Genomic DNA, 57,671 nt, shown 5'->3' with positions numbered 1-57,671 from the left:
ATTTTGTCGATGCACTGAAACTCACGCGCTACGCCCTGTACGTCTTCGATTACGGCGCACCGGTTGGCCTGAGGCTGGCGGTGGCGCACCCACAGCGGGTCAGCGCGCTGGTCTCGCAAAATGGCAACGCTTACCTGGAAGGCCTCGGCGATGCCTGGGCACCGATTCGTGCCTATTGGGCCGAGCCCAGCCAGGCCAACCGCGAGGTGATCCGCAACGCGGTGATCAGCCTGGAAGGCACGCGCTACCAATACCTGCACGGCGTGAGTACACCTGAGTTGATTGCGCCGGAGTCCTACATGCTTGATGTGCTGTTGATGCAGCGCCCCGGCAACGACGAGATCCAGTTGGACCTGTTTCTCGACTACCGCAACAACCTCACCCTGTACCCGCAATTCCAGGCATTTTTCAAAGCCACGCAGGTGCCAACGCTAGTGATCTGGGGCGAGCACGACCCGTTCTTCATTCCACCCGGCGCCCACGCCTACAAGGGCGACAATGCCAATGCCGTGATCGAGTTGCTGGACACCGGCCACTTCGCGCTGGAAACCCACGTCGCGCATATCGCCGAACGCATTCATACAGTATTGGGGCATGCCATCGACTGACGCCAAGGCACGAAACCGCTACCTCGTCCAGTGAATAAAACAGACTGGCCGGGTACCAATGGCCCTGCTAAAACAGCGCAAAGTCTTACTCACGCTGGAGACGCATCCCATGAGCACCTGGCCAGACACCCGCATTCTCGACCTGCTGGGCATCGACGTGCCGATCATCCAGGCGCCGATGGCCGGCGCCACCACCACCACGATGGTCATTGCCGCCAATCAGGCTGGCGCCTTGGGCTCAATGCCCGCCGCCGCGCTGAGCATCGAGCAACTGCGCGAAGCCTTGAGCACCATTCGCCAAGCCAGCAATGGCCCGATCAACGTCAATTTCTTCTGCCACCAACCGCCACCGGCTGATCAAGCGCGTGACCAGCGCTGGAAGGCGTTGCTGGAACCCTACTACCGCGAACTGGGCGCCGATTTTGATGCACCCACCCCGGTGTCCAACCGCGCGCCATTCAACGAAGCCGCCTGCAAAGTCGTCGAAGAGTTTCGCCCCGAGGTGGTGAGCTTTCACTTTGGGCTACCGGAACAAGCCTTGCTCGATCGGGTTAAAGCCACCGGTGCCAAGGTGCTGTCCTCGGCGACCACCGTTGAAGAAGCCATATGGCTCGAACAGCATGGCTGCGATGCAATCATTGCAATGGGCATTGAAGCGGGCGGGCACCGAGGGATTTTCCTCAGTGACGACCTCAACACCCAAATCGGCTTGATGGCGCTGGTGCCGCAAATTGTTGACGCGGTGAAGGTGCCGGTGATCGCCGCAGGCGGCATTGGCGATGCACGCGGCGTCGTCGCGGCATTCGCCCTGGGTGCCTCGGCGGTGCAAATCGGCACCGCGTACCTGTTCACCCCTGAAGCCAACGTCAGCGGGTCACACCACTATGCCTTGCGCCATGCCCAGGCCAGCGAAACCGCGTTGACCAATCTGTTCACCGGCCGCCCGGCGCGCGGCATCGTCAATCGGGTGATGCGTGAACTGGGCGCGATCAACCCAACGGCACCGGCATTCCCCACCTCTGGCGGCGCCCTGATGCCGCTCAAGGCCAGGGATGAAGCCGGCTTCAGCAACCTGTGGGCAGGCCAGGCACTGCGTCTGGGTAGAGATATTTCCACGTATGACCTGACCCGTCAGCTGGCCGAACAGGTGCTGGCCAGGCTCAAGCGCGACTGACACTTGGGGCAACTTTGCACTGTACCGGCAATGGCCAACCGCTATATATTCTCATACATAGCGATAAAGCCTTTTACCTAGAGCATGCCGTACACCCCCAAGGAGCTGCTTCATGATGATCCGCGCTTCACGCCTGGCCCCCCTTATTGCCGCCTTTGCCTTCGGCACTGCCCACGCCGATGAAGTCCAGGTGGCTGTCGCCGCCAACTTCACCGCGCCGATCCAGGCGATGGCCGCCGATTTCGAAAAAGACACCGGCCACAAGTTGGTCGCCGCCTACGGCGCTACCGGCCAGTTCTATACCCAGATCAAGAACGGCGCGCCGTTCGAAGTGTTCCTCAGCGCCGATGACACCACCCCGCAAAAGCTTGAAAGCGAAGGCGACACGGTCAAAGGTTCACGCTTCACCTACGCGGTCGGCACCCTGGCGCTGTGGTCGGCCAAAGAAGGTTATGTGGATGCCAGGGGCGACGTGCTGAAGAAAAACGACTTCAAACACCTGTCCATCGCCAACCCGAAAGCGGCGCCTTATGGCCTGGCGGCCACTCAAGTGCTGGCTAAAGAAGGCTTGACCGAGAAGGTCAGGGACAAACTGGTCGAAGGCCAGAACATCACCCAGGCCTACCAGTTCGTGTCCACCGGCAACGCCGAGCTGGGTTTTGTCGCACTGTCGCAGATCTACAAGGACGGCAAGGTCACCAGCGGTTCGGCGTGGATCGTTCCGGCGGCCATGCATGACCCGATCAAGCAAGACGCGGTGATCCTCAATAAAGGCAAGGACAGCGCGGCGGCCAAAGCCTTGGTTGAATACCTCAAGGGGCCAAAAGCCGCTGCGGTGATCAAGTCCTACGGTTACGAATTGGCCCACTGAATATGCCGCTGTCGAGTGCCGATTTTTCCGCCATCTGGTTGACCCTCAAACTGGCGTCACTGACCACTGTGATCTTGCTGATCATCGGCACTCCGATTGCCCTGTGGCTGTCGCGCACCCGCTCCTGGTGGCGCGGCCCCATAGGCGCGATTGTCGCGTTGCCGTTGGTGTTGCCACCGACGGTCATCGGTTTTTACCTGCTGTTGACCATGGGCCCCAACGGTTATTTCGGCCAGTTCACCCAATGGCTGGGCCTGGGCACCCTGACGTTCAGTTTCGCCGGGCTGGTGATCGGCTCGGTGATCTATTCCATGCCGTTTGTGGTGCAGCCGCTGCAAAACGCCTTCTCCGCCATTGGCACGCGCCCACTGGAAGTGGCGGCGACGCTGCGCGCCAACCCTTGGGACACATTTTTCACGGTGATCCTGCCCCTGGCCCGCCCTGGTTTTATCACCGCCTCGATTCTGGGCTTCGCTCACACCGTCGGTGAGTTCGGCGTGGTGCTGATGATCGGCGGCAATATCCCCGACAAGACCCGCGTGGTCTCGGTGCAGATCTACGACCACGTCGAGGCCATGGAATACGCCCAGGCCCACTGGCTGGCCGGCTCCATGGTGGTGTTCGCTTTTCTCGTATTGCTGGCGCTCTATTCCAGCCGTAAAACCAAGATGGGCTGGAGCTGACCGCCATGATGGATGTACGCCTGAACGTGAAGTACCCAGGTTTTGCGCTGGACGTCGACCTGCACCTGCCCGGCCGTGGCGTAACCGCACTGTATGGGCATTCCGGCTCCGGCAAGACCACCTGCCTGCGCTGTATCGCCGGGCTTGAGCGGGCTGCAGACGGGTTGGTCCAAATTAACGGTGAGGTCTGGCAAGACAGCCGCAACGGCATATTTGTGCCGCCGCATAAGCGCGCATTGGGTTATGTGTTCCAGGAGGCGAGCCTGTTTGCGCATTTGTCGGTGCGCGCCAATCTGGAATTCGGCCTCAAGCGTATTGCACGCTCGCTTCGCCGCGTGCACCTGGCCCAGGCGGCCGAACTGCTCGGCATTGGCCACTTGCTTGAACGCCACCCGCAGCACTTGTCCGGCGGCGAACGTCAGCGCGTCGGCATCGCCCGCGCGCTGCTCACCAGCCCGCAGTTGTTGTTGATGGATGAACCCCTGGCGGCCCTGGACAGCAAGCGCAAAAGCGAGATTCTGCCCTACCTCGAACGCCTGCACGATGAGTTGGATATTCCGGTGCTGTACGTCAGCCATGCCCAGGACGAGGTCGCGCGCCTGGCCGATCACATCGTGCTGTTAAGTGACGGCAAGGCCCTGGCCAGCGGCCCCATCGGCGAAACCCTGGCACGCCTGGACTTGCCGATGGCGCTGGGCGATGACGCCGGGGTGGTCATCAATGGCAGCGTGCTTGCCTACGATGAACACTATCAACTGCTCACCCTGCAATTGCCCGACAGCCCGTTGCAAATGCGCGTGGCTCATGCACCGCTGGCGTTGGGCAAACCGTTGCGGGTCAAGGTGCAGGCGCGCGACGTCAGCCTCAGCCTGCACGCCGAGGAAGCCAGCAGCATCCTCAACCGCTTGCCGGTGACGGTCACCCAGGAAATAGCGGCGGACAACAGCGCCCACGTGCTGGTGCGCCTGGATGCCGGCGGTACGCCGCTGCTGGCGAGGATTACCCGTTTCTCCCGCGACCAACTGCACCTGCATCCGGGCCAGGCGTTGTGGGCGCAAATCAAGGCGGTGGCGGTGTTGGCGTAAGTATTTGGCACCCGCGCAAAACCCTGTGGTCAATCAGGTATACCGGCCTGATCTGTTGCCAAGGAACCTGCACCATGCCTGACTCTGCGCTGCCTGCCGACCTGCCCCGCGACCTGCATTATGTGGACGACACCCAACCCGGCATCCGCCGCAAAAAGCTGCGTGGCACGTTTCACTACGTCGACCCCAAAGGCCAGCGCATCACCGATGCCGATGAAATCAAACGTCTGAATGCCCTGGCCGTGCCACCGGCCTACACCGATGTATGGATCTGCGCCGACCCGCGCGGGCATCTGCAAGCCACCGGCCGTGATGCCCGAGGCCGTAAGCAGTACCGCTATCACGCGCGCTGGCGCGAAGTGCGCGACACCGACAAATACTCGCGCCTGCAAGAGTTCGGCAATGCCTTGCCCAAACTGCGCAAGCAATTGGAAGCGCAAATCGCCGCGCCGGGGTTCACCCGTGAAAAAGTCCTGGCCACCGTGGTGATGCTGCTGGACGCCACACTGATCCGCGTCGGCAACACCCAATATGCCCGCGACAACAAATCCTACGGGCTGACCACCCTGCGCAACCGCCATGTGGACATCAAGGGCAGCGAGATCCAGTTCCAGTTTCGCGGCAAGAGTGGCGTCGAGCACCAGGTCAGCGTCAAGGACCGGCGCCTGGCCACGGTGGTCAAGCGCTGCCTGGAGTTGCCGGGGCAGAATCTGTTTCAGTACCTGGACGAAGACGGCGAGCGCCACACTGTCAGTTCCCACGACGTGAATGCCTATTTGCACAGCCTCACCGGCGCCGATTTCACCGCCAAGGATTACCGCACCTGGGCCGGTACCGCCATGGCCCTGGCGGTGTTGCGCGAGTTGGAGTGGCAGCCCGAATCCGATGCCAAGCGCCACGTGGTGGCGATGGTTAAAGATGTCGCCAAGCAGTTGGGCAATACACCGGCAGTGTGCCGCAAGTGCTACATCCACCCTGCCGTGCTGGAGCATTTCAGCCTGGGCGAACTGTCCAAACTGCCCAAACCACGGGTGCGCAAGGGCCTCAAAGCCGAAGAAGTCGCGCTGGCGATGTTCCTCGAGCAATTGGCCAGCGACTTGCCCAAGGGCGCCAAGCCGGGTTAGCCTTCGGGTCCCTTCTGACTCACGGGATGAGCGCCGACGTGAACCACTAAGCCTTCCAAAATGTACCTGCAACCAGCCGCCTGGCGCGCTTGTTGGCCTGTTCGACATTTTTTTGGAGGTGCTGATGACTGACGTCAAACGCCTGCCCGTATTGGTTTCCCTGCAACACGTGTGCTTCCAGTTCGCCAATGGCGAAACCTTGCTGGAAGACCTCACCCTGTCCATTGATTACACACCCACCGGGATTGTCGGCCGTAATGGTCGCGGTAAAAGTATCCTGGCGAAGCTGCTTGCCGGGGTGCTTGCGCCCTCTTCCGGTACGCTGGACGGCAAGGCCCGCGTAGCTTACGTCGCACAGAGCCTGACGCTGCAACCGGGAGCAAGCCTTGCGCAGATCACCGATACCGCCCAAGCCCTGGCCGCGCTTGGGCGCATGGCCCGAGGCGAGGCCCGGGCCGGTGACCTTGAGCTGATTGACGATCGCTGGGACCTTGCCGAACGCTTGCGTGCCGCACTCGATGGCGCAGGTTTACACGCGCTCGGCTTTGACGCGCCAGCCAATCAGCTGAGTGGCGGCCAGTTGGCCAGGGTTGCCGTCATCGGTGCGCTATTGGCGGCGCCGGATCTGCTGGTGCTGGATGAACCCACCAACCACCTCGACAGCCATGGACGCGAGTGGCTGCTGCGGGTTTTGCGCGAGTGGCGCGGCGGTTTGGTGGTGGTCAGCCATGATCGACAGCTGCTCAATACCCTGGCGCGCATCGTCGAGCTGTCGCCCCTTGGCATGCGTGTGTATGGCGGCAATTACGCTGCCTATCGCCAGCAGCGCGATACCGAGCAGCACGCTGCCGCCATGGCGCTCGAGCATGCTCGCCTGCAACGCAGCCGCGAACGCAAGCGCCTGCAAAAAGATCACGACAACCTGCAACGCAATGCCGCACGCTCACGCAAGCACGCCGAAACCGCCAACGTTGATCGCTTTACCAAAGCCCGCTGGAAAGGCGCCGCCAAGGAAATCGTCAGCACGGTGCGCAGCGCTCACCACGCCTACAAGAATGAGCTGGATGGGCAGGTGCGCCAGGCTTATGCGCGTGTCGCCGATGAAACCCCGACCTTGCTCGCCCTGCCCGGCTCGGCCTTGCCCAACGGCCGACACCTACTCACCCTGGAGCATGCCCAACTGCCGTGGCTCGACCCGCACCAGCCGGCGACTTACCTCTCGCTCAACCTGATCGGCCCGGTACGCGTGGCCGTGCGTGGTGCGGCAAGTCCACGCTGCTCAAGCTGCTGGCAGGCCAATGGCAGGCGGTCAGCGGCGCCTGCACGGTGTCGATACCCGCCGCGTATATCGATCAGCACCTGGCGCTGCTGATGGATGAGCGTTCCATCGTGGAACAACTCAACCTGCTCGACACGCCTCTGGCCGAAGCCGAGCTGCGCACGCGCCTGGCCTTGTTGCAACTGGACGCGGTGCGCGTCACCCAACCCACCGGCCAACTGAGCGGCGGCGAACGCTTGAAAGCCGCAATGGCGATCGCCTTGTGGCGCGATTCCCCGGCGCAACTGCTATTGCTGGACGAGCCCACCAACCCTCTGGACCTGGAATCGGTACTGGCCTTTGAACAGGCGCTGCGCGGGTTTACCGGGGCGATTGTCGCGGTATCCCATGACGAGGCGTTCATCCAGGCGATCCGGCCGACCCACCATTTGATCTGGCAGCCCGGCGGCTGGCGACTGGAAAGTGTCTGAGGTCATTGCACGCGCGGCCGAAGCGTCCTACGGTAGTGGCCGAATAATCTCACCGCGGAGCCCGGTCCTATGTTGCCTTCGTCCCAAAGGCCTTACGCCAATGCAGCACTTGCCCATCGCCAACGCTGGCGCGGGCGGGTCGGCTTGATGCTGGTGGCCAGCCTGTCGGTGCTGGCGGGCATGACCGATGCGATTGGCTTTATGGCCAGCGGGGATTTTGTTTCATTCATGAGCGGCAACACCACGCGCCTGGCGGTGGCGATCAGCGCCGGCGACCTGGGCCTGACCGGGCGCCTGCTGTTGCTGGTGGCGATGTTTGTGCTGGGCAACGCCCTGGGTGTAGTGGTCAGCCGCTTCAGCCGCCGGCATGCGCTGCCTTTGCTGCTGTGCATCGCCGCCTTGTTGTGCGGCGCGGCGCTGTGGCCCTTCGACGATACGTTGCCGGCGCTGCTGGCGGCGATCCTGGCCATGGGCATGCTCAATGCGGCCGTGGAAGAGGTCAATGGTTTGCCGGTGGGCCTGACCTATGTGACCGGCGCGCTCTCACGTTTTGGCCGCGGGCTGGGGCGCTGGATACTGGGGGAGCGGCGTAATGGTTGGCGGGTGCAATTGGTGCCGTGGGTCGGCATGTTCGTGGGCGCCGTGATCGGCGCGGTGCTGGAGCACCAGTTCGGGCTCAAGGCGCTGCTGGTCAGTGGCGCATTGGCCGCCGTGCTGGGGCTGGTGTCACTGAAGATTCCCCGGCGCTGGCACTTGGGCTACATGCCGCGCTAGGAAGAAAACGAGGCCCGCTCGACGGTAAGGCCTCGACGTCCGTGTACTGGTAAAGAGCCATCACGTCGAGCGAGCGAAACGAATGATAAACCTATGCCCCGCGACTGTCCCGCCGGGCGTTTCCGAAAAATGCTAGGGAGACAGCCTACAGACAGGTTGCCAGTGCGGCCAATCGACGCTTGGCCGGCATCGTGTCCTGGGCGGCATAGTAGTTGACGCTGGAGCCGCCACCGGCTACGCGCACATCGGCGAAGTAGTCACCGCCCGTGGTGTAGACGGTAAAACCACCGGCTTCGAGCGGCTCTTTGAAGCCACCGGCATCAACGCCGAACACCGCCTCGTCCTGCCAGCCGAACTGAATGCATTGGGCTACCACCAATGTGGCCTTGTCCGACGCCAGGGTCTTGTAGGGCTGACCGCTGCGCGCGTCCTTCATCTTCGAGCCCGCACAGCCGGACAGTGCGGCCACTGCCAATGCGCCAATTACCAGCTTTCGCATGCCATTGCTTCCTTTGGAAAAAATGCGACTTTACCACTCTCCGGTGATTGTCTGATGCGTGCATGAACTTTGTTTCACTGTGAAGGATGCGCCTGGCCCCTATAGTCAGCAGGCTCATTTTTAAGAAGTATCCCTTCTGCCCGCTCTCCCGCGGGCTTTTTTTTGCCTGCGATTTCAGGGCGAGATGCGGTCAACCTGTGGGAGCCGGGGTTGCCACAGCAAAAGCAACACCAAGGCGTGCCCCTCAAAACCACCAGCGAAACAAATAAAACAACCCCATGCTCAACAGCACCGTAATCAACACGCTACGCGTCCAGAACATCAACGCCACCGCACAAACACCCGCCAGCAAATAAGGATTACCCGGGCTCAGATTCAACTTATGGTCAGCAAGAAAAATGATCGGCCCGCAAATCGCTGTCAGCATCCCAGGCACTGCAAACCCCAAAAACTCCCGCGCCCCACGGTTAAGCCGCACCGGCAAACGCGGCTCGATAAACAGGTAACGGTTAAGGAAAACCACCAGCCCCATGGCCACAATCATGATGTAGATCACTTCTGCCCTCCCCCCAGTCGCTTGCAGGCAAACCCTGCACTCATGCCCAACACCCCGGACACCACCACCGCCGACTCCCAGTGCAGAAAGCTCAGCCACACCGAAAACAGCAGCGACACCGCCACGCACACCACCGTTGGCACATCACGCACCACCGGGGTAATCAACGCGATAAAGGTCGCAGCAATCGAAAACTCCAGCCCCAACTGGTCGAGCCCGGGAATGCTTTTGCCAAGCACAATGCCGGCCAGGGTAAAAAGGTTCCAGGCGATGTAAAACGTCAGCCCCACCCCCAACGCATACCAGCGATTGAACGTCTCACGGTCATAGTGGTTGACCAGTGCGAAGAACTCATCAGTGAGCAAAAAGCCCAGGCTCATGCGCCAACGGGCGTTGAGTGACGAGAGTGTCGGGCGCATGTGCATGCCATACAGCAAGTGCTGGGAAGTCAGCAGCAAGGTGGTCAGCACAATCGAAATCAGGCTGGCGCCGCTCTTGACCATGCCGATGGCCACCAACTGCGCGGCACCGGCAAACACGATGGCGGACAAGCCCTGGGCCTGCAGCGGGGTAAATTGCGCGTCGATGGCCATGGAGCCGGCGAGCAGCCCCCACGGCGCACAGGCCAGGGATAACGGAATAACGGCGATGGCGCCGCGGGCGAAGGCGTAATGCGGTAAGGCAGCAGGCATGGAGACGGCTCATCGACAAACAGTCGACAAGCATGCCAGCGTTTAAAGCAGGTTGTCTTGAACGATCTTGCGCACTCAGGCGAGCTTGACCGACACCTGCTCCACCGATTCACGCGCCTCACGCAGTTCATGGGCGTCCTGATTGAGCCGGTGAATGGTATTGAGCAGGCGTTGGCGCAGCACTTCATCGCCGAGTTTTTCGACGGCGCGCATCAGGTCAAACGCCGCAGTTTCGTTATTGTCCGCGACGGAATCGAGGGTCTTGCGCAGGTTGCGAGTGGCACGGGTCACGCGGGTTCATCCTTCATCAGCAATGGGCAGGCACTTTAGGACATTCGTGTTTCATTTTAATTTCAGTCACTTGTGGCGGATTGAAGGGCGTTTGATCCACATCAATCGAAATCAGGATTTGACCTACATATATGGATATTCGTATATTCGTATAACCATATATGAAAGACCTTGATCATGTCGGATCCCCTCTCCCCGCCCACTCTGTTCAAATGCCTGGCCGACGCCACCCGCGCCCGCCTGACGTTATTGATCCTGCGCGAAGGCGAACTTTGCGTGTGCGAACTGATCCATGCTCTGGACGACAGCCAGCCAAAGATCTCCCGTCACCTGGCGCAACTGCGCAGTGGCGGGTTGCTGCTGGATCGTCGTCAGGGCCAATGGATCTACTACCGCATCAACCCGGCACTGCCCGCATGGGTCACTCAAGTGCTGGACACCACCTTGCAAGCCAACCAGCCCTGGTTGCATCACGACGCGCAGCGTCTTGCTGCCATGGGCGACCGACCACAACGGGCCAGCACCTGCTGCTGAGCCATCGGAGCGTTAATTCATGCTTGTCGCAATTGGCATTTTTATCTTCACCATCGTCCTGGTCATCTGGCAGCCCAAGGGCCTGGGGGTCGGCTGGAGTGCAAGCATGGGCGCCATTCTGGCCCTGGCCTGCGGGGTCATCAGCCTGGCGGATATCCCCGTGGTGTGGCACATCATCTGGAACGCCACCGGCACCTTTGTTGCGCTGATTGTCATCAGCCTGTTGCTCGACGAGGCTGGCTTCTTTGCCTGGACCGCCCTGCATGTGGCGCGTTGGGGCCGTGGCCGTGGCCGGCGGCTGTTTGCCTATATGGTGCTGCTGGGCGCGCTGGTTTCGGCGCTGTTTGCCAACGACGGCGCCGCGTTGATCCTTACGCCCATCGTCATGTCGATGCTGCTGGCCTTGCGCTTTTCTCCGGCAGCGACCCTGGCGTTTGTGATGGGCGCGGGGTTTATCGCGGATACCGCGAGCCTGCCGCTGGTGGTGTCGAACCTGGTGAATATCGTCTCGGCGGATTACTTCAAGATCGGCTTCAACGAATACGCGGCGGTGATGGTGCCGGTGAACTTCGTCAGTGTCGCCGCCACCCTTGCGGTCCTGCTGTGGTTCTTTCGCCGGGATATTCCCCAGGCCTACGACCCGGCCGACCTCGAAGACCCCGCCAGCGCCATCCATGATCGTGCGACCTTTCGTGCCGGCTGGTGGGTGTTGGGCATCTTGCTGGTGGGCTGTTTCGCGTTAGAGCCGCTGGGCATTCCCATCAGTGCGATTTCCGCCGTGTGCGCTGTGTTGCTGCTGGTGATCGCCGCCAAGGGCCACAAGATCTCTACGCGCAAAGTGTTGAAAGAAGCGCCGTGGCAGATCGTGATTTTTTCCCTGGGCATGTACCTGGTGGTCTACGGCCTGCGCAACGCCGGCCTGACCACCTACCTCGCCACCTGGCTCGACACCTTTGCCACCTACGGCGTATGGGGCGCGGCCATGGGCACCGGCGTGCTGACGGCGCTGTTGTCGTCGGCGATGAACAACCTGCCGACGGTGCTGATCGGCGCGCTGTCGATCGAGTCCAGCCATGCCGTGGGCGTGGTCAAGGACGCGATGATCTACGCCAACGTGATCGGCAGCGACCTGGGCCCCAAGATCACCCCGATCGGCAGCCTGGCCACCTTGTTGTGGCTGCATATCCTGGCGCGCAAAGGCATCACCATCACCTGGGGTTACTACTTCAAGGTCGGCATCGTGCTGACCTTGCCGGTGCTGCTGATCACCCTCGCCGCCCTCGCCTTGCGCCTGAGTCTCTGAAGGAGATACCACAATGAAAGTCCTGTTCATGTGTACCGCCAACAGCTGCCGCAGCATCTTGTCCGAGGCGATGTTCAACCACCTGGCGCCCCCAGGTTTTGAGGCGATCAGCTCCGGCAGCTTCCCCAAAGGCCAGGTGCTGCCGCGCAGCCTGAGCACGTTGCAGGCCGCGGGCATCAGCACCGAAGGTCTGTACAGCAAGGGCAATGAGGCCTTTGAGGGCAGCCCGCCGGATGTGGTGATTACCGTGTGCGACAAAGCTGCGGGCGAAGCGTGCCCGGTATATTTCGGGCCGGCGGTCAAGGCGCATTGGGGGTTGGAAGACCCGTCCGACATTGACGGTAACGAGGCAAGTATCGACGCGGCCTTCAACACCACATTGGACATCATCGCCAGGCGCTGCAGGGCGTTTTTCGCTCTGCACTTGGCCAGCCTTAGCCCTGCCGAGCTGAAGACCGAACTCGACCACATCGCGCAGTCGTAACTGGAGAAGCGGATGACCAGGTTGCCAAATCCGAGCACAACCCTGACGCAGCGTGTCAGCCAACGGTCGATTTGAGCGGCCCTGTCAGCGTATGCTCATGCTGAACGCCTTTGGAGCTGACGCATGAGCGCCATATATCACGCCTGGCTGGGCAATTACGAAGTCAGCAGCACCGCTTGCACCGGCCTGACCTTTGCCCGCCATAGCCATGATGAATGCGTGATCGGCGTAAACCTGGTCGGTGAGGAAAAGGTCTGGCTCGACCGCCGCGAATTCGAAGCCGGGCCGGGCAGCATCACGCTGTACAACCCCGGTCAGATTCAGGGCGGCGGCGCGGCACAAGGCGCGCCCTGGCAGTTTGTCAGCCTGTATGCCACAGCCAACCAAATGGCGGCTGACCTTGGGTTGGCGCAGTTGGAGTTCGATCGTTCGTTGTGCTTTCAGCCTGATCTGGCGCAGCGCCTGGCAGTGGCGGTGAAAGGCGCCTTGAGTACCGACGCATTGGTCCGCGATCTCAATGAGGAAGCCTTGGTGTTGCTACTGGGTGAGGTGGTCGGCGTCAGTGGTGTGCGTGTACCTGGCAGCACAGCAACGGGCAAAAGCATGATCAGCCGCGCCCAGGAATTGCTGGCTGCGCACTTGCATCAAGTGTTGCCCCTGGACCACCTCGGCGATGAGCTGGGATTGTCCAAATTTCACCTGCTGCGCGCCTTCCAGAAGGAAACCGGGCTCAGCCCGCGACAATGGGCGATGCAACTGCGCACCCGCCGCGCCAAAGGCTTGTTGCGCAATGGCATAGCGGCCAGCGAGGTCGCCCATGACCTGGGCTTTGCTGACCAAAGCCACCTCAACCGGCATTTTCGCGCCGCTTATGGCATCACGCCCGGCCGCTATCAAAGCGTGTTGTTTAAACGCTGAAGCGCAATCTGGTTCAAGACGCCCGGCCCACCTGCGGCCACACTGCCCGCCCTCTCTTGAAGGAACACGGGCATGTTGACGATCTTCTTTTACGCGCTGGTATTCGGTTTTGTGTTTTGCCTGTCTCCCGGCGCGGTGCTGGCAGAGACGCTGCGCCGGGGCCTGCTGCACGGTTTCACCCCGGCCTTGCTGGTGCAGATCGGCTCGCTGGTAGGCGATGCGGTGTGGGCGGTGATCGGCCTTACCGGCATCGCCTTGCTGATCCAGCATGACGCGGTGCGTGTGCCGCTAACGGTGGTCTGCGCGCTGTACCTGGCCTGGCTGGGGATGCGCAGCTTGATCGATGCCTGGCACTTGCCCGAGTCGAGCAGCGCGCCCGCCAGCTCCAGGCAAAATGCGCTGGTGGTAGGCGCGGCGATTTCCCTGGCCAATCCGAAAAACATTGTCTATTGGGGCGCGCTGGGCAGCGCCTTGTCCGGCATCGTCGGCACCACGCCCAGCCCTGGGCAAACGCTGATATTTTTTGCGGGCTTTATGCTGGCATCGGTGTTGTCGTGCTTTCTGATTGCAGCGCTGGTCAACCTGCTGCGCAAGAACGCCTCACCGTTATGGCAACGCATCAGTTACGGCGCCTGTGGTTTGGTACTGATCTATCTGGCAGTTCTGGCCGCACACGGTATATGAAGTTATATATCGCACAACTTGTCGGTGCGGCTTATCTGAATGAACTCTGAACACCGACGCATTTAACCAACTATGCGTTGACATTTTGTAACCAGCTGAGTAGATTGCCCCTGCCCACAACTGGGGCCTTTTTTAAACCTCACAAAAGAAGCCAATGGACACAGTATCTAGTCGCTGTCCGAGCACCGCTCACGCGGGCATCGGGCGCCAAACCCAGAATATGACAGGACTCGCCTTCCAGGTCCGGTAAGCTGCGCTAGAGCTTGATGCTCCACCGTAACTGCCTCACCGGTCGCCCGTCCGGTCCCGAGGTGTGTTATGACCTTTCAATTGATTGTTTTGCCTGACATTCGCACGCTGGCCGCAGCCCTGCGCGCCAAGCTGTGCCGCGAGCCTGTAGGTTTTTCACCTACGCGCTCAACCTTTGCTGCGCCCTCTCCTCAACTGCGTCCGGCTGCCCCGCTGGCGCATTGGCGTATCTGCCCTGCCAGCGGCCAATTGCTGCAGCACTGGGACCACGCCGACCCTCAAGACCCGCAGAGACCCCAGGTTTCCACCCTGGCTCAAGCCAGCCTGTTGCTCGAGTTTTACCTGAGCACTCGCGCCGCTTAAACCAGCTGGAAACAGCAACTTCCCAATCAATAGTCTGGAGTTCGTTATGAACACATCCAGTAGTAGCCCGCTGCGCGCCAGTTAACTAACGCGCACTAAGCGGGCACTGTAGAAGTTATCTGAACACCCTATTTAAACCGATCGCGAAGTCCGCGGCTCGGCATGCTTTCGCTCGCCTGTATTCAGGTAAGTACCGGGTATGTTTTGTCGAGAATTGGCGACAGGAGTACAGACAATGAGCGCCGTAAAAAACACGCCTCTGCACAAGAAAAATGGCACTGCAACCGACACCAAGCTGTCGATGCGTGCCGCCCGTGAAGCCCAGAACGGCCTGTCGGCCACCCTCGCCAATGTGCGTGCCACCCAGGACGGCCTGACCGAACTGGACGCCTCGGCACGCCTGCAACGCGAAGGCTACAACGAAGTGGCCCACGACAAGCCGCCTCATGCCATCGTCCAGTTCCTGCAGGCACTGAATAACCCGTTCATCTATGTACTGCTGACCCTGGCCGGGATCAGCTTTGTCACTGACTACTGGTTGCCATTGCAGGCCGGTGAAGAAGTGGATTTGACCAAGGTCATCATCATCATGACCATGGTCCTGCTCAGCAGCCTGCTGCGTTTCTGGCAGGAGCACCGCTCGGCCAAATCCGCCGAAGCCCTCAAAGCCATGGTGCGCACCACCGCAACGGTACTGCGCCGCGAGCAAGTCGGCAGCCAGCCGATCCTGCGCGAAGTGCCGATGCGCGACCTGGTCGCCGGTGACATCGTGCAGCTGTCTGCCGGCGACATGATCCCGGCCGACATCCGCTTGATCGAGTCCCGCGACCTGTTTATCAGCCAGGCGGTGCTGACCGGCGAAGCCTTGCCGGTGGAGAAGTACGACACCCTCGGCGATGTCACGCAAAAATCCGCCTCTACGCTGGCGGCCGACCAAGGCAACCTGCTGGACCTGCCGAACATCTGCTTTATGGGCACCAACGTGGTCAGCGGCCGCGCCAAGGCCGTGGTGGTCGCCACCGGGCCACGCACCTACTTTGGCTCACTGGCCAAGGCGATTGTCGGCTCCCGTGTGCAAACCGCCTTCGACCGTGGGGTGAACAGCGTCAGCTGGCTGTTGATCCGCTTCATGCTGGTGATGGTGCCGATCGTGTTTTTCCTCAACGGCTTCTCCAAAGGCGACTGGGGCGATGCGTTCCTGTTCGCCCTGGCGGTTGCCGTGGGCCTGACCCCGGAAATGCTGCCGATGATCGTCAGCGCCAACCTAGCCAAAGGCGCAACGGCCATGGCCAAGCGCAAAGTGGTGGTCAAACGCCTCAATGCGATCCAGAACTTCGGCTCGATGGACGTACTGTGCACCGACAAAACCGGCACCCTGACCCAGGACAAAATCATCCTTGAGCATCACGTCAACGCCTTCGGCCAACGGGATGACGCGGTGCTGTCCCTGGCCTGGCTCAACAGCTTCCACCAGAGCGGCATGAAAAACCTGATGGACCAGGCCGTGGTGCAGTTCTCGGAGCAGAACCCCAAGTTCCAGTTGCCGCTGGCCTACAGCAAGGTCGATGAACTGCCATTTGATTTCGTGCGCCGTCGCCTGTCGATTGTGGTGCGCGACACGGCCGGCGACCAATTGCTGGTGTGCAAGGGCGCCGTGGAAGAGATGTTGAGCATCTCCACGCACATGCTCGAAGGTGGCACCGCCGTGCCGCTGGATGATCAACGCCGCGAAGAACTGTTGGCATTGGCCAACGACTACAACGAGGACGGTTTCCGCGTCCTGGTGGTCGCGACGCGCAATATCCCTAAATCCATGGCGCGCCAGCAGTACACCACCGCCGATGAGCGCAACCTGGTGATCCAGGGCTTCCTGACCTTCCTTGACCCACCGAAGGAAACCGCAGGCCCGGCGATTGCCGCGCTGCAACAAATCGGCGTGGCCGTGAAGGTGTTGACCGGCGATAACGCCGTGGTCACCAGCAAGATCTGCCGCCAGGTCGGCCTGGAACCCGGCCAGCCGCTGCTGGGCGTGGAAATCGAAGCGATGGACGATGCCACCCTGCTGCGCCGCGTGGAAGAACGTACGGTGTTTGCCAAGCTCACGCCACTGCAGAAGTCCCGCGTACTTAAAGCCCTGCAAGCCAACGGCCACACCGTGGGCTTCCTCGGCGACGGCATCAACGATGCCCCGGCGCTGCGTGATGCCGATGTGGGTATCTCGGTGGACAGTGGCACCGATATCGCCAAGGAATCGGCCGACATCATCCTGCTGGAAAAGAGCCTGATGGTGCTGGAAGAAGGCGTGCTCAAGGGCCGCGAAACCTTCGGCAACATCATGAAGTACCTGAACATGACCGCCAGCTCCAACTTCGGCAACGTGTTCTCGGTGCTGGTGGCCAGTGCGTTCATCCCGTTCATGCCGATGCTGGCCATTCACTTGCTGCTGCAAAACCTGATGTACGACATCTCCCAGCTGGCCTTGCCGTGGGACAAGATGGACAAGGAATACCTGGCCAAACCGCGCAAGTGGGATGCCAAAAACATCGGCCGCTTCATGATCTGGATCGGGCCGACCTCGTCGATCTTCGACATCACCACCTTTGCGCTGATGTGGTACGTGTTCAGCGCCAATAGCGTGGAAATGCAGACGCTGTTCCAGTCCGGCTGGTTTATCGAGGGCCTGCTCTCGCAAACCCTGGTGGTGCACATGTTGCGCACTCGCAAGATCCCGTTCTTCCAGAGCACGGCCGCCTGGCCGGTGTTAATGATGACCGCCATCGTCATCGGGCTGGGGATCTACGTACCGTTCTCGCCGCTGGGCACCCTGGTGGGCCTGGAGCCGCTGCCGCTGGCGTACTTCCCATGGCTGGTCGGCACCCTGCTCGCCTACTGCTGCGTGGCACAACTGATGAAAACGATCTACATCCGCCGCTTCAAGCAGTGGTACTGATCACCCCCGCCGTTTAAACGGTGGCGGTCGCCCGGCCGCCACCGTGCATCACAAGGACCCTGACTATGCGCGTGCTTATCTGTGCAGGTCGTCATTACGCTGACACCAAAAAGTCCCGCCAAGTGCTGGACGCCTACCACCGCCTGCGCCCCGTGCAGGTGTTGATTCACGGCGGCAACCAGTTCCTCGGCAGCGACATCGAGGAATGGGCGCGGGAAATGCGCATCGACGTGGTGCGCTACCCGCCCAATTGGCAACGCCACGGCAAGCAGGCGGAACGCCAGCGCAACCATTTCATGCTCGCCGACAGCCGCCCCGACGTGATCATCGCCCTGCCGGGTGGTGACGACACCTTGGAGCTGGTGTGCCAGGCCAAAGCCAGCGGCATTTCGGTGCTGACCGTAGAAAGCTGAATTCAAACGAGGTGCATCATGCACAAAAAACACAGCCCACAGCGCCCGGACGGGTTCGCCAAATACCGCGAACGTCACTACCGGGGCGCTCGCCATACCCTGTTGCTGCTGCCACCGGCCAAGCGCCGCGCGCTGCAACGTAACCTGATTTTTGTCGGTACCACACTCGGCCTTATCTTACTGATCGCGCTGTTTTCCAAAGCCCAGGCGGCCGGCGGTTCCTATGTGGTCGACGACGGCGGGATCAACGATCCGGGTGAGTGCAGCGTCGACGCCTGGTACACCGCCAACCGCCATCAAGGCAACATTCATAACCAGACGCTTAACCCGGCGTGCACCTTCAGCGCACTGCCTGCCGTGGAGTGGAGCGCGGCACTGTCGCGCGCCAGCAATGCCGGCGACGCCGAGACGCAAATCAGCCCGCAGGTGAAGGCCCAAGTGTGGTCGCAGGAGGCGTTGGGGCTGCAAATCGCGGTGTCTGCCACCAGCCACTTTGCCCTGGACCGCCAACATGCGTTCGACGGCGCGGACTTTAATGTGCCATTGACCTGGCAACCGGAGCAGGCATTGCGCCTGAGCCTCAATGGCGGCTGGACCCATGCCTACAACGGCGGTGAGCAAAACCACCGCCTCACCTGGGGCACCGGTTTTGAGTACCAGTTGGCAGACGCGCTGACGCTGATCGGTGAACGCTATGGCCAGGAAGGTGGTGACCAGGCGTGGCAGGCCGGGCCGCGCTTCCATGTGGGCAAGCGGGTGGATGTGGATGTGGTGATTGGCCAGAGCCTTACCGGTGATCACAACCAATGGTTGACCACTGGCGCAACCGTACGGTTTTAAGCTTTGGCCTGTTGCTCCAGGTGCAGTTGCAGGTTCGCGTCGATCTGCAACTGCGCGGCCAGTTCGTCCAGGTAGCTGCGCTCTGCATCCTGCTGATCGTCGACCAGCATCACGCTGGCCAGGTAGATCTCGGACGCCAAGCCTGGATCAGCGGCATATTCGGCAAAATCTGCGGCATTCAGCGGCTTGGCGACTTCGTCGTTGAGCCACTGCTTCAACTGCGGCTCATCGGTATGACGGCCTATTTCGGTTGAGATCATTTGCTTCTCGTTGTCATCAATCCTGCCATCGGCTTTGGCTGCCGCAATCAAAGCACGTAACACCGCATGGCTATGGGCTTCAGCTGCCTGCCCGTCAAGCTGGTCAACCGTCTGAATCGCTTGCTGCGGTGCGCTGGCCTGCTGGCGTTGCCAGGCCTGATACGCCTGGAACGCGGCCATCCCCAAGGAGGCCAATGCCGCATAGTTCATGCCGCCGGAACGCGTTTGGGGAGTGCCACCGGCCGGCGCACCGCCCAACAATCCGCCCAGGCCACCTAATAAACCGCCCAGCCCACCACTTGCCGAAGCGTTGCCGCTGCCGGAACGGTTCAGCAAGCCGCCCAGCAAACCACCCAGGCCACCGCCCGAGGCCCCGCCGCCTTGCTGGCTGGCACGCAGCAACTGTTCAAGTAAATTGCCGGTATTCATGGTGTCACTCTCCCGCAGCACAGTATTGGCGTTTATCAACCATAGCTTGCCGCCGCAGGAACACCAAGACCGCCGGGCGGGCACGCTTTATGATGGCCTCACCACGTTGAAGGAGAAACCACGTGAACCGTCTTGAGCACATTCTATTGATGGCTGACTACAACCAGTGGATGAACCGCAAGGTGTATGCCGCCGCCAGCCAGCTTAGCGACGCAGAACTGACCACGGACCGGCAGGCGTTCTTCGGCTCGATCCTCGGCACACTCAATCACCTGACACTCGGGGACACGGTGTGGCTCAAGCGATTTGCCGAACATCCGGCAGGCTTTGCCCGGCTGGCGCCATTAGCGTCGATTGCCACGCCTTCTGACTTGAAGCAACTGGCCTTCGCCAACCTGCGCGAGCTGGCGGCCCGCCGCGCCTGGCTGGACCAACTGATCATCGACTGGGCCAACAGCCTGTGCGAACCCGATCTGGACCAGCGTCTGCAGTACCACAACATGCGCGGCGTGGCGAACCACAAGCCGTTCTTTGCACTGCTGATGCATTTTTTCAACCACCAGACCCACCACCGGGGCCAGGCAACCACATTGCTGACCCAGGCGGGCGTGGACGTCGGTGATACCGACTTGCTGGCCCTGATTGATTGAACTCAGCCGGCACTGAACGCGGCGTAAGCCTGCATCAGGCGCGGGAAGTCCTGCGGCTCGGGCAATTGCGCAAAGCTTTCGACCGCCGACGTCGCAGCCCACGGCAGTTTTTCACTGGTCCAGGTTTCCATGAACGGCACGTAGTCGCGGGCATTATCCAGCAAGGTGGCGCGCACATTGACGAACTCATCGATGCCATGGGGGCGCGTAAACAGCCAGCTCATGCAGTGCGGGCAGCAATAATGGCGGTCCACGCCGTGCAAGCCGCCGATCACCGGGCAACCCTGGATCACGGTGAAACCCGCGGCCGGAATCAACGCGCTAAGGGAAAACGCGCTGGCGGTCATTTTCTGGCAGCCGCTGCAATGGCACGCCATAGTGATTACCGGCGGCAAACTCACGCTGAAACGCACCCGGTTACAACGGCAACTGCCTTCCAGCGGCAAGGTTTCGACGCTCATCACTCACTCCTTTTTATGATTGTTGGCGCCACAGGGTAGCGTGAACCGCCCCTGGAATAAAACCGAACGCCGCGCCGCCGACGGGGTCACAACCCTGAGGGCTCGGGGTTGTTTGCCCCCGCCCTGCCCACGCGCCGCCGCTGCTGAATGGCCGCGCGTACCCCCATAAGAAGGAGACGCTTACATGGTCACTCACTTCAAGGTCGCCGGGCATCTGGCTTGCGGCCATCACGGCACCAACCTCACGTCCAGCACCGAGCTGAACCGGGTCAAATGCCGCACCTGCCGCAATACCGACGCCTACAAAGAAGCGCGCCGCACCCAGCGCAACGCTGCCCGCCGCTCCGCGCGCAAGACCAAAACCCATACTGTCGTTGACTGGCGCAGTGCCTGGACGCAACGCCTCACCGATTTGCCTGGGCTGCAACGCCTGCCACGAGGTTTCAGCGGGCAGCCATTTGTCTGAGCTGTTCAAGTTCTGAAAAGAGATTCCCCTGGTTCCCGTCGGGATCCTGCAGCAGATGCTGGATGTCAGTGCGCCGTGTGCTCGGTTGGCGGTGCATCCGCCTGCAGCTTCTGCACGTCGCTGACCGCCAGCTCACCCGACTGGCCGCCCCAACCCTGGCGCAGGTAGTTGAGCAGGTCGGTCAGCTGTTGGTGATTGAGCTTGTCGGCAAAGCCCGGCATCGGTTGCATGCGCTCGAACCCGGTGAATTGCTGCTCGCCGATGCCGCCCTCGATCACCCGCAGCAGGTTGCGCGGATCTTCCAGGCGCAACGTGGTGTTGCCACGCATGGCCACCGCGATGTGCGGCTTGCCCTCGCCGTTCGGCGCGTGGCAACCGGCGCACACATTCAGGTAATCCTGGCGGCCGCGTTGGGCGCTTGGGCTCAGGGCGTCCAGCGACGTCTCGCTCAGCACCTTGGCCTGCGGCGGTTGATCGCCCAGCAGGAAGGTCGCCATGGCGGCCAGGTCCGGATCGTTCAGGCCCTGAGTGCTGTTGTGGAACACCGGGAACATCTCGTTGAACATCGTGCCCTGGGCACTCATGCCGTGCTTGAGGAACGTGCTCAGGTCCTGATGATTCCAGCCGCGAGCGGCCAGGTCAGTGGCCAACAGGCTGGGTGCCAGGTAGCCGTTGAGCACGCCGCCGGTCAGGCGTTTATCCTGCTGCATCGCGCCGGGCAAGCCCCGTGGTGTATGGCATTCGCCGCAGTGGCCGAGCACTTCGACCATGTATTGGCCACGCTGGAACGCTGCGCTTTTGCCTTCGGTCGGCGCAAGTTTCACGTCCTTGCCGTAGAGCATGTTCCAGCCCATCAGGCCCAGACGCACGTTGAACGGAAAGCTCAGGCGGGTAACCGGCGCCGCACGCTCGATGGGCTCAATGGTTTTCAGGTACGCATGGATTGCGTCCGAATCAGCACGGGGCATCAGGTGATACGAGGTGTACGGCATCGCCGGATACAGATTCGCGCCATCCCGGCGTTTGCCTTCGGTGAGCGCAGCGAAGAATTCGTCATCGGTGTACAGGCCAATGCCGTGCTCTTTGCTCGGGGTGATATTGGTGCCATAGATCGTGCCGAACGGCGAAACGATCGGCAGACCGCCCGCAAACGGCGCGCCACCCGGTGCGGTGTGGCAGGCCATGCAGTCAGCGGCGCGGGCAAGGTATTCGCCGCGCTTCACCTGATCGTCCGCGTGCGCCAGCAACACCGGCGTAGCCAGGCCAACCGCCAGCGCAAGACGGGAAAGTAGTTGCTTCATGCTTAACCCTCCTTGACCAGACCGAGATCGGTCAGCACGTTGCGGGTCGCGTTGTAGTAACGCACGTAGCCGGTGCAGCGGCAGATGTGGTGACCGAGGCTGTCCTCAATGACTTTTTCCAGCTGGCTTTTGACGATCGGCTGACGCTGCAGCTTCTCCACCAGCACGGTTGCGGCATTGACGAAACCCGGTGCGCAGTAGCTGCACTGGAAGGCGAATTCATCGACGAAGCGCTGCTGGGTCGGGTTCAGCTCAGTGACGTTGCCCTGCTCGTCGCGGGTTGCGTGGCCTTCGATGGTGCGGACTTTTTTGCCTTCGAAATAGTGTGCCCCCGTGATGCAGGTGCGCACTTCTTCGCTGGTGCCGTCCGGGTTGTCGACGATTACCACGCAGGCGTGGCAAATGCCCTGGCCGCAGCCGAGCCGCGAGCCGGTGAGGTTTTTGTATTCGTGCAGGTAGTCAATCATCGGCAGGTCATCAGGGATGTCCACCGGGCCGACGGATTGACCGTTGAGGGTCAGTTGAAACGGACGGTTAGCCATTGAGGGCCTCCTTGATGCGCGCAGAAGTGATTGGCAGGTCGCGGATACGTTTGCCGATGGCGTGGGCCACGGCGTTACCGATGGCGCCGACGATCGGGATCATCACCACTTCGGCGATGCCCTTGGACGGGTCGCTCGGCGACAGCGGCGGCAGGATTTCGGCCGTTTGGTTCCACACCGCAACGTGTCGAGCCATCGGTAGACGGTAACGGTTGAAATTCCAGTCACCCTCCCCCGGCCCGCCTTCGTACAGCGGCATCTCTTCCATCAACGCGTGGCCAATGCCCATGGCGATCCCGCCTTCGAGCTGCCCCTTGACCAGTTCCTCCACCAGCACCCGACCGCACTCGACCCACGAGTGATGGTTGAGCACTTGCACTTCAGCGGAGCCCTTGTTCACTTTCAATTCCACCAGCGTCGCGACCGGGCTGTAGTAAGTCACCGCCGCGTTGTTCAACTGAGTGTCCGGGTAGTGGACGTTCTGGCGATCCAGCAGGTGGAAGCCGTTGCTGGTCATCTGGGCTTTCTTCGCGTTTGGCGCACCGTCGCCGTACTTCACCGCCAGACCGTCGAGCGGCAGGCGTTCACGCACGCCATCGATGCTGTAATCGGCCTCGGCCCAGCTCCAGCGGTTGAAGCCGTGCACGGTGGCGCCGGTCACCAGGCCTTTTTCGTGGGCGTGTTTGGCCAATTGCTCAAAGCTCAGCGGCTGCATGCCATTGGCGGTGAGTTTGCCGTCGACCCAATGCGCGTCTTCGCGGCGCACCACGTACGGGTTGGCCTGGCCGCCGTAAGGGCCCTGGCCCCAGATCTGCAACGCCGCCGGCCACAGGCCGTGGTTGAACAGCACCCGGGAGGCTTCACGGGTGGCGTGGCTGAAGTAATACGCCGAGTTGGTCGCCGACGAGGCCGACGCCAGTTTGCCGACCCAACGCGGGTTACGCAGAAAACCATCCTGCTCGGCCTGGCTCATGATGTAAGGGTTGCCGCCCGTGATCAGTTGCAACTCTTGCCATTCGGTTTCGCCGGTCTTCACTTGCGTGGCCGGGATGCCGATGAAATCCGCCACCACCAGGGCCTGCGAGGTGGACATGCCGGTGCCGATTTCAATGCCGATATGGCGCAACGTCACGTGGCCTTCGGCGGTGAATTCGATGCTGGCCATGGGTGCCTCGGAACCGGTGCCGAAGTCTTTTTGGCAGATGGCAAAACCCACGCCATACCAGTTATCCGGGTCAGCGGCCTCGCGGGTCTTTTTGATCTGGTCGCGGTTTTTCCAGACGTCGTGGGCAGCCGCTTTGTCGAGAATCTCGTGTAAGCGCAACGCCCCCGCCGGCACCGCGCCCTGGGTGTTTTTCATGCCCGACAGCAAGGCGTTTTTCTTGCGCAGGTCGATGGCGTCGATGCCCAGACGTCCGGCGATTTCGTCGACCATCATCTCGGTCGAGGCCATGCTTTGCAGGGTGCCGTAACCGCGCATCGAACCCGCCTCAACCGCGCGGGAATGGTAGGCCGTGACCTGCAAATCGTTCTGCGGCATGTAGTAGATCGACTGCGCTGCCGTGGCGCCAACCGCTGCCACCGAAGGGCTGTAGTTGATCCGCCCGCCGCCGTCGACGTTCATCTCGGCGCGAAAAATCTGGAAACTGTGATCGTGTTTATCCACCGCCAATTGGTAGCGGATGTCGAACGGATGACGCTTGATGCCGCTCTGGAACTGCTCATAGCGGTCGTTGGCCAGGCGCACCGGCACACCGGCACCGTACAACGCGGCCAGGGCTGCGTAGTAGACAAATATGTTGTGGTCCTTGGAACCGTAACCGACGGTGTAACCCGGGTGCATGTTCAGATTCGCCAGGCCGAAGCGCGATGGCGCGATCATCTTCGCGGTTTCGGTGGCGGCTTCCAGCGGGCACTGGGTCGCGACCACAAAGTGCAACGTCTTGGTGGCCGGATCGTACCAGCCGTTACCGTTGTCCGGCTCCATCGCCGCCGGTTCAATCGACGGGGTTTTGTAGCGCTCGTCGAACACCAGCCAGTTGTCTGGCGGCGCGTCGATTTGCTGCTGCATCCGGTCGGCGTAAAACAGCCCGCGCTCGGTCAGGTTGCCGTGCAGGTCCGGCTGGGAATTCCACACCGGGCGACGGTTTTTCAGCATCGGGAACAGGATCGAATCCTTGAGGCTGGCGAATTCATCTTCGTCCGCCGAGGTCGCACCGCCGACGCGCACGTAGCGGAAGCTGCCGTACGGATCACGTTCGTAGTACGGCACCTGGGCGCCGTAACGGATGGCTTTATCATTGAATTTGAGTTTGGCCTTGGCCTGACGGAAACGCTCGAAGTCGTTCCAGATCAGGATCGCCACAGGGTGACCGATGAACATCGGCACCTTGCCTTCCGGCAGCAGCGGATCTGGCGCGTGCTCTTCCGGGAAGACGATGCCGTCTTTGTCCAGGTCGGCGGCGGTGACAATGCGGTCAGGTTGCAACTCGGCGCCGAGCCACGACAGGTCGTAGCCGGCGTAGATGCGATCGGCCTTGGTTGTCTTCAGCAACATGGCGTGGCCCTGCTGCTGCGGCCAGCCCGGCATGTCCTTGGCGCGGATGTCGCGGGCAAACACCTTGCTCCCGCAGACCTTGGACAAGGCGTCGTTACGCGAGCGTGCCTTGCCGTTGTTGCCGAGCCATTGCTCGGACGGCACGGTCACGCTGTTTTCCATCAAGGCCGCCAGCGCCTGGGTGCTGAGCGGTGTAAGCGTCACGCTCACACCCGCCACCAGCCCGCCCTGAAGGAACGAGCGCCGGGAGATATCACGGTTGGACATGGATCATCCTCTGGGCGGTTATGGGTCCGCCCTTTTAGTTATGTACTGGGGAATCGATCCTTGCAGGAGCGCTTTCGCTGGAAGCAAAAGGCTGGAGCTGACAGTGCAAAGCTGACCGAAAGGTTAACTTTATAGGTTTCTGCGCCTGCCGCAAACAATCTGTTACAAAAATCGAACAAAAAGGGCTCGCATGAAAAATCATGCAAGCCGTTGATATTTATGGTGCCGAACCCGGAATCGAACGATGGATTTTCTTATTGAAAATTAAGGATATTTCTCGGGCAGATATTATCTCTACCTCTAAAGGTACCCTGAGCTCATAAACATCCTCGGTATCGTCAGCGTTTATTCACGACTTGATTCGTTGCGAGCAGCAGCGGGCGGCGAGGTAGACGCGATCGTTGCGGCGTTGGTTGAGGGCGAGGCCAGCGACAAACCTCACGCGTTTAACCCTGAAGCAGTCTGACAACGAATGCTGAGCGCCCATGGCTGAGTTGGGACGATACTGTTTGCGCTGCGCTCAACTTAGGAACTCCAACCCTCGTTCGTCAATAACAGGCAAAGTGTCAAGTAAATAACGTTTGAAGTTCTCTAATGCAGGGTTGCCATTACTGCGTGCGGGCCAGACTAGGTAATAGCTGTCGCCCGTACTGACAGCCTTGTTATAGGGTAATACCAGAGACCCTTTGGCCAGTTCGTCACCTACCAGCGCCAAGTCACCGATAGACACTCCGCGCCCCTGAATAGCTGCGGAGATACCCAATTCCAAGGTGTCGAAAATCTTGCCGGTATGCCAGGAAACCTTGGACGTCAAGCCCACGCGCTCCAGCCAGCGATGCCAATCACGACGGTCCCGGGACGGATGGATCAACTCGGCGGCAAACACGTCTTCACCGCTTAAATTGCGCTGCTCCAGCAAAGCCGGCGAGCAGACCGGTATCAGCCACTCGTCAAAAAGCTTTATAAATCCAAGCTCGTTGGAGAAACAGCCATTGCCCAACAGTACCGCACAATCGAACGGCTCTACATCGAAGTTGACGTAGTCAACATCCATCCACTCACTGGACAATTGCGCCTGCTCTGTAACGTCCACCGTATTGAACTCGTCAAGCACATGCAGCAACCAGCGCATTGTCAAGGTGGAAGGCGCCTTGACCCTCAAGGATTTTTCCTTACGGGTGATTGTGGTGCAGGCGTGTTCGATCAGACGAAAGCCGATTCTCAGTTCTTGAGCCAACAAACGACCCGCCTGAGTGAGGGTTATTTTTGGTCCTTTGCGCTCGAATAACGCGCAGCCAAAATGCTCCTCCAGGGCCTTGACATGCCGGCTCACGGCACTTTGGGTGATGAAAAGGTTGTCGGCCGCCTGAGTGAAAGAGCTGAAGCGAGCGGCCAGCTCGAAGGCACGCAATGCGTAGAGCGGTGGCAGTCGGCGCACCGTTTGATCAAGAGCATCATGACTCATACTCATCCTTACCTGTCCTTTTTTTCTGCTTTTAAATACAGGGCGTTTGCAAAATAATACCCGTACAAATAAGCGACATAACCTATAAAAAAATCGAGCGCACCTAGACCGGATTAACGTGTTTTATCTGCCTATGGCATATCACCAGCCTCTGCAGCCTCAACGTCATTGAAAAAACACAGCAGACAACTTACCATGCCCGAATTCAATCAACTCCTGCTCTCCAGCATCCAACTAGCAAGTCTTGACCAAGCCATTGAATCAGAGATATTAAATTTTCGTTTATTTGGCAACAAAAACGGATTTCTGCATTTAAAAAACTTGCCGACCGGTACCATCCCTTCGACACCCGTTGATCGCGCCAGCCTAAACAAAGTCTGCACGATCAGTGAACAAGTTATCTTGAAAGCGACAGCCATACTGGGTGATCCGATTGGTTATATCCAAGAATCCAACGGCGATATAATCAATAATTTTTTCCCCCATAAAATCCATTCTATGAGTGCCAGCTCGGACAGTTACGATTGTGAGCTGGAGTTGCATACCGAAAATGCGTTTCACGCTGTCTCGCCGGATTATCTGGTGTTGTTTTGCCTGCGCCAAGCGCCCGACGCCGACGCCGCAACCTTCATCAGCTCCATCGATAACATCCGCGACATCGTCACACCGGCAGACCTTAACTATTTTCATGGGGAAAACTACAACTTCCTCTCGGACTACTGTACGACAGAAAAAAACTGCCGTATCGATATAAACCAAAAACAAACCGTTCTATACGGCGACCCTGAATCGCCCTTTTTTCGTTTCGACCCTCAGTTCATGGTCGCAAGCAGCAAGCACGCGCAACTCAAACTTGAGGGTTTACGCAAGGCCGCCTGGGAAGTCGCCCGCCCGGTGCACCTCAATGCCGGCGACCTGTTGATCATCGACAACCGCAAAACCGCCCACGCCCGCAGCGCGTTCTCAGCCCGTCTGGATGGCAACGATCGTTGGATTCAACGCACCTTCGCGGTGGCCGGCTATCGCTACTACGCGCAACGTCTGGGCAAAAGCAACCGCATATTGGACCTGGTCACCTCTCTATGAGCATATTGCACCTAACCTTTGCCGTAGCGGTATTTTTCCTTATCGCCTCTCCTGGTCCCGTGGTGGCTCTGGTCATTTCCGACGCCAGGCAGGCCTGGCCCACCGCCACGATCACTGGCGGTGTGCTGTCCGCCCAACTTCTGCTGCTGATCACCCTGACGCTTATCTACACCGCAATGGACGTCAGCCCGGTGCTGCTCAATTGGGGCCAACTTGTCGGCGGACTGTATTTGGCCTGGCTTGGGGTTTCCAGCCTCCGTGCCAGCGCCGATGGAATCGCCCCGGTGCAAAACAGCCGCCGTCACTTTTTCTGGCGCGCCCTGAAAGTGGGCCTGTCCAACCCCAAAGACATACTATTTTTCCTTGCCTTCCTGCCAGGTTTCATTGAACACGATGGCGACTTCATTAAACAGGGGCTGCTGCTTGCACTGATCTGGGGTGTGATCGACGTCTCTATTTTGCTGATCTATGGCGCTATTTCACGGCGATTGCTGTCCTTCGCGGCCGCCCAGAAAGTCATGACCAAGGCCCCCAGTGTATTTCTGTTGGGTATAGGCCTGCTGTCCGGAATCCTAGGCGCACAACGGCTTATGGAGGGATGAAAATACGCGCAGGAGGACGGAAATCGGCCAAATAATATCAGAAGGCCATTATTCGTAATCATGCTAGGGCAGCATTTAAAAACATGCAATAACACTTTGGATTTTCTTACCCTGCCGATCCGCAAAGCCTGCTCTCTAACGCTCAATGTTGCGGTGCCTGACGTCGACCTCCCTGATCCAACCGCTGCGACAATCCTCAACGTGAAACATGACAGTGAAATGAAATGATTAACTCCCAAACCCTGTTCCCTCTTATCGGTAAGGTCATCACCAGTGCGGGCAGCCGAAAATTTACGCGGCTTTTGCACGATCTGGTACTCACCAAGTTGCACGTGGATGCTACGTACATTACGCAATTACGCGTAAAAGACGCCGACGCGTCACGTGCAGAGCCCAATACGATCAGCCACGAGATACAAGGCCCCGCATGTATGGCCTCACCCATTGGATCCAATAAACAAACAACGGAGGTCTTGACGAGTGAGCTGCTGATGAGTGAATGCTCCCCTGTTCACCACATGACCGACTGTTCATCGGTGGTTAACGTCGGGATTGAACAGGCCTTAACTACTATTCCCTTCAGCTCCCAGCTGCATCTGAAATCACTCAAAAACGAGTATTGTTATATAATTTCGTTATATCGCATGCACGCCGATAGCTTCTCAACGCAAGAACAAATAACGCTCAAGGATTTCTCATCATTGCTGCTACCCCTGGTAGAGAAACACATCAACGCGATTAATTCACAAGCGGTACTCGACAAAAATATCGCCGCTGAAAATTTTGTCCCCAACAACGCAAACATTGACTCCCTGCGCCAGCGTTTTGAAAATCGTCTAATGCAATCGGGCCTGAAGCTGTCCAATCGTGAGAAGGAAATTTGCATCGGCCTTTTAGCGGGACACACCGCTCCTGAGTTGGCTGACGCGCTGGTACTGAAAGTCAACACAGTGGAAAGCTACCTCAAACGTGCTGTTATCAAAATGGGTATTCGTGGGCGGCATTCGCTGATTCGTTGGATGCATGCCAATCCAGGCGCTGCTAAGGTTGCAAGTTGGTAAAGGCAGTGCCATTACTGCCTGATAGCAACGCCTTTTTACTCATTTGCCGACGCAGGCGGCGATATAAACGTCGTTCTTCTGCGCGACCTTGCATGCACAACTTTCTCCTGTAGACCTTGTTCCCAGTTCGCTGCCACCCATGCCATGTCCATGACATGGATTTCAGGGGCATCCTGCGCCTAAGCCGATAGCGATCACTGTCTGCTTCCTTCAAACTGGCTACGGCCATCAATTACCTTGGTAGCGCTCATTTCAGAAGCATCACGGCTAACTTTCGGCTGATTTTATTTTCACTGCCGACAGTAATACGGTCATATAACCGCCCCCGTTTGCTTTCTTGAAGAGTTTGTCGTTATTCACGACCCGCCGTTTCTTGTTTCATCAACTATCCAGCGCTGCGCACTGACGCAGCCGATGAGTGCATGATTATGGAAGAGCTAAGTTATCTGAAGAAAGTTGAATCGAATGCTCGCACCTACGCCGCCACTTTCCAACGCCTGTTTGTCAGCGGAAATGGCGTGTGGGTCAAGGATGCACAAGGCAGGGAATACCTCGACTGCCTGGCTAACGCCGGCACCCTGGCCTTGGGCCACAACCCACCTGCCGTCAAGGAAGCTGTACTGGACTTTCTGAGCACCGACCAACTGCAACAAGCCCTGGACCTCGCCACACCCGCCAAGCATGCGTTTGTGCAAGAGCTGTTTTCTCAGTTGCCGGCCGCGATGCGCGCCTCCAGCAAGATTCTGTTTTGCGGCCCCAGCGGCTCGGACGCGGTGGAAGCCGCCATCAAGCTGGCGCGTCATTACACCAAACGCTCAGCGCTGATGGCCTTTCACGGTGGCTACCACGGCATGACCGCGGGTGCGCTGTCGGCCATGGGAAATCTGAACCCCAAAGGCATTCCCAGTGTCACCGCGCAAAACACCCACTTCCTCCCCTACCCTTACCGCTTTCGCTGCCCGTTCGGCACCGACGGTGAGCAGACGGACCAACTGTCGATCGAGTACATCCGCACCGTGCTCTCGGACCCGGAAGGCGGCGTCACCCTTCCCGCCGCTGTGCTCGTTGAAGTGGTGCAGGGTGAAGGCGGTTGCATCCCCGCCTCGGCCGAGTGGCTGCGTGGATTGCGTGAGATCACCCAGCAATTGGGCATCGTGCTGATCATCGACGAAGTGCAGACTGGCCTGGGCCGTACCGGCAGCACCTTTGCCATCGAACATGCCGGTATCGTCCCCGACATCCTGGTCCTGTCCAAAGCGATCGGCGGCGGCTACCCGCTGTCGGTGATAGTTTACGCCGAGCACCTCGACACCTGGGGTCCGGGCATGCATGCCGGCACGTTCCGCGGTAATCAGATCGCGATGGTCGCCGGGCGCGCAACCATGCGCCATATCCACCAGGCCGGCTTGGTGGAGCACGCAGCTGCACGAGGTGCACAACTGCTCGCAGGCCTGAAAGAAATCGCCCAGCGGCATGACCCGATCGCCGATGTACGTGGCCGTGGACTGATGATTGGCGTTGAAGTCACCAAGCCGGGCGTGCACAAGCGTGCGGGCCTCGGTGACGGCACACTGGCACGGGCGATCAAACTCAATTGCTTCGACAATGGCCTGATCATCGAAACCGGTGGGCGCCACGGTTCGGTCCTGCGTTTTCTACCGGCCCTGACCATTACCGAAGCCCAGGTGGGCAGCGTGCTCGACCGTTTTGAGGACGCGATCAAAAACGCCAGCGCACATCGTTTGCATGTCGTCGGCCAGTCGAACTGACATAGGCGTCCAGCCCTGAAACAGGCACCAAAAAAGCCCGCCACCGGTCAAGGTGAGCGGGCTTTTTTACCAGCCTCAGTCCCGTGCGAGGGCTTCGATCGGATCCAACCGCGCCGCATTACGGGCTGGTACAAATCCGAAGATGATGCCAATCAGGCTTGAACACACGAATGCGGTGACAATCGATTCCAGGGAAAACACCATCTGCCATTCCTTGATGACCAGGGAAAAGACAAAGCCGATGCCAAACGATAACGAGATACCAATCACCCCACCGATCAGACACACCATGACCGCTTCCACCAGGAACTGCTGGCGGATGTCCGACTGACGCGCGCCCACGGCCATTCGAATGCCGATTTCCCGTGTGCGCTCGGTTACCGACACCAGCATGATATTCATCACGCCAATGCCCCCCACCACCAAGGAAATCAACGCAATCAATGACAGCAGCAAGGCCAGCGACTGGCTGGTCTTTTGTACCGTTTGCATGATGCTGTCGAGGTTGTAGGTAAAGAAATCCTTGGTGCCGTGGCGCTGCTCCATCAGCTTGGTCACGTTTTCTTCCACCACCTTGCTCGGCTGGCCGTCCTTGATCCGCACCGTGATGCTGTCCAGGTAACGCTGGCCCAACAGGCGGCCAGCGGCGGTCTCGTACGGCACCCAGACATTCAGTGCCTTGCTGGTGTTGAAGATGTTTTTATTGTCCGCCGCCACGCCAATCACCGTGCACGGCAGGTTTCCCACCAAGATGATTTGGCCAAGTGCCTCGACATTCGGCCCAAACAGCCGGTTGCGGGTGTTGTGGTCGATCACCACCACCTGAGCCTGGCGCGTATCGTCGTCCTGACTGAAGGTGATGCCTTCGGCGATCTTGATCCCACGGACCTGGAACGAGCTGGCACTCACGCCGTTGACCGTGGCATCCACGTCGATATTGCCAAAGCGCAGCAACAGATTGCGCCCGGCATTTGGCGTGGCGCTGTCGATGTAATGCAACTGGCTGAGGGCCGTGACATCGGATAACACCAGGGTCTCGATGGCTGAGGCATGGCTGTCGCCAAAGTCGGTGCCTGGGTAGATATCGATGGTATTGCTGCCGATCGCCTGGATGTCACTCAGTACATAGCGCTTGGCGCCTTCACCGATGGCCACGATCGACACCACCGAGGTGATGCCGATCACGATGCCGAGCATGGTCAGCAGCGTGCGCATGCGGTGAGAAATCAGCGCCACCCAGGCCATCACAAACGCTTCCTTGAACAACCCAAGGCTCGCCACCAGACGCCGCCCCGGCTTGGCCCGAACCTTGGTATTGGCCGATTCGGCCAGTTCGACCCCGGGCCGTTCATTGAGCCGGTCACTGACAATCTCACCGTCGCGCATCTCGATAATGCGCTCGGCGTGTGCAGCGACCTTGGCATCGTGGGTCACGATGATCACCGTGTGCCCTGCCGCGTGCAGTTCCAACAGGATGTTCATCACCTCCTTGCCGCTGGCGGTGTCGAGTGCGCCGGTCGGTTCATCGGCCAGAATGACCTCGCCGCCATTCATCAGGGCCCGCGCGATACTCACCCGTTGCTGTTGCCCGCCGGACAACTGGCTGGGGCGGTTGACCAGGTGGCCGGCCAGGCCGAGTCGCGCCAGCAGTTCCTTGGCACGGCTGTGGCGCTGCCCTTCCGGTACGCCGGAATAAATCGCCGGCATCTCGACGTTATGCATCGCGCTCAAGTGCGGTAGCAAATGGTAGCGCTGAAAGATAAACCCGAAGTGATCACGGCGCAGCTCGGCCAGTTCCTGGTCCGCCAGGTCGCGGGTTTCGCGACCGCTGATGGTGTAGCTACCATCGGTGGCGTAATCCAGGCAGCCAAGGATATTCATCAGCGTCGATTTGCCTGAGCCTGAGGCCCCCGTGATCGCCACCATTTCCCCGGCGTTGATGGTCAGGTTGACATCCTTGAGGGCCATGAACGCCTTCTCACCCGCCACGAAGCTGCGGCTGATGCCTTTGAGCTCCAACAATGCTTGGGTCATTGTCAGATCCCCGCCACGGCTGGGGTCGGATCACCGATAACGACTTTGTCACCTTCCACCAGGCCATCCTTGATCTGAGCCTTGACGTTATTGTTGATTCCCACCTGCACGTTGCGCTCCTGGGCGTGGCCAGTCTCATCCACCACGCGCACGACGTACGAGCCGTCTGCATTGCGCTTGCCCAGCGCAGCCACTGGCATCATCAGCACATCCTTGGCGGTGTCCCGCACGATGCGCACCTGCGCGGTCATCGAGATCCGCAGGCGATGTTCCGGATTAGGCACGTCAAACAAGGCATTGTAGAACACCGCTGTGTTCTGCTTGGTGGTGCCGGCGGCCTGGGTGTCCAGGTAGTTCTGCGGCGCCGGCTCGGTGCCGCGCAGTTTGCCGTAATAACGCTTGTTGGCTTCGCCCAGGATCGTGAAGTACACCTCCTGGCCCGGTTGGATATGGATCACATCCGCCTCCGATACCTGAGCCTTGATCGTCATGGTGTCCAGGTCTGCCAGTTTCAGCAGCACCGGTGCCAGTTGTTCGGCGATCACGGTCTGGCCTTCCTGAGTGACAATGCCGACCACATCACCGTCAATCGGCGCGACGATACGGGTGTAGCCCAGGTTGACCTTGGCGGTGTCGATCTGGATCCGCGCATTTTTCAGCTGTGCGTCCAGGGCCACCAGGTTGGCGCTCTGCACCAGATAGTTGGATTCGGCGGTCTCGAAATCCTGCTTGGAGATCGCGGCATCCGATTGCAGGCTGCGGTAACGCTCCCATACCGATTTGGTCTGGGCGACCTGGGCCGCCGTGGCCCTGCGTTGCGCGTCGAGGTTTTCCTCGTTGACCTGGGCCTGGCGCAGCGCGTTCTGCAGCACCAACGGGTCGATCTCGGCCAACCACTGGCCCTTCTTGACCTTGTCGCCAAGCTTGACCTTAAGAGACTTCAACTGGCCGGAGACCTGCGCACCGACATCCACCTGCTTGACCCCCTGCAGAATCCCGGTGGCCAGCACCGAATTCTCGATCTCGCCCCGTTCGACCTTGGCAGTCAGATACTGCGGCGGCTCGGCCGGCGACTGCACCGAATAGACCACCAGGCCGGCAACAACGGCCAGACCCACGCCCCAGACAATCTTGCGAAACTTCGACTTTTCCATAGATGACCACTAATACGTTGAAAGGTAGGCCCGACCAGTTGCCGGGCTCGCGCTAAGTTGCGTGATTGCTTGCTTCAGGTAAGGGCGCAAGCGCCCGTGCCGGCTCCCCCTCTGCCACAGGTCATGAGGTCACCTTGCCGACCGGCACGACCAGCCCGTCGTGCCACCAGGACGCCAAGCTGTAAACATACGGCGCCTTGAGCAACGTGAAATGGTTGCCTGGGCCATACCAGGTCTCCAGGTGATCGGTATGCCGGCTCCACCCCTCGATCATGCCGGCCTGTTCGCGCTGATTGCCCTGGGCGTCCAGGGTCGGATCCTCGGCCAGCACCAGGCGTATAGGGCCGTTGAAGCGCGAGCGTGGCTGGTACACCGTGCGCAGCGCGGCACCGAAGGTACGCGCCGGGCCGTACATCACATCCGGGGTCGAGCGTGCCGAGAGCATGCCGACCCGCACCATGGCGCCGTGCAATGCCGCCAGTTGCGCCGTTTCGTTAAGGCTGGCAAACACGTGCGGATCAATCCCGAAGGGTTTTCCGGCCGCCAGTTGCATGGTTTCGATCAGCCGCAGCAACACACCGGTGGCCGTATACGGCTTGCCGGCCACGCCGGTGCCGCCAGGAGCCTCACTGTCGACCAGGGTCAGGGACAGCACTTCACGTCCCAGCGCCTGCAGGCGCAGCGCGACTTCGAACGCCACCCAACCGCCAAACGAATGCCCCAGCAGATGCACGGGCCCGACCGGGCATTGCTGTTCCAGCGCCACCAGATACGCCTGCGCCGCCGATTCCACACGGCTATGGGGCACCGATTTGGCGTCCAGACCACGGGGTTGCAGGCCATGGATCGGCCAATCCGGCCCAAACGCATCGGTCAGCCCGATAAAGCCGGTAACGCTGTCGCCGGCCCCAGGGATGCAGAAGATCGGTGCACGCCCGGCCTGCCCACTCTGGATCGTCAGCAGCGGCTGATGCAGCGCCTGGTTCGTGGCCGCCGGCAAGGCACTCAGGGCTGTGCCGAGGGCCTGGCCCAGGGCCGCGATGTGCGGCGCCTGCATCATGCTCTGGTGATCGCCCGGTACATTAATGCGGTGCAGCAACGCGGCCGGCACGATCTGATCCCAGCCCAGCGTCTCGCTGCTGCGTGAAGCGTCATCAGTACGCTGTTCAGCAGTGAACAAATGCACCGCAATATTCAGCGCGGACAGGTTGTAATGCGCCTGCGCATGGCCGTGGGCGACTTCACGATCCAGGTAAGCCCACAACCCATCACGTGACAGTGCCGCCAACTGCGGTTGCAACAAGCCGGCGTCGCGACAGCGTTGCAACAGGCTGTTGAAGTCCAGTTGCTCGGCTTCGCGCTCCAGCTGTGCCAGGGTCGCCAGCGCGTGGCCGTCCACCGGCACCTGGGCCTGGCAAAAAGCCCGGCACTGTTCAAGCAGATGCAAGTGATGGGCATGGGCCACCGACCAGCGCGCCTTGCCCTGGTCCACCAGGCGCGGCACGTGGGTATCGAGCAAGCCGAGGAAGCTCACCTCCTCGTCCATGCCGATCAACTGCGCCGCGATTTCGTACGCCAGTACCCCGCCGAACGACCAACCGGCCAGGCGGTAAGGGCCGTGGGGTTGAACCGTGCGCATCAGGTCGATATGCCGGGAGGCCAGGCATTGCATGGTCTGCAACTGCGGCGCCCCCCAGGCCACGCCTTCGAGCCCGTACACCGGAATATCAGCGTCCAGATGCTGGCCCAGCGCCGGGAAATACACATTCAAGCCGCTGAACTCGTGCACCAGGAACAGCGGAGCCTGCGTGCCCCCGGCACGCACGGTGACCAGGCCCTGTTCCAGCGCCGGCGCATCGGTGCGCAAGCGCAACAGCGCCGCCATCGACGCGACGCTGGCGTGCTGGAACAACTCTGCCAACGTCACCTGCACCTGTGCTTGAGCCAACAGGCTGACCAGGCGAATCGCCAACAGCGAGTGCCCGCCCGATTCAAAGAAGCTGTCGTGACGCCCCACTCGTGGCAGTTTCAGCACCTGGGCCCACTGGCTCGCCAACCGAGCTTCCAGCGCATCCGCCGGGGCTTCGTAGTCGCGGCTGAGCATCACCTGCTCCGGAGCCGGCAGCGCCTTGCGGTCCAGCTTGCCATTGGGCGTTACCGGCAAGCTGTCCAACTGCACATAGGCACTGGGCATCATGTACTGCGGTAAGTGAGTCAGCAGCTCCTCGCGCAGTTGCTCGATCGAAACCGGCGTCCCGCACAGGTAGGCCACCAACTGCTTGCCGCTGACCTGCCCCGCGCTGTCATCCCGGGCCATGACCACCGCCGCGCGCACACCTTCGCAAGCCAGCAGCGCACTTTCGACTTCGCCCAGTTCTATGCGGAAGCCTCGGATTTTCACTTGGTCATCATTGCGCCCCAGGTACTCCAGCGTGCCGTCCGGCAGCCAGCGGCCAAGGTCACCGGTTTTATACATTCGGCCTGGTGCATCGCTGAACGGGTCGGCCAGGAAGCGCTCGCGGCTCAGTTGCGGTTGGTTGAGATAGCCTCGTGCGAGGCCGGCACCGGCAATATGAATCTCACCGGCCACTCCCAGACCAGTCGGATGGCCATGGGCATCCAACACATACACACGGGTATTGGCAATTGGACGGCCAATGGCGCGTGGGTGCGGGTTGGCTGCGAACACCTCATTGGCGGTGGCGATAATCGTGGCCTCGGTCGGGCCATAGGTATTGAGCAAGCGTGGCGTATGCCCGCTGCGCAGGAACCAGTGCTGCACCGCTTCCGGGCTCAGTTCTTCACCACCCACCACGACTACCCGCACGGAGCTCGGAATGGCGGTCACAGGGTCGTCCGCCAGGCCCTGCCAGAACCGCGTAGGCAGACTGATCACTGACAGACGCGCCTGCGCCGCCAGCGCCCAGAATTGAGCGGCATCATTCAACCAGGCAGCGCTGCGCAGCACCAGGGTGGCGCCGCAGGTCAGCGCACCGAAGATCTCCTCGATGGAGGCATCAAAGTTGATGGTCGCAAATTGCAGTGCACGATCCCCCGCCGTCAGGCCGGTCAAGCCGCGAATGGCACGGATCTCGTTGCACAGACCGGCATGCTCGATCATCACGCCTTTGGGCGTACCGGTGGAGCCGGAGGTGTACAGCACGTAGGCCAGGTGCCCGCTGTCGAGCCCCCGTTCAGCCGCGAGCGGGTTGTGCTCGCTCAGCTCACGCCAGGGTTGCAGCGCACTGTTCAAGGTCAACACGTGCAACGCCTGTGGCAGCGCACCGAGCAACGGCAGTACCGCATACTCACTGAGCAACACTCGCGGCGCACTGTCGGCCAGCATGAAGGCCAGGCGTTGTGGCGGGTAGGCCGGGTCGAGCGGCACGTAGGCGGCGCCAGCCTTCAGGCTGGCGAGCAAGGCCACCACCATCTGTGTTCCGCGTTCCAGGGCGATGGCTACACGGTCATCGGGCTGCACGCCGAGGGCGATCAAATGATGGGCTAACTGGTTGGCCTGGGCATTCAACTCGCCATAGGTGAGCGACTGGCCGTCAAACTCCAGCGCGATGGCATCGGCATTGCGCAGTACCTGTTGCTCGAACAACCCATGGATCAGTTGGTCCTGGGCGTCGTCGGTGAGGGTCTGGTTGAAGTCCAGCAACACTTGGCGACACTCGACCAGCGGCAGAATCTCCAGGCTGCTCAGTGAAGCGTTCGGGGTGCGATCCAATGCGTCCACCAGGCTGTCCAACGCGCCGTGCATATAGGCACATACGCGCTGCGCGCCGATGTCCGGGCTGACCTGCACGGTCAGGGCAAAGGCCTGGCCAAAGTCATCGACGTCCAGTGACAGCGGATAGTTACTGCGCTCTTCACCGCCCAGGGCCTGGATACCGGCCCATACGGCAATGTCCTCACTGGAGGCTGCGCCGACACTGTGACGGTAGTTGAGCAAGGCGCTGAACAGCGGTGCCGGCGCGGCCACGCCGCTGCAACGCTGCGCCAAAGCCAGGGAAGCGTGTTCATGGCTCAACAGCGTGCTCAGGCGGGCATGGGTAGCCTTGACCCCCGCCTGCGCGCTTTCGGCACCCAGGCTCACGCGCAGCGGCAAGGTGTTGATAAACAGCCCCAGGGCGCGTTCGCCGCCCTGCATGCCGCCCATCAGCACGGTACCGAACACCACGTCATCCTGGCCGCAGACATGCGCCAACACTTGGGCCCATGCCACATGAATCAGGCTGGCGGCACTCACGCCCAGTTGCCGCGCAGCACTGCGCAGGCGCTGACCGAGGCTGTCTTCCACGGGCAGTTGCGCCAGTTCCAGGGCCCCCCCGGCTTGCACATCGTGCAGGCCGAACGGCAGGGTCGGTTCGTCGATGTCCGCCAGCATCGCGCTGAAGAACGCTTCATGCTCCTGTTCGGTCATGCCCAGGCGTGCCTGGGCCACGTAGTTGCGGTACGGCACCGGTGCATTCAGGCGGGCTTCCTGGCCCGAAAGGAACGCCTGCAACTCGTATTGCAGGATGTCCATGGCGACGTGATCGAACAGCATGTGATGGAACATAAACAGCGCGGACCAGTGCTGTTGCGGGCCGTCATAGGCACACACCAGGCGCATCAGCGGGGCGTCGTGCAGGTCCATGCGGAAATGGCGCGGGTCGAAGCGCTCACGCAGTTGCGCGGCGGCGTCGCCCTCGCCTTCCAGGCTGATCTCTTCGAGTGCGAATGGCACATGGCGCAGCACCACCTGCACCGGCTCGCTCAAGCCTTCCCAGCGCATGGTCGAGCGCAGGATATCGTTGCGCTCGACCACGCCTTGCAACGCCTGGGCAAAGGCGTCGAGGCGCTCGCGGCTGTCAAAGTTGAACGTCGCCTGCTCCAGGTAAACGTCGCCTTCATCGGCAAGCAAATGGTGGTAGAGAATGCCTTCCTGCAACGGCGTCATGCCGTAGATGTCCTGCACGTTGGCCAGTTGGCCCGGCACGCTGGCGACCAGGCTATCGATTTCGTCCTGGCCGAGGCTGGCCAGCGGCAACATCTGCGGGGTAATCCGTTGGCACGCGGCGGTGATGCCATTGGCCGGAATGGCCAGTGCACGGCGGCTGCCCACGACCTTGGCCAACCCCGCCAGGGTCGGGTGGGTAAACAAGGCGCCGACGTCGACCCGAAGGTCTTCCTGGCGCATGCGCTCCACCAGTTTGACCGCCAGCAGCGAATGGCCCCCCAGCTCGAAGAAGTTGTCATGCCGACCGACCTGCTCCAGCTGCAAGACCTGCGCCCAGATCAGCGCAAGACTGCGTTCGATACGCCCCTCGGGCGCCTGGTAATCACGGCTGGCCACCGCCAGCTGATCCGGGGCCGGCAAGGCCCTGCGGTCGAGCTTGCGATTAGGCGTCAGCGGCAAAGCCTCGAGGGTCACGAACGCAGACGGAATCATGTATTCGGCCAGTAACGGCGCCAGGTAACTGCGCAGGCCGGCCGCCGTGAGGCTGACCCCGGCGTGCGGTACCACGTAGGCCACCAGGCGCTTCTCGCCGGGCAGGTCTTCGCGGGCAATCACAGCCGCTTCCTTGACCCCGGCGCAGTTGCCGAGGCGCGCTTCGATCTCGCCCAATTCGATACGGAAGCCGCGCACCTTGACCTGGAAGTCATTGCGGCCCAGGTACTCGATCGAACCATCGGCCAGGTAGCGCGCCAAGTCACCGGTCTTGTACATCCGCGCAGCCGGCGCGGTGCTGAACGGATCAGCGATAAAGCGCTCGGCGCTGATGACGTCGAGGTTCAGATAACCGCGTGCAACCCCCTCACCGCCGATGAAGATCTCCCCCGCCACACCGAGCGGCACCGGCTGCTGCTGGCTGTCCAGCAGGTAGATACGGGTGTTGGCCATCGGTTTGCCGATGGTCGTGTTGCCGTTGGTGTCCGCGCTATGGGTCACGTACGCCGCGGTGCAGGACACCGTCGCTTCCGTCGGGCCATAGGTGTTGATCAGGCGGGTATGGGCCGGACGCACTTCGTCCCACAGCTCCAACTTCTGCGCCGACAGCGCATCACCGGTGACGTTGATCAAGCGCACATGCTGCAAATGCGCCTGGGCCTGGTGCGGCGTGTGGTGCCATTCGGCGGCCAGGGTGTGCCAGTGCGCCGCCGTCAGGTGCAGGACGGTGGGCGTGATCGCCGGGTCCTTCGCGGCTTCGCTGCCAAAGACATGGCGGCTCGGCGCCAAGGTTGCGCCCGCCAGCAGGGCCGGGAAGATCTCCTCCACCGACAGGTCGAAGTTCAGGGTGTTTTGTTGCAGCACCGTGTCCTGCGCGGTCAAGCCGAACAAGCGCGCGGCGTCCAGGCTGTAGTTGACCAGCCCACGGTGCTCGATCATCACGCCCTTGGGATTGCCGGTCGAACCCGAGGTGTAGATCACATACGCCAGGTGACGAGCTGTCAGGCCCGGTACCTGTGGGTTGTGTTCGGCACCCGTATGCGGCGCATCGAGCAGCACGTGCGCAATCGTCAGCGCCGGCAGGCGCTCCAGCAGCCTGCGCTGGCTCAGCACCACCGACGGCGCACTGTCGGCGATCATGTAGGCCAGGCGCTCCGGCGGGTAGTTGGGGTCCAGCGGCACATAGGCGGCGCCGGCCTTCAGCACCCCGAGCAGGCCCACCAGCACCTCATCGCCCCGCTCGGCGCAGATTGCCACGCGGTCATCCGGGCCGACCCCAAGGCCGATCAACTGGTGCGCAAGGCGGTTGGCTCGGCGGTTCAGCTCGGCATAACTGAGGCGTTGCTGTTCGAACGCCACGGCAATGGCCTGCGGATGCGCCTCGACCTGGGCCTCGAACAACTGGTGAATGGTGCTGTCGTGCGGATAGGCCACCTGGTTGGCGTTAAGGTCGTGCAGCAGGTAGTTGCGCTCCTCTTCATCCAGCAACCGGATGTGTGCCAACCGGGCCTGGTCATCGGCGACCATCGCCTGCAGCAGGCGTTCGAAATAGCCCAGATAACGTTGCATCGTGGTCTCGTCGAACAGCGCGGTGGCGTACTCCAGTGCGCCGGCGATGTGGCCCTGCACTTCGCTGAGGTCCAATGACAGGTCGAACTTGGAAAAACTGCTGGCCTGACCAACCCCTTCGAACTGCAAGTCGCCCATCACCAGGCTTGGGCCGTCGCTGTTCTGCCAGGTCAACAAGGTCTGGAATACCGGGCTATGGGCCAGGCTGCGCGCCGGCTTGAGCACCTCCACCACTTGCTCGAACGGCAAGTCTTGATGGGCTTGCGCGGCCAGCGTGCGGTCCTTGGCATGGGCCAGCAAGGCTGCCACGCTCCAGTCTTCGCCGGCGCCGATACGCACCGCCAGGGTGTTGACGAACAGGCCGATCAGCCCTTCGACTTCGGCGCGCATGCGGTTGGCGGTCGGCGAGCCGATCACCACTTCATCCTGGCCGGACAACCGGCAGAGCAACGCGGCCCACGCCGCCATCATGGTCATGTACAACGTGGTGCCGTGGCGCTGGCTCAGGGCCTTGAGGCCGGCGGTCAGGTTGACGTCGAGCAGCAGGCTCAAGGTGGCGCCGCTGTAGTCCTGGCGAGCCGGCCGTGGGCGATCGGTGGGCAGCATCAGCAGTGCAGGCGCATCGGCGAGCACTTGCTGCCAGTACTGGCTTTGCTGCTGCAGGACTTCGCCACTCAACCAACGCCGTTGCCATACGGCAAAGTCGCTGTATTGCAGGGTCAACGGCGGCAGCGGATCGGCGTGGCCAAGACGGAACGCCTCGTACAGCGCCATCAGTTCACGGGTCAGCACCCCCATCGACCAACCATCGGAGACGATGTGGTGCATGGTCAGCAGCAACACATGGTGATCGTCGGCACGCTGCAACAGGCAGGCCCGAATCAACGGTCCTCGCTCCAGGTCAAAGGGTTCCAGCGCGTCGGCACTGATATGCGCCTGCAACGCGACATCATTGTCGACTGACAGGCGCAGCAGCGCGAACCCCTGCTCCGGCGGGTCAATACACACCAGGGGTTCATCGTTGTGTTGCACAAACCGGCTGCGCAGGGCTTCGTGACGCGCCACGATGGAGGCCAGCGCGCTTTCCAGCGCCTGGGCATCCAGGTGGCCCCGCAGCCCGAGGGCAATCGGCATGTTGTAGGCAGTACTGGCGCCTTCCATCTGCGCCAGGAACCACAAACGTTGCTGGGCGAACGACAGCGGTAAGTCCTGGTCTCTAGGCACCGGCAGGATGGCCGGCAAGGTGCTGCGCGCCGCCTGGGCCAGCACCTGAGCCAACGCGGCCAGTTGCGGCTGGGCAAACAACTCGGCCAGGCTCAACTCCACGCCCAGCCGCTGGCGCACCTGGGAGATCAAGCGCATCGCCAGCAGCGAATGCCCGCCCAATTCAAAGAAGTGCCCCTGGCGCCCGACCTGCTCCAATCCCAGCAAATCCTGCCAGATCTGCGCCAGCGTGGTTTCAAGCTCGCCTTCGGGGGATTCATACACGCCACTGACTACCGCATCGAGGCCCGGCGCCGGCAGCGCCTTGCGATCCAGCTTGCCGTTGGGGCTCAGCGGCCATACCGCGAGCTGCACATAGGCCGACGGCACCATGTACTCCGGCAATGCGCCTTGCAGGTAGGTACGCAGGTCTTCGACCTTTGGCGCCTGCCCTGTGAAGTACGCCACCAGGCGTTCATCACGCACCAGTACTGCCGCTTCGATGACCTCGGGACAGGCCGCGAGCAAGGCTTCAATTTCACCGAGCTCGATGCGCAGGCCGCGAATTTTGACCTGGTCGTCATTGCGCCCCAGGTAGTCGAGCGTGCCGTCTGTACGATAGCGCGCCAGGTCGCCGGTGCGGTACATGCGCCCGCCGGTGGTGTGCGGGTCGTAGAGGAAACGCTCGGCCGTCAGTTCTTCACGGTTGAGGTAACCGCGCGCCACACCGGCGCCGCCGATGTACAGCTCACCGACGCTGCCGGTCGGCATCGGTTGCCCGTAGGCATCCAGCACGTAGAGCGTCAGGTTGCGCAATGGCCGGCCCAGGGGAATATCGCCCGCCCCATAGCTCGAAAGGTCGGCGTCGACCGCGTGCCACGCAACCACGTCGCTGCACTCTGTCGGGCCATAGCTGTTGATGAAGAGCGGGCGTGGGGCCTGCAGTTTTTCCAACTGCGACAGTTTGATCGGCTCACCGCCCAGGACCACCCTGCGCAGGCCGCTCAACACCTGTTGTTGGTCGGCATCGATCAGCGCATAGAACGCACTCGGTGCCAGGTTGATGTGGGTGATCGCCTGCTCGCCGATCTGGCGAACGATACTCGCCGGATCAAACGGGCTGTCGGCCAGGTGCAAGGTGGCACCCACCGCAAGGCTGGCGAAGATGTTTTTCTGAGTCAGGTCGAAGCTGTGGGAGGTCAGCAGCAGCACCGCATCGCTGGCGTCCAGCCCGACGTCTTCGAGGTACCAGCCAAGCATGTTGACCACGCCCTGGTGCTCGACCATCACGCCTTTGGGCTGACCGGTGGAGCCCGAGGTGTAGATCACGTAGGTCAAGTGCGTCGGGCTCAGCCCGGCCACCTGCGGGTTATGCAGGGCGTGCTCGCGCCAATCGCCACCGTCAAGGTCGACCACCGGCAGCCCCGGCGCGCAGGCCAACTGTGCGGTCACGCCGTGCACCAGCAACGCCGCCGGAGCGCTGTCTTGCAGCATGTAGTGAATACGTTCCAGCGGGTAGTTCGCGTCGATCGGTACGTAGGCGCCGCCGGCCTTAAGAATCGCCAGCAAACCGACGATCAACGCAGGGCTGCGCTCGACACAAATCGCTACACGTGCATCCGGTTGTACGCCGAGCTGGCGCAGATGATGGGCCAGTTGGTTGGCGCGCTCGTTGAGTTCGCGGTAGGTCAGCGAGTGATCACCCGCCTGCACGGCCAGTGCTTGCGGGGTGCGCACGGCCTGTGCTTCAAACAGGCTGTGCACGGTGCCGGGGTTGAGCGGTGTGCGCAGGCCACTGAGCGCGACCCGTTGTTGTTGGCGCTCCGGTTCATCGAGCAGCGGCACGCGCGCCAGCACACCCTGATCATCGCTGACCATGGCCTGCAACAGGCGCTCGAAATAACCCAGGTGACGCACGAGTGTCGCCTCATCGAACAGCGCCGTGGCGTAGCTCAGGGAACCGATGATATGGCCCTGGGCTTCGCTCAATTCGAGGGACAGGTCGAACTTGGCCGCCGTGTTGATCTGGCCGCCGCCCTCCACTATAAGGTCGCCGAATGCCGGGGCCGCGCCCTCGCTGCCCTGCCAGGTGAGCATGGTCTGGAACAGCGGGCTGTAGGCCATGCTGCGCACCGGCTTGACGATATCCACCACTTGCTCGAACGGCAGGTCCTGATGCGCCTGCGCGCCCAGCGCCTGGGTCTTGACCCGCGCCAGCAAAGTTTGCACCGTCGGTTCGCCCGAGGCATCGATGCGCACCGCCAGGGTGTTGACGAACAGGCCGATCAGGCTCTCCACTTCGACCCGATTGCGGTTGGCTACCGGCGAGCCGATGACCACTTCATCCTGCCCGGACAAGCGGCTCAGCAATACAGCCCACGCCGCCAGCAGGGTCATGTACAACGTGGTGCCATGCCGCTGGCTGAGTGCCTTGAGGCCCTCGCTCAACGGCGCATCCAGCTGCAATGGCAGCACCGCGCCGCTGAAGTCCTGCTGCGCCGGACGCGGGCGGTCGGTGGGCAGGGTCAACACGGCCGGCGCGCCGGCCAGGGTCTGCTGCCAATACAGGTTCTGCTTGTGCAGCACCTCGCCACTCAACCAGCGGCGCTGCCACACAGCAAAGTCGGCGTATTGCAACGCCAACGGCGGCAACGGGTCGGCCAGGCCCTGGCTGTAGGCGCCATACAACGCCACCATTTCGCGGGTCAGCACGCCCATCGACCAGCCATCGGCAGCAATATGGTGCACGGTCAGCAGCAACACATGGTGTTCATCGCCCAGGCGTACCAGGCGCGCCCGCAGCAACGGGCCGTTGACCAGGTCGAACGGCGCCAGTGCTTCATGCTCGGTCAGTGCCTGCAATTGCTGCGGGGCGTCGGCCTGCTCGCGCAGATCATCCTGCTCCAGTACGAACGAACCTTCGACCGGAGTAAACACCAGTTGCGGTTCATCATTGTCCACCACGAAGGCGCTGCGCAGCACTTCATGGCGACTGACGATCTGCGCCAGTGCGCGCTCCAGCGCCAGGGCGTCCAGTGTGCCACGCAGGCCCAGACCGATCGGCATGTTATAGGCCGCTGCGGCATTGTCCATCTGTGCCAGGAACCACAGGCGTTGCTGAGCAAACGACAGCGGCAACGATTCTTCGCGGGACACCGGCACAATCGCCGGCAAGTGGCTGCGCCCCGCCTTGGCCACTACCTGCGCGAGTGCCGAGAGCTGCGGGTGCGCAAACAGCGCCGCCAGGTCCAGCTCCACGCCCAAGTGCAGGCGTACCTGGGAGATCAAGCGCATGGCCAGCAACGAGTGGCCGCCCAGTTCAAAGAAGTGATCCTCGCGCCCGACCTGCTCGACCTTGAGCACCTGGCTCCAGATCTGCGCCAGGGCGATTTCCACCTCACCCTCGGGCGCTGCGTAGCCGCGCGTGAGTAATGCCTCCTGATCGGGAACCGGCAGGGCCTTGCGGTCCAGCTTGCCATTGGCGGTCAGCGGCAGGCTGTCCAGGCGCACATACACCGCTGGCACCATGTATTCCGGCAACTGCGTCTGCAACGCACTGCGCAGGGCTTGACGGTCGACCGGCAGGTGTTCGGTGAAGTACGCCACCAGGCGTCCTTCACGCGCCAGCACCACGGTTTCGCTGACGTCCGGGTACTCGCTCAAGCGGCTTTCGATTTCGCCGAGTTCGATGCGCACGCCACGGATTTTCACCTGGTCGTCGTTACGGCCCAGGTAGTCCAGGGTGCCCTCCTCCAGCCAGCGTGCCAGGTCGCCGGTACGATACAGACGCGCCGACGGATCCTGGCTGAACGGGTCACGCAGGAAACGTTCGGCGCTCAGTTCCGGGCGGTTGAGGTAACCACGCGCCACACCGGCACCACCGACGTACAGCTCACCGACCACGCCTTTGGGCACGGGCTTGAGGTGTTCGTCGAGCAGGTAGACCTGGGTGTTGGCGATGGGTTTGCCGATGTGCAGGTGCTGGCCGGGGTTGATCAGGCCGGAAGTGGCAACCACCGTAGCCTCGGTCGGACCATAGTTGTTGACCACCTGAAAACGCTGCGGCGTGCTGAACTGACGCAGGCGGTCGCCGCCGATCAGCAAGGTTTTAAGGGTCGGGTGTTGCAGGTCCTGGCTGAACGCGTATTCCGCCACTGGAGTCGGCAGGAAGCTCACGTCCAGCGGCTGTGCCAGCCACCAATGCAACAGCGCATCGATGTCTTCGCTGCCCTCCTTGGCCGGCGGCAGGTGCAGGGTCGCCCCCACGCAAAGGGCTGGCCAGACTTCCCAGGCCATGGCGTCAAAGCCAAACCCGGCGACGCTGGAGGTTTGGCTACCGGCGTGCAGGTTGAAGGCGTGGCAATGCCAATGCACCAGGTTTTCCAGGGTACGGTGTTCCACCATGACCCCTTTGGGCAAGCCGGTGGAGCCGGAGGTGTAGATCACATAGGCCAGGTTCGCCGACGTCAGGCCCTGCACGTTCGGGTCAAGTGTCGGACGGCGATGCCATTGATCACTGTCCAGCTCGATCACCGGCAATGGCGTGTCGCTGAGCAATGAGCGGGTATTGGATTGCGCCAGCACCAGCACCGGCGCGCAGTCTTGCAACAGGTAGGCGATGCGTTCCTGCGGGTGCGCCGGGTCGATCGGCACGTACGCCGCGCCGGCCTTGAGGATCGCCACCAGGCCGACCAGGGTTTCAAGGCTGCGCCGCGCGCAAATGGCCACGCGGTCATCCGGGCGCACCCCCTCTTCGAGCAGGCGGTGGGCCAACTGATTGGCGCGCTGGTTGAGCTGGCGATACGTGATGTGCTGGTCACCCTGGCACACCGCCGTGGCATCCGGTTGCCGCTCGACCTGCGCCTCGAACAGCCGGTGGATGGTCTGCGGCTCGGGGTAGTGCACGGCGGTGACGTTGACATCAACCAGCACCGCCTCACGCTCGGCGGCAGACAGCACCGACAATTGACTCAAGGCCAGCTGTGGCGTTTCTTCCAATGCGTTGACCAATTGCGCCAGGGCCGTCTGCATAAAGCCGCAAACCCGTTGCGCACCGATTTTTTCCAGCGCCTGGGCATTGAGTTGGAAGCCTGCGCCAAAATCATCGATGTTCAACACCAGCGGGTAGTTGGTGCGCTCTTCCATGCTCAGGGCCTGGATGCCATCCCAGGCAGCGATGTCCGCACTTGTAGCCTCGACCGGCGCACTGTGCCGATAGTTGAGCAAGGTATTGAACAGCGCTTGCGCCGCCGGCAGGCCGCTGCACTGCTGAGCCAGGGACAAAGACGCGTGTTCATGGGCAAGCAATTGTGACAGGCGTTCGTGGGTGACACGCACCGCCTCGCGGGCACCGTGCTCACCGACACTGACCCGCAGGGGCAAGGTGTTGATGAACAGCCCCAAGGCACGGCCGGCGCCTTCACCGCCTTGCAGGCGGCCGAGCAACACCGTGCCGAACACCACTTCGTCACGCCCGGCAACCTGCGCCAACACCTGCCCCCAGGCCAGGTGCATCAGGCTCGCAGCGCTGACCCCGAGCAGACGCGCTTGCTCACGCAGGCGCGCGCTCAATTGACTGTCGAGCATCAGGTGGGCTTCTTCGACACCGCTGCCATCGCCCTGCACATCGCGCAGGCCGAACGCCAGGGTCGGCTCGTCAATATCACCGAGCAGGTCAGTGAAGAAGCGTTCATGGGCCTGTCGATCGGCACCGAGGCGCGACTGTGCCACATGGTTGCGATACGGAATCGACGGCGCCAAGTGTTCGGTATGGCCCTTGAGGCTGGCCTGGACTTCCTCGATCAGCACCTCAAGCGCGGTGTGGTCGAGCATCATGTGGTGGAACAACAGAATGCCCACCCAGCGCTGGTTGGCACTGTCCTGGGTATAGGCCAGGTGCATCAGTGGCGCACGCTGCATATCCAGGCGGTAATGGCGCGGGTCGAACTGACTGTGCAATTGCGCCAGTACGTCACCGTCGCCCGCGTCGATCACCACTTCTTCCAGGCCCAGGGTTGCCTGGCGCCAAACCACCTGCACCGGCTCTTCGAGCCCGTCCCAGACAATACTGCTGCGCAGGATGTCGTGGCGGTCGATGACGCTCTGCAGTGCCTTGGCAAACTGGTTCACCGGTTCCGGTCCGGTGAAGGCAAACAACATATGCAGCAAGTAAGCATCGCCTTGCGGCGCAGCCAAGTGATGGTAGAGCATGCCGTCCTGCAACGGCGCCAGCGCGTAGATGTCCTGCACGTTGCGCGTACCGCCCGACACACTGGCGACGACACGGTCGATGGCCGCCTGGTCCAGATCGACCAGCGGCAGCAAGTCCGGCGTGATACGGGAGCAGTCCAGACCGATCAGGTTGGCCGGTACCACCAACGCTTGATGGCCACCGACGGCCGCCGCCAACGCCGCCAGGGTCGGTTGGCCGAACAACACGCGCACGTCGGCGCTCAAGTCGATCTGACGCATGCGCTCGATCAATTTGACCGCCAGCAGCGAATGACCGCCCAGCTCAAAGAAGTTGTCATGGCGGCCCACGCGAGGCACGTCAAGCAACTCTTGCCACAGCGCCGAGAGGGTCTGCTCGACCTCGCCTTCAGGGCGCTCGTATTCACGTCGGGCCAGGGCGTCGCCGTCGGGTGCCGGCAGAGCCTTGCGATCAAGCTTGCCGTTGGTGGTCAGTGGCAAGCGCGCCAGCATGACGAACGCGCTGGGCACCATATAGTCAGCCAGCGACACCAACAATTCAGTGCGCAACGCCGTAGCCGATGGCTCTGCGCCCTCGGCCGCGATGACATAAGCCACCAGGCGCTTGTTGCCGGGTGCGTCTTCGCGGGCAATCACTACGGCTTCACGCACGCCTTCACAGGCGGCCAGGCGCGCTTCGATCTCACCCAACTCAATGCGGAATCCACGGATCTTCACCTGGTCGTCATTGCGCCCCAGGTAGTCAATGCTGCCGTCCGCCAGCCAACGCCCCAAGTCCCCGGTCTTGTACAAGCGGGCATCAGCACGGCCGCTGAACGGGTCGGCGATAAATCGTTCGGCGTTCAATTCAGGTCGGTTCAGGTAGCCACGGGCAACCCCGGCACCACCGACATAGAGTTCACCGACGACACCCACCGGCACGGGTTCGCGCTGCTCGTCCAGTACATACAGCTGCAGGTCGGGAATGCGCCCGCCGATGGGGCTAACGCCCACCAACTGGGCATCCGCCGCTTCAAGGGCACGATAGGTCACGTGCACGGTGGTTTCGGTGATGCCGTACATGTTCACCAGTTGCGTGCTGGCGTTGGTCGTGCGCGCATACCAGGGTTTGAGAAGCCCCGGCTCCAGGGCTTCGCCACCGAAGATCACCTGCCGCAGGGAGTGCTTCAAGGCGCTCTGGCCCTGGGCGGCAATCAACGAACGAAAGGCACTCGGCGTCTGGTTGAGGACGGTGACGCCGGCGCTGCACAGCAGCGCATAACATTCGTCCGGCGAACGGCTGGTAAGCTGCGGCACCACCAGCAACTGGCCGCCATGGATCAGCGCGCCCCAGATTTCCCACACTGAGAAGTCGAAGGCAAACGAGTGGAACAGCGCCCACACGTCCTGCTGGTTGAAGTTGAACCAGCCTTCGGTGGCGCTGAACAACCGCGCTACGTTGCGGTGTTCGATCATCACGCCTTTGGGTAGCCCGGTAGAGCCGGAGGTGTAGATCACATAGGCCAGGTTCGCCGAAGTGAGGTCGGGCACCTGTGGGTTCAGCGCTGACTCGACTTGCAAGCCCGCCGAATCCAGGTCGATCACCGGCACCGACAACTCGGCCACCAGGGCGTGAGTCACCTGCTGCACCAGCACCGCCACCGGTGCGCTGTCTTGCAGGGTGTAGCTGATGCGTTCCTGCGGATAGGCCGGGTCAATCGGCACATAGCCGGCACCCGCCTTGAGGATGCCCAACAGGCCGATGATCATCTCCAGGCCACGTTCGACGCAGATCGCTACGCGATCGTCCACGCGCACACCCAGGCTCAACAGGCGATGCGCAACCTGGTTGGCGCGGCGGTTCAGTTCGCCGTAGCTCAAGCGCTCATCGTCAAACAGCACGGCGGTCGCGTCAGGGCGTTCAGCGGCTTGCTGCTCAACCTGATGGTGGATCAAGGCCGCGTCGGCAAACAGGCTGTCGGTGGCGTTCCAGTGCTGCAACAGGTGCTCGCGCTCAAGCGCCGGCAGCATCCCCAGGCCTCGCAACGAGGCCTGCGGGGTCTGCTCCAGGGCTTGCACAAGGTTGTCGAGGACGCACTGCATGTAACCGCAGACCCGCGCGGCGCCAATTGCCGCATCGGCCATCACCGAGAGGCTGAATGCCTCACCCATGTCGTTGACCGACAGGGTCAGCGGGTAGTTGGTGCGCTCCTTGCTGTCGAGCACCGCAATGCCTTCCCAGGCCGCTACCGCTTCTGCCGAGACGTCTGCACCGCCGAGCTGGCGATAGTTGAGCAGCGAACTGAACAGGGGTGTGGATGCCGCGATTTTGCTGCAGCGCTGCGCCAGCACCAGCGAGGCATGCTCATGGCCGAGCAAACCGGTCAAGCGTGTATGGGTGCTCTTGACCATGGCGCGCACACCGGCCTCACCCAGACTGACCCGCAACGGCAAGGTATTGATAAACATGCCGAGGGCACGGTCGGAACCTTCACCGCCCTGCAAACGTCCCAGCAATACGGTGCCGAACACCACATCGTTGCGCCCCGAAAGGCCACCCAGCACCCGGGCCCATGCCAAGTGATACAGGCTGGCCGGCGTCACACCCAGTTGGCGTGACTGCGCGCGCAAGCGCTGGCTGAGGCGATCATCCAGCTCCAGGACCACCTCCTCGACGCCATGACCGTCGCCCTGCACGTCTTGCAGGCCAAACGGCAAGGTGGGCTCGTCAATGTCCCCCAACATCTCGGTGAAGAACGCTTCGTGTTCTTCGCGGCTCACGCCCTGGCGTGCCTGCGCCACATAATTACGGTACGGCACGGACGGCGCCAGCAATGCTTCTTCGCCACGGGTGTGGGCTTCGATCTCCGACGTCAGCATCCGCAGCGAGGTGGCGTCATCCACCAGATGATGCAGCAGCAACACCGCGACCCAGCGTTGGTTCGGCGCATCTTCGCTGTAACCGATGCGCATCATCGGCGCCTGGCGAATATCCAGGCGGTGATGACGCGGGTTGAGGCATTCGGTCAACTGCGTGGCGATATCGCCGCCGGCCGGGTCCAGGTGAATCTCGTCGACGCCCAGCTCCGCTTCGCGCCAGACCACTTGCACCGGCTCATCAAGACGCTCCCACACCACCGCGGTACGCAGGATGTCATGCCGGGAAATCACGCCTTGCAGCGCAGCGGCAAACCGTTGCAGGCGCTCGCGGCTGTCAAAGCTGAAGGTCACGTATTGCAGGTAGGGATCGCCTTGGGCAGCGGCAAGATGGTGATACAAGATCCCTTCTTGCAGCGGCGCCAGGCTGTAGATTTCCTGGACGTTGGCCGCACCGCCCGGCACCGTCGCAACAATGCGGTCGATGGCGGTCTGGTCCAATTCAGCCAGGGGCAGCATGTCCGGGGTGATGTGTGCGCAACCCTCGGGCACCCGACGGGCGGGCACCACCACATCCTTGTTCGCACCGGCCACGGCGGCCGCGAGTGCGGCCAGGGTCGGTTGGCCAAACAACACGCGCACATCGGCGCCCAGGCCGACCTGACGCATGCGCTCGATCAGCTTGACGGCCAACAGTGAGTGACCGCCCAGTTCGAAAAAGTGATCCTCACGGCCCACGCGCTCGACCCCGAGCAAGTCTTGCCAGATCGCGGCAATCGTGGCTTCTACCTCACCTTCGGGGGCCGCGTATTGCCGGCGCGCCAACGCGTCGGCATCCGGCGTCGGCAGGGCTTTGCGGTCGAGCTTGCCATTGGTGGTCAACGGGAACTGCGCCACCCGCACAAAGGCGGCCGGTACCATGTATTCAGCCAGGGACAGCAGCAACTGCTGGCGTAATTCGGCGGCCGATGGTTCGGCGCCGTCGCGGGCGATGACGTAGGCCACCAGGCGTTTGTCGCCGGGCTCATCCTCACGGGCAATCACCACGGCCTCGCGCACACCGTCACAGGCAGCCAGGCGCGCTTCGATCTCGCCCAACTCAATGCGGAAACCACGGATTTTAACCTGATCGTCATTGCGCCCCAGGTAGTCGATGCTGCCATCGGCCAGGCGACGCCCGAGGTCACCGCTGCGATACAAGCGCGCCGCGGCGCGGGTGCTGAAAGGGTCGGCAATAAACCGTTCGGCATTCAGTTCCGGCCGGTTCAGATAGCCACGGGCAACCCCGGCGCCGCCGACATACAACTCGCCCACCACGCCGACCGGTACGGGTTCGCGCTGGTCGTCAAGGACATACAGCTGCAGGTCGGGAATGCGCCCGCCGATGGGGCTAACGCCCACCAATTGGGCATCCGCCGCTTCAAGGGCATGATAGGTCACGTGCACGGTGGTTTCGGTGATGCCGTACATGTTCACCAGTTGCGTGCCGGCGTTGCTGCTGCGCGCATACCAGGGTTTGAGAAGCCCCGGTTCCAAAGCTTCGCCGCCAAAGATCACCTGACGCAGGGCGTGCTTCAAGGCGCTCTGGCCCTGGGCGGCAATCAACGAACGAAAGGCACTCGGCGTCTGGTTGAGGACGGTGACGCCGGCGCTGCACAGCAGCGCATAACAGGCGTCCGGCGAGCGACTGGTGAGCTGCGGCACTATCAGCAACTGCCCGCCGTGCATCAGCGCACCCCAGATTTCCCATACGGAGAAGTCAAAGGCAAACGAATGGAACAGGGCCCACACGTCCTGATCATTGAAATTGAACCAGGCCTCAGTGGCGCTGAACAGGCGCGCCACGTTGCGGTGTTCGATCATCACGCCTTTGGGTAGGCCAGTAGAGCCGGAGGTGTAGATCACATAGGCCAGGTTCGCTGCGGTCAGGCCCGGCACCTCAGGGTTATCGGTCGATTCAGCGCGGCAATCGCCAGCGTCCAGGTCGATCACCGGCACCGACAACTCAGCCACCAAGGCGTGAGTCGCCTGCTGTACCAGCACCGCCACGGGTGCGCTGTCTTGCAGGGTGTAGCTGATGCGCTCCTGCGGATAGGCCGGGTCAATCGGTACATAGCCGGCACCCGCCTTGAGGATGCCCAACAGGCCGACGATCATCTCCAGGCCACGTTCGACGCAGATCGCCACGCGATCATCCACGTGCACGCCCAGGCTCAACAGGCGATGCGCAACCTGGTTGGCGCGGCGGTTCAGTTCGCCGTAGCTCAAGTGCCGGCCTTCATAGACCAACGCACAGGCGTCGGGGTGTGCCGCCGCCTGCGCCTGGAACTGGCCATGAATCAACGCACTGTCGGCAAACACTGTGTCGCTGCTGTTCCAGTGTTGCAGCAGGTGCTGGCGCTCGTTCGCCGGCAGGATACCCAGGCTTTGCAGGGGGGCTTCTGGTGCGTGTTCCAGGGCCGCTACCTGACTTTCCAGTGCCGCATGCAGGTAATGGGCGACGCGCGACGCACCGATTTCGGCGTCGGCCAGTACGGTGATGTGAAAGTCTTCACCCAGGTCGTCGAGGTTGACGGTCAGCGGGTAGTTGGTGCGTTCTTCAGCGCCCAGGGCTTGCATGCCGGCCCAGGCCGCCTGGGCCTCGGCACTGCTGCCTGAAGCACTGTGGCGGTAGTTGAGCATGGCGCTGAACAGCGGCGTGGGCGGCGCAACGGCACTGCAGCGCTGGGCCAGGGCCAACGAGGCGTGTTCATGCTGGAGCAAGGCGGTGAGACGCTGATGGGTCAGCCTCAGGCCGCTGCGTACGCTTTGCTCACCCACGCTCACGCGCAGCGGCAACGTGTTGATGAACATCCCCAGGGCGCGATCCGAACCTTCGCCCGCGTGCATGCGACCCAACAGCACAGTGCCGAACACCACTTCCTGGCGCCCGGAAACCTTGCCCAGCACTTGGGCCAGTGCCAGGTGCATGACGCTGGCCGCGCTGACGCCCAATTGCCGCGCCTGCACGCGCAGACGCTTGCTCAAGCCGTTGTCGAGCATCAAGTGGCTTTCTTCAATGCCGTGGCCATCGCCCTGCACATCCTGCAAACCGAATGGCAGCGTCGGCTCATCAATGTCGCCAAGCATCTCGCGAAAGAATGTTTCGTGTTGTTGCTCACTGACCCCCAAGAGCGCCTGGGCCACATAGTTGCGGTACGGCACCGGCTCACCCAGGTGTTCGGTCTGCCCGAGCAGGAAGGCTTGCATCTCGTGCTGCACCACTTCCATCGCGGTATGGTCCAGGGCCATATGGTGAAACAGCAGCACCGCCACCCAGCGCTGGTTCGGCGAATCCAGGGCAAACGCCACGCGCATCATCGGCGCCTCGCGAATGTCCAGGCGATAGTGGCGGGCATCGAAGCGGGCGCGCAACTGGCCGAGCACATCGCCGTCGCGCGGATCCAGGTGCAGTTCTTCATGGTTCAACGTGGCCTTGCGCAGCACTACCTGCACCGGTTCATCCAGGCTTTCCCAAACCACCGTGGTCCGCAGGATGTCATGACGCTTGATCACGTATTGCAGGGCCTGAATGAAGTGCTCCAGGCGCGCGCGGCTGTCGAAGGCGTACTGCGACTGCAGCAAATAGGGGTCGCCCTGCTCAGCGCTCAAGTGGTGGTACAGCATGCCTTCCTGCAACGGCGCCAGCGGGTAGATATCCTTCACATTGGCCAGCCCGCCCGGCACGGCGTCGACGATCTGGTCGATGGTCGCCTGCTCCAGCGTGGTCAACGGCAGCATCTGCGGGGTAATGCGGTAAGCCGGGCTCAACCAGTCCCCCCCGTTGCGGGTTATCAACTCAAGCAATTGCGCCTTGTGGGTGCGTACGTTGTCGATCAACCCATCATCAAGCGCCTCATCGTCGCCGAGGATGATCAAATCATCCTCCTCACGTTGCAGATGGATCGCGTGGGTCGAAAGAACTGCCATCAATTCGCTGAAGTGCATGTTGTGACCTGCTTAAGATTCGAAAACAGTGACGAGAAAGTCCGGTTTCAATTGCAACCTGTGCATCGCGCATTGAGCAGCAGCGCCAAGCCCCTCATGGGCAGGACACCGTTATCGTCAGGTTTAAAAAAGAGATGGATCGAATACGTGCCCCAGGGCTTTCCACAGGGCTGGAAAACTAAAACATCCACGAGAAGGTGTATGTCATGGGAAGCCGGGACAATGCGGGGGTGACATGCCGATAATTCACGCAGGGAGTCGGGGCTGCGTCACCGCGAGGCCAATGTGGGAGCGCGCAAGCTCGCTCCCACGTGGACCTCAGATCAGACGCCGACTCAAATGCGGCGCTTGCGCTCAAGCGTCGGCACGCTTGATTGCGGCACCACCACGTGCTCCACCTGCCCTACCGCCGCGGCCATTGCAGCCAGCGTCGGTTGCGCGAGCAGCACCCGCAGATCGGCGTCCATGCCTTGCTTGCGCATCTGCTCAACCAGGCTGACCGCCAGCAGTGAATGCCCACCCAGCTCGAAGAAGTGGTCATGCCGCCCCACTTTCTCAACCTTGAGCACGCTCTCCCACAGCCGTGCCAGGGCGACCTCCACTGCCCCCTCCGGGGCCTCGTAGACACGACTGAGCAAGGCGTCCTGGTCCGGCGCCGGCAAGGCCTTGCGGTCAACCTTGCCGTTGCTGGTCAGCGGCAGGCTGTCCAGGCGCACATAGGCGCTCGGCACCATATACTCCGGCAGTTGCCCTTGCAGGCGCGTGCGCAGTACCTCGATGTCCAACGCTTGACGCTCAGTGAAGTAGGCCACCAGACGCTTGTGCCCTGGTTCATCCTCACGGGCCAGCACAATTGCGTCCCTGACACCGGGGCAACTGGCCAGGCGGGTTTCGATCTCGCCCAGCTCGATACGGAAACCACGGATTTTCACCTGCTGGTCGTTACGCCCCAGGTACTGCAAGGTGCCGTCCGCGCGCCAGGCCACCAGGTCGCCGGTGCGGTACATCAGGCCGGCGTCGCGGAACGGGTCGGCGAGGAATTTCTCCGCCGTCAGGTCCGCACGGTTGAGATAGCCCAGGGCGACACCCTGACCACCGATATACAGCTCGCCGGTCACGCCGAGCGGCACCGGTTGCTGATGGGCATCCAGCACGTAGGCACGGCTGTTGCCGACCGGCCGGCCAATCGGAATGCTGCCTTCCTCGGCCGAGGTGATTTCAAAGGTGGTCGAGAAGGTGGTGGCTTCGGTCGGGCCATAGCCATTGAGCAGGTGCTGCGGTGCGCCGTCCTTGAGCACCCGGGCGATGACACTTGGGTCGAGCACATCGCCGCCGACGATCAGGTAGCGTAACTGCTTGAACACCGGCAGCAACCCTTCGGCGTACTGGTGGAACAAGCCCGCGGTCATCCACAACACGCTGACCGCTTGCTGCTGCAACAGCGCCGCAAAATCGGCC

At 61.6% G+C, this 57,671-nt stretch carries 36 protein-coding genes and 1 pseudogene (1 of these 37 running past the window's edge); 23 read left to right on the top strand and 14 right to left on the bottom strand.

Annotated features, from left to right (window positions below; all coding sequences use genetic code 11):
- From BLV67_RS04340 to BLV67_RS04305, 8 genes and pseudogenes are all read left to right on the top strand, one after another.
- On the top strand, positions 1-608 hold the 3' portion of the coding sequence (locus BLV67_RS04340; RefSeq protein ID WP_069787475.1) for an alpha/beta fold hydrolase. Its footprint begins 271 nt before the window's first position; only the last 608 of its 879 coding nucleotides appear in the window; its start codon lies off the left edge, out of view; its stop codon occupies positions 606-608.
- Positions 609-717: 109 nt separating this feature from the next.
- The gene (locus BLV67_RS04335; RefSeq protein ID WP_069787474.1) at positions 718-1,782 is read left to right on the top strand and encodes an NAD(P)H-dependent flavin oxidoreductase; all 1,065 of its coding nucleotides are present in this window, start codon (positions 718-720) and stop codon (positions 1,780-1,782) included.
- A 112-nt stretch (positions 1,783-1,894) separates the two neighbouring features.
- On the top strand, positions 1,895-2,653 hold the full coding sequence (gene modA, locus BLV67_RS04330) for a molybdate ABC transporter substrate-binding protein (RefSeq protein ID WP_065929970.1): 759 nt from the start codon (positions 1,895-1,897) through the stop codon (positions 2,651-2,653).
- On the top strand, positions 2,650-3,336 hold the full coding sequence (gene modB / locus BLV67_RS04325; RefSeq protein ID WP_176727930.1) for a molybdate ABC transporter permease subunit: 687 nt from the start codon (positions 2,650-2,652) through the stop codon (positions 3,334-3,336). The genes modA and modB overlap by 4 nt, the downstream gene beginning before the upstream one ends.
- A gap of 5 nt (positions 3,337-3,341) precedes the next feature.
- Positions 3,342-4,421 (top strand): molybdenum ABC transporter ATP-binding protein, encoded by a 1,080-nt coding sequence (gene modC / locus BLV67_RS04320; protein WP_069787472.1) that lies wholly within the window; start codon positions 3,342-3,344, stop codon positions 4,419-4,421.
- A gap of 74 nt (positions 4,422-4,495) precedes the next feature.
- Positions 4,496-5,545: a DNA topoisomerase IB gene (locus tag BLV67_RS04315; RefSeq protein ID WP_065929967.1), complete on the top strand. Its 1,050-nt coding sequence runs from the start codon at positions 4,496-4,498 to the stop codon at positions 5,543-5,545.
- 124 nt (positions 5,546-5,669) lie between these two features.
- Positions 5,670-7,294, top strand: a pseudogene (locus tag BLV67_RS04310) (ABC-F family ATP-binding cassette domain-containing protein).
- A gap of 69 nt (positions 7,295-7,363) precedes the next feature.
- Positions 7,364-8,068 carry a YoaK family protein gene (locus BLV67_RS04305; protein ID WP_069787471.1) on the top strand — a complete coding sequence of 235 codons (705 nt, stop codon included), beginning with the start codon at positions 7,364-7,366 and terminating at the stop codon, positions 8,066-8,068.
- 145 nt (positions 8,069-8,213) lie between these two features.
- On the opposite strand, the gene BLV67_RS04300 is transcribed toward BLV67_RS04305, so the two are convergent.
- The 4 genes from BLV67_RS04300 to BLV67_RS04285 form a co-directional block, all read right to left on the bottom strand.
- A complete protein-coding gene (locus BLV67_RS04300; protein WP_065929965.1) occupies positions 8,214-8,567 on the bottom strand; it encodes a lipoprotein in 354 nt (117 codons plus the stop codon).
- A 244-nt stretch (positions 8,568-8,811) separates the two neighbouring features.
- Positions 8,812-9,123, bottom strand: coding sequence for an AzlD domain-containing protein (locus BLV67_RS04295; RefSeq protein ID WP_056860088.1), 312 nt, complete (start codon positions 9,121-9,123; stop codon positions 8,812-8,814).
- Positions 9,120-9,815, bottom strand: coding sequence for an AzlC family ABC transporter permease (locus BLV67_RS04290; RefSeq protein ID WP_069787470.1), 696 nt, complete (start codon positions 9,813-9,815; stop codon positions 9,120-9,122). The genes BLV67_RS04295 and BLV67_RS04290 overlap by 4 nt, the downstream gene beginning before the upstream one ends.
- A gap of 75 nt (positions 9,816-9,890) precedes the next feature.
- Positions 9,891-10,106: a hypothetical protein gene (locus BLV67_RS04285; protein ID WP_065929963.1), complete on the bottom strand. Its 216-nt coding sequence runs from the start codon at positions 10,104-10,106 to the stop codon at positions 9,891-9,893.
- 177 nt (positions 10,107-10,283) lie between these two features.
- Between BLV67_RS04285 and BLV67_RS04280 the strand changes: the two genes are divergently transcribed.
- The 9 genes from BLV67_RS04280 (at position 10,284) to BLV67_RS04240 (ending at position 18,844) form a co-directional block, all read left to right on the top strand.
- Positions 10,284-10,640, top strand: a complete 357-nt coding sequence (locus BLV67_RS04280) for a metalloregulator ArsR/SmtB family transcription factor (RefSeq protein WP_065929962.1) — start codon at positions 10,284-10,286, stop codon at positions 10,638-10,640.
- Positions 10,641-10,659: 19 nt separating this feature from the next.
- Positions 10,660-11,943 (top strand): arsenic transporter, encoded by a 1,284-nt coding sequence (locus tag BLV67_RS04275; protein WP_069787469.1) that lies wholly within the window; start codon positions 10,660-10,662, stop codon positions 11,941-11,943.
- Positions 11,944-11,956: 13 nt separating this feature from the next.
- The gene (locus BLV67_RS04270) at positions 11,957-12,427 is read left to right on the top strand and encodes an arsenate reductase ArsC (RefSeq protein WP_065929960.1); all 471 of its coding nucleotides are present in this window, start codon (positions 11,957-11,959) and stop codon (positions 12,425-12,427) included.
- 123 nt (positions 12,428-12,550) lie between these two features.
- On the top strand, positions 12,551-13,345 hold the full coding sequence (locus tag BLV67_RS04265; RefSeq protein WP_065929959.1) for an AraC family transcriptional regulator: 795 nt from the start codon (positions 12,551-12,553) through the stop codon (positions 13,343-13,345).
- A 72-nt stretch (positions 13,346-13,417) separates the two neighbouring features.
- The gene (locus BLV67_RS04260; RefSeq protein ID WP_069787468.1) at positions 13,418-14,029 is read left to right on the top strand and encodes a LysE family transporter; all 612 of its coding nucleotides are present in this window, start codon (positions 13,418-13,420) and stop codon (positions 14,027-14,029) included.
- Between the two features lie 318 nt (positions 14,030-14,347).
- Positions 14,348-14,641, top strand: a complete 294-nt coding sequence (locus tag BLV67_RS04255; RefSeq protein ID WP_065929957.1) for a hypothetical protein — start codon at positions 14,348-14,350, stop codon at positions 14,639-14,641.
- Positions 14,642-14,876: 235 nt separating this feature from the next.
- Entirely contained in the window at positions 14,877-17,591 is a 2,715-nt protein-coding gene (gene mgtA, locus BLV67_RS04250; protein WP_065929956.1) for a magnesium-translocating P-type ATPase, read from the top strand.
- A 65-nt stretch (positions 17,592-17,656) separates the two neighbouring features.
- Positions 17,657-18,004, top strand: coding sequence for a DUF2493 domain-containing protein (locus BLV67_RS04245; RefSeq protein WP_065929955.1), 348 nt, complete (start codon positions 17,657-17,659; stop codon positions 18,002-18,004).
- A gap of 18 nt (positions 18,005-18,022) precedes the next feature.
- Positions 18,023-18,844, top strand: coding sequence for a hypothetical protein (locus BLV67_RS04240; protein WP_069787467.1), 822 nt, complete (start codon positions 18,023-18,025; stop codon positions 18,842-18,844).
- Here the strand turns inward: BLV67_RS04240 and BLV67_RS04235 are convergent.
- A complete protein-coding gene (locus BLV67_RS04235; protein ID WP_065929953.1) occupies positions 18,841-19,533 on the bottom strand; it encodes a tellurite resistance TerB family protein in 693 nt (230 codons plus the stop codon). The genes BLV67_RS04240 and BLV67_RS04235 overlap by 4 nt on opposite strands.
- A 122-nt stretch (positions 19,534-19,655) precedes the next feature.
- On the opposite strand from BLV67_RS04235, the gene BLV67_RS04230 reads away from it, so the two are divergent.
- A complete protein-coding gene (locus tag BLV67_RS04230; RefSeq protein ID WP_069787466.1) occupies positions 19,656-20,183 on the top strand; it encodes a DinB family protein in 528 nt (175 codons plus the stop codon).
- Between the two features lie 2 nt (positions 20,184-20,185).
- Here the strand turns inward: BLV67_RS04230 and BLV67_RS04225 are convergent, their stop codons facing one another.
- Positions 20,186-20,644 (bottom strand): GFA family protein, encoded by a 459-nt coding sequence (locus tag BLV67_RS04225; protein ID WP_069787465.1) that lies wholly within the window; start codon positions 20,642-20,644, stop codon positions 20,186-20,188.
- 184 nt (positions 20,645-20,828) lie between these two features.
- Between BLV67_RS04225 and BLV67_RS04220 the strand changes: the two genes are divergently transcribed.
- A complete protein-coding gene (locus tag BLV67_RS04220) occupies positions 20,829-21,110 on the top strand; it encodes a hypothetical protein (RefSeq protein ID WP_065929950.1) in 282 nt (93 codons plus the stop codon).
- Between the two features lie 65 nt (positions 21,111-21,175).
- Here BLV67_RS04220 and BLV67_RS04215 read toward each other — a convergent pair whose 3' ends face one another.
- From BLV67_RS04215 to BLV67_RS04200, 4 genes are all read right to left on the bottom strand, one after another.
- Entirely contained in the window at positions 21,176-22,411 is a 1,236-nt protein-coding gene (locus tag BLV67_RS04215; RefSeq protein WP_069787464.1) for a c-type cytochrome, read from the bottom strand.
- A 2-nt stretch (positions 22,412-22,413) separates the two neighbouring features.
- Positions 22,414-22,953, bottom strand: a complete 540-nt coding sequence (locus BLV67_RS04210) for a (2Fe-2S)-binding protein (RefSeq protein ID WP_069787463.1) — start codon at positions 22,951-22,953, stop codon at positions 22,414-22,416.
- Positions 22,946-25,777 carry a xanthine dehydrogenase family protein molybdopterin-binding subunit gene (locus BLV67_RS04205; protein ID WP_069787462.1) on the bottom strand — a complete coding sequence of 944 codons (2,832 nt, stop codon included), beginning with the start codon at positions 25,775-25,777 and terminating at the stop codon, positions 22,946-22,948. Before BLV67_RS04205 ends, BLV67_RS04210 begins: the two co-directional genes overlap by 8 nt.
- 520 nt (positions 25,778-26,297) lie before the next feature.
- Complete coding sequence (locus tag BLV67_RS04200) at positions 26,298-27,248, bottom strand: LysR substrate-binding domain-containing protein (protein WP_083221741.1); 951 nt, start codon at positions 27,246-27,248, stop codon at positions 26,298-26,300.
- 189 nt (positions 27,249-27,437) lie between these two features.
- On the opposite strand from BLV67_RS04200, the gene BLV67_RS04195 reads away from it, so the two are divergent.
- From BLV67_RS04195 to BLV67_RS04180, 4 genes are all read left to right on the top strand, one after another.
- Positions 27,438-28,328 carry a TauD/TfdA family dioxygenase gene (locus BLV67_RS04195; RefSeq protein WP_065929946.1) on the top strand — a complete coding sequence of 297 codons (891 nt, stop codon included), beginning with the start codon at positions 27,438-27,440 and terminating at the stop codon, positions 28,326-28,328.
- Positions 28,325-28,930, top strand: coding sequence for a LysE family translocator (locus BLV67_RS04190; protein WP_069787461.1), 606 nt, complete (start codon positions 28,325-28,327; stop codon positions 28,928-28,930). Before BLV67_RS04195 ends, BLV67_RS04190 begins: the two co-directional genes overlap by 4 nt.
- 224 nt (positions 28,931-29,154) lie before the next feature.
- Positions 29,155-29,991 carry a helix-turn-helix transcriptional regulator gene (locus BLV67_RS04185; protein ID WP_065929944.1) on the top strand — a complete coding sequence of 279 codons (837 nt, stop codon included), beginning with the start codon at positions 29,155-29,157 and terminating at the stop codon, positions 29,989-29,991.
- A 428-nt stretch (positions 29,992-30,419) separates the two neighbouring features.
- Positions 30,420-31,760 carry a diaminobutyrate--2-oxoglutarate transaminase family protein gene (locus BLV67_RS04180; RefSeq protein ID WP_065929943.1) on the top strand — a complete coding sequence of 447 codons (1,341 nt, stop codon included), beginning with the start codon at positions 30,420-30,422 and terminating at the stop codon, positions 31,758-31,760.
- Between the two features lie 75 nt (positions 31,761-31,835).
- On the opposite strand, the gene BLV67_RS04175 is transcribed toward BLV67_RS04180, so the two are convergent.
- The 4 genes from BLV67_RS04175 to BLV67_RS04160 all read right to left on the bottom strand — a co-directional run.
- A complete protein-coding gene (locus BLV67_RS04175; RefSeq protein WP_065929942.1) occupies positions 31,836-33,794 on the bottom strand; it encodes a MacB family efflux pump subunit in 1,959 nt (652 codons plus the stop codon).
- Between the two features lie 2 nt (positions 33,795-33,796).
- Entirely contained in the window at positions 33,797-34,948 is a 1,152-nt protein-coding gene (macA, locus tag BLV67_RS04170) for a macrolide transporter subunit MacA (RefSeq protein ID WP_065929941.1), read from the bottom strand.
- A gap of 121 nt (positions 34,949-35,069) precedes the next feature.
- Positions 35,070-56,213 carry a non-ribosomal peptide synthetase gene (locus BLV67_RS33470; protein ID WP_069787460.1) on the bottom strand — a complete coding sequence of 7,048 codons (21,144 nt, stop codon included), beginning with the start codon at positions 56,211-56,213 and terminating at the stop codon, positions 35,070-35,072.
- 335 nt (positions 56,214-56,548) lie between these two features.
- Positions 56,549-57,671, bottom strand: a 1,123-nt coding sequence (locus BLV67_RS04160; RefSeq protein WP_143039889.1) for a non-ribosomal peptide synthetase, incomplete at its 5' end; no start/stop codon positions are given.

The organism is Pseudomonas salomonii, from assembly GCF_900107155.1.
Taxonomy (GTDB): Bacteria; Pseudomonadota; Gammaproteobacteria; order Pseudomonadales; family Pseudomonadaceae; genus Aquipseudomonas; species Aquipseudomonas salomonii.
Note: the sequence above shows the minus strand (reverse complement) of the source record. Positions and strands in the feature narration are given on the sequence as shown.

Coding starts and splice junctions, on each gene's coding strand:
- BLV67_RS04335 (WP_069787474.1), top strand. CDS start 718: ATGAGCACCTGGCCAGACACCCGCATTCTCGACCTGCTGGGCATCGAC.
- BLV67_RS04265 (WP_065929959.1), top strand. CDS start 12,551: ATGAGCGCCATATATCACGCCTGGCTGGGCAATTACGAAGTCAGCAGC.
- BLV67_RS04245 (WP_065929955.1), top strand. CDS start 17,657: ATGCGCGTGCTTATCTGTGCAGGTCGTCATTACGCTGACACCAAAAAG.
- BLV67_RS04195 (WP_065929946.1), top strand. CDS start 27,438: ATGCCCGAATTCAATCAACTCCTGCTCTCCAGCATCCAACTAGCAAGT.
- BLV67_RS04235 (WP_065929953.1), bottom strand. CDS start 19,533: ATGAATACCGGCAATTTACTTGAACAGTTGCTGCGTGCCAGCCAGCAA.
- BLV67_RS04290 (WP_069787470.1), bottom strand. CDS start 9,815: ATGCCTGCTGCCTTACCGCATTACGCCTTCGCCCGCGGCGCCATCGCC.
- BLV67_RS04200 (WP_083221741.1), bottom strand. CDS start 27,248: ATGAGTATGAGTCATGATGCTCTTGATCAAACGGTGCGCCGACTGCCA.
- BLV67_RS04275 (WP_069787469.1), top strand. CDS start 10,660: ATGCTTGTCGCAATTGGCATTTTTATCTTCACCATCGTCCTGGTCATC.
- BLV67_RS04175 (WP_065929942.1), bottom strand. CDS start 33,794: ATGACCCAAGCATTGTTGGAGCTCAAAGGCATCAGCCGCAGCTTCGTG.
- modA (WP_065929970.1), top strand. CDS start 1,895: ATGATGATCCGCGCTTCACGCCTGGCCCCCCTTATTGCCGCCTTTGCC.
- BLV67_RS04225 (WP_069787465.1), bottom strand. CDS start 20,644: ATGAGCGTCGAAACCTTGCCGCTGGAAGGCAGTTGCCGTTGTAACCGG.
- BLV67_RS04300 (WP_065929965.1), bottom strand. CDS start 8,567: ATGCGAAAGCTGGTAATTGGCGCATTGGCAGTGGCCGCACTGTCCGGC.
- BLV67_RS04215 (WP_069787464.1), bottom strand. CDS start 22,411: ATGAAGCAACTACTTTCCCGTCTTGCGCTGGCGGTTGGCCTGGCTACG.
- BLV67_RS33470 (WP_069787460.1), bottom strand. CDS start 56,213: ATGCACTTCAGCGAATTGATGGCAGTTCTTTCGACCCACGCGATCCAT.
- BLV67_RS04305 (WP_069787471.1), top strand. CDS start 7,364: ATGTTGCCTTCGTCCCAAAGGCCTTACGCCAATGCAGCACTTGCCCAT.
- BLV67_RS04255 (WP_065929957.1), top strand. CDS start 14,348: ATGACCTTTCAATTGATTGTTTTGCCTGACATTCGCACGCTGGCCGCA.
- BLV67_RS04315 (WP_065929967.1), top strand. CDS start 4,496: ATGCCTGACTCTGCGCTGCCTGCCGACCTGCCCCGCGACCTGCATTAT.
- BLV67_RS04220 (WP_065929950.1), top strand. CDS start 20,829: ATGGTCACTCACTTCAAGGTCGCCGGGCATCTGGCTTGCGGCCATCAC.
- BLV67_RS04270 (WP_065929960.1), top strand. CDS start 11,957: ATGAAAGTCCTGTTCATGTGTACCGCCAACAGCTGCCGCAGCATCTTG.
- mgtA (WP_065929956.1), top strand. CDS start 14,877: ATGAGCGCCGTAAAAAACACGCCTCTGCACAAGAAAAATGGCACTGCA.
- BLV67_RS04210 (WP_069787463.1), bottom strand. CDS start 22,953: ATGGCTAACCGTCCGTTTCAACTGACCCTCAACGGTCAATCCGTCGGC.
- BLV67_RS04280 (WP_065929962.1), top strand. CDS start 10,284: ATGTCGGATCCCCTCTCCCCGCCCACTCTGTTCAAATGCCTGGCCGAC.
- BLV67_RS04205 (WP_069787462.1), bottom strand. CDS start 25,777: ATGTCCAACCGTGATATCTCCCGGCGCTCGTTCCTTCAGGGCGGGCTG.
- BLV67_RS04190 (WP_069787461.1), top strand. CDS start 28,325: ATGAGCATATTGCACCTAACCTTTGCCGTAGCGGTATTTTTCCTTATC.
- BLV67_RS04185 (WP_065929944.1), top strand. CDS start 29,155: ATGATTAACTCCCAAACCCTGTTCCCTCTTATCGGTAAGGTCATCACC.
- BLV67_RS04260 (WP_069787468.1), top strand. CDS start 13,418: ATGTTGACGATCTTCTTTTACGCGCTGGTATTCGGTTTTGTGTTTTGC.
- modC (WP_069787472.1), top strand. CDS start 3,342: ATGATGGATGTACGCCTGAACGTGAAGTACCCAGGTTTTGCGCTGGAC.
- macA (WP_065929941.1), bottom strand. CDS start 34,948: ATGGAAAAGTCGAAGTTTCGCAAGATTGTCTGGGGCGTGGGTCTGGCC.
- BLV67_RS04240 (WP_069787467.1), top strand. CDS start 18,023: ATGCACAAAAAACACAGCCCACAGCGCCCGGACGGGTTCGCCAAATAC.
- BLV67_RS04180 (WP_065929943.1), top strand. CDS start 30,420: ATGGAAGAGCTAAGTTATCTGAAGAAAGTTGAATCGAATGCTCGCACC.